Below are 57,671 nucleotides of genomic sequence, written 5' to 3'. Positions count from 1 at the left end.
CGCTGTTTGTCATGGAGGGCGGTTACGCAGTGGAGGAAATCGGCATCAACGCGGTGAACGTGCTTGAAGGGTTTGAACGATAAAAAGCGCCTGAAACGGATTGGCACGGCAAGACCCGCTTTGGCGGGTCTTTTTTTGTCTGCGAGATGTATGTACCGCACGCCGCTGAAACGCGGCCTCTACCTTGCCCTGATTCGACGCCCTTAAGCGTGCCCCCCAATCAGAGCAGGTGTTGCCCATGTCCGAACATTCTTCAGCCAGTGCCGTTGATGTAGTCACCCAACTGGTGACCGGCCCCTCAGTGCGAGAAGTCGCCACAAAGACATTGCGTCCGGCACTCAAGACGCTGTACCCGGACCTCAATATCGACCCGCAACTGGCGATGGTCGTGAAACCGACCTGGATCATTCAGAACGACAAAGTCATTCCCGGCCGCCCTCAGATCGAATCGCTGACTGATGCGTTGGTACGCTTGGGCCTGTCCGGCACGGCGGAGACCTACCTCGATGGTGAACACTTTCTGACCTTGCAGCCCGATATCCAGACGGCTGTCCAGTTGCCGGTCAAGATCGACGCCATCGGTTTGCTGCTCAACGAACTGGCGCCTTTGCTGTTCATCGCCTTCAAGGAACAACACGTCGACTACTGGGATGAATTCACGTATCCGGGACAGCCGCGCTGGCAAAAAATGTCCGATGCCTTGCGTAATCTGTGGAACGTCGACGCCAGCCTTGGCTGGGATGCCGACCAGCGTGCCATTGCCCACGCCGTCTACCAAAACCCGGACAAACAACAACGTCTCAACGACGCCTACAAGACTCGCGCCTGCCTGATAGACCTCGACCGGGACGACGCAAAACACCCGGAACACTTGACCCTGCTTGATTGTGCCGTGCTGATCGGAACTGTCGAAAAGCGCACAGTGGTTCTTACCCACTCGGTGGTCCACGGTTTTCAGTGCTTCGACTCGCTGGATGCATTCGGCGAAGCCCTGCCGCAGTTCTGGCAGAGCGTTTCCAGTGCTGGCCTGAAGTGGCGACTGGTCGAGCCGCAGGGCCATTTCTTCGATCATCAGGCCTGCACACTGATCGCCCTGGAGGCCGAAGCCTTGGGCAAGATCAATTTTTTTCAAGACTCGACCCTCGACAACCTCTTCCCTCGCCAGGGCTCAGCGACCACCACCCGGGCCACACCGCGTCTCAAACCGCATATAGATCGTCTGGGGCCGCTACTGCCCGCCTGGCTGGACAATGCCCTTCCCGCCGATCAAACCCGTTACAGCCGACACCTGCTGGATCTGACGACGGTGCAGCATTCCAACCAGGGAAAAACGTTTCAGAGCGAAGTGGTCAGCCTGCAAAAATTCACCCGCCAGGCCCTGAAGCAGCAGATGCTCAAGGAGCATCCGACAGCGGACAAGATCGAGATCGATGACCTCCAGATCACCATCACCAGCCTGGTGGTATGGGGCACGTTCGTATTGCCGGGCAATATTCAGACTCAGACGCTTTCGCTCAGTGAACTGGCCCTGCAAAACCTGGCGGGCCAGCCCCTGGGCAATAAAACCGTGCACTACAACGGCGACCACGCGTTACCAGACTGGCTGACCGTGACCTACCTTGAAAAACTGGTGAGTACCGTCGACATCGGCAAGACCTACCCGCAGTACCTGCAAAAATTGCTGATTGACGACACTCGGCAAGCGTCCGAACTGCAAGCGCTCTACACCAGCCAGTTACCCATAGAACTGCCGCTCCTGGCGCTGCAACACAAGATCCAGGGCAAAGCAGGCATGGATGAAAAAGGGTACCGATATGTCGCCGCAGCACTGGGCAACACCGCAGAGCAGCGGCACATCGATGGCGAGGAGATTGTCATTCGGCCTTTGTCGTTCATCGCCCACCGCAGCAGTTCACGCACGGATGTCGTCAACAACATGTTTGTCATCGGTCCGAGGGAAGTGGAAAAAGGCCCCTGCGTACTCTATCGACCGCTGTTCGAAATGGCGCTGATCCAGTATCCAGGCCACGCCAACCTGCTCTACGCCATCGAGCATTCGCGACAGCTTCGCGAGTCGGTACTCGCCTGGTTGCCGGACGATGTGCGCTTCAATTACAGCCAGTTCGTATTCACCGCCAGGCTGCCCTCGGTGTGGACGATCCCGCAACTGCTGGTGAACCCGACCACCGCGTTCGACATGTCAGGGCCTGTTGCATTGGGGACCGCTGCGATTGAGAGCGATGTGCGGGGAACACTGTATGAGAGCAACGTCCAGGCCGTCATCACACAAGCCGAACGGCAATCGGTATCGGATGCGGAGGCACGCTGGGCGACACTTAAACGCGGCGGTTGGATGGTGTTCAACGCAGCGTTGCCATTCCTCGGTCGCAGTGCCGGCACGGCAGCGTGGATCTGGCAGATCATGGACGATTTGCAGGAAATCAGCGATGTCGAAAATGAACAGACCGACAAGACTGCCTGGACAGCAATCGCCGACATTCTCCTCGCCTTGGGCATGGTACTGGCCCATCGTGCAGCGGTGGGGAACAAGCCGATGCATGAATCAATTGCGACGACGCCGGAAGAAACACGCCCCGTAACGCCCGCCCCCGAAACCATCAAACCGCTGCGTTTGCCGGACGTGGCCGGCACCGAACTGCCTATCGCTCATGACATGTCGCTCAATACGGTGACCGCACTGAAGCGCTCCCCCGTCGCACTTGCAGCGCTGCTCGACAGTTTCAAGATCGACAAACCCAAAGAACTCGGCGCCGAAGCCAACGAAGGCGTGCATCGCCACCTCTACGCAAAACAGAAGAAATGGTACGCATCGGTCGGCGACCGCTGGTTCGAAGTACTGATCAACGAAAACCAGGACGTACAGATCATCGACTCGCGCCGGCACCCCACCCTCGCGGGGCCGTTGCTGACCCGCACCGCCGGCGGTCAATGGATCATCGACCTGAGATTGCGCCTGCGTGGCGGTGGACTGCGCAGTGGGCGCGAACAGGAAAGAGGCAAGAACCTCAGAAAAGTACAGGCACTGATTGCCGAAATCGAAGCTTTCGACAACACGATGGCAGACAAGCAGAGTCAACTCGACGCGGCCCATAACGCAATGCACGATACATCGTCGACCGTGGACGAAGCCGTTGGCAAAAAGTACCTGGACACCCTCGACTCGCTCGACAAGGCGTACGCGGCAAACGTCGAGAAAATCAAGTCACTGAACCGCAAACAGACAGTGCCCAACTATCGGACAGTCATGATCGAACGCCTGCAGATGCTGTTGTTTCTGGGGCAGGAATGGCTCAGCCAGCACAACACCGATTTTCAGACCAATGTGAACGCGACCATCTCGATGATCGCTGACCACACCCATGTCGAACCGCAAAAGTTTATCCAGTCCTGTGAAAACATCACCGATCAAACCCAAGGCATCATCGAAAAGATCGAGGCTGCCCATGCCCGGTTCGCAGAACTCGAACTGCTCGGCAAAGAAGCCGTAGAGACCGTTTCAACTTATCGAAAGGCACTCCCGAGCTACGACCTCAATGACCTCAAGCTGTTGCAGATCAGTCTTGGGCAAGAGATCTGCGTCAAGCCCGGCGAGACCGCGACTCGGGCAGACGCGCAACAGGCACTGGAAACGCTCATCGAGGATGCTGCGCTGAATATTCAGAGCTCGATGAATCTGACCGCCGATGAGAGCCTGAGCAACTTGCGCGATCGAATCGAAGCCCTGAGCAACGTTTCCGAGCAGTTTGCCGCGGTGGACCAACGTTTTGCCGACCTAGTCGCGGAGTTTCCCGATCAACTCCAGACCACTCGGCTGGGGCATGTACGGACTCGGGTCATCGAATTCAAAGCACACACAGACGTGCGTCTGGCTGACCTGCTGCGCAATAAACATCTGCTGGAGCCGTTGCCAGGCCCAGCGAAACCGACGTCGAGTCGCAAGATCATCAGCACCAGATTCAAGGGCACGCTCGTTGGGGAACGGAAAAAAAGCACGGATGGCCTAGACACCGAACTGGTCGAGGTGCGCGGAGAACTGACCGGCGTTATTGCCACGTTTCACGAAAAATCGCCCGGTGAATGGGTCGAACACGGCATCACCAAAACCCAACCTGCCAAGGCCAGACCGAACATCAAAAAAGCGGTCGAACACGCAAAAGCATTACTCGATGGCCTGGCGGCGTTCCACCGGCGCACCGAGGCGCGCATCAAACGAGGTCAACGTATCCCGGTCGAGATTGAGGAGATCTACCATGAGGAAGCCGAGCGCTTGCGCAAAGCCGGCGAAGCGCTTGATGAGGCAATGACGGCCGCCAATCTGACCGTCGATCCGAAGCATCCGACGGCCGCTCTCGGTCATGCACTGAGCAATGCGGCAACCGCACTCTACGAAAAAGGCACCAGTGCCCGCATCAGGATCATCAAACAACAACCTCCGACGGCAGCCCGAGTGGAGTGGCTCAAAAACAAGCTAGAGGTGCAGATAACGCAAACGGTCACCCGGCGCAGCCTCAAGGGGCAGGACAAGGACTTCCTCGACGAATATGAAGTGAGCGACGCCAAAACCGCAAAAGTGCTGTGGTATGCGCACTTTCACTATAAAAATGCCAGCGACGCGTCCGCTTCGTTCACCGCCGGGCACATGAAAACCCTCCAGCAACGGCGCCTGGGCGGCAAGCTTGACCTGCGCAACAAAAGTAACCAGCAACTGATCGAAATCTATCGCAGCCAGATCGGCAGTACATTGGCGCAAACCCTGTTTTTCAAACCTGCCACGCCTGTCGCAGACGCATGAGTGCGGCTCTGATCCCAGGCTCCGGCACGGCGGCAAAGCCCAGCACCAGTCCGGCGCGCTGATCGGCTGAAGTCAGGGAATCGGGCAGCCAGTAATGGCTCAAGCCGTTGATTTCCACATCCACGCGGGCGGCTTGTTCAACCAATTGCTGCTCGCGCTCGATGCTGTTCACGGCCACCGTCAGGTGCAGCCCGGCAGACACCGCCGGCAGCTTGCCCACACCGGCGATTGCCGTCGGCCAGCCGTCCAGCAATGCATTGCGACGGTTGAGTGCTGCCCGACGCATACGCCGGATATGGCGCTGGAAATGCCCGGCGGCCATGAACTCGGCCATCACCATTTGCGTACTCACCTCGGAATGCCGGACGTCCACTGCCCGGCGTTGCGAGAACGCGTCCACCAGCCCCGGTGGCAGCACCAGATAGCCCAGTCGCAACGCCGGGAACGCGACTTTGCCGAAGGTGCCGACATACAGCACTCGCCCCTGTCGATCGAGCGCTGCCAACGGTGCCAATGGCGCGCCGGTGTAGCGGTACTCACCGTCGTAGTCATCCTCGATGATCCAGCCCTGGGTGCGTTCGGCCCAGGCCAGCAACTCAAGCCGTCGCGCCAGGCTCATCACCACACCCGTCGGGTATTGATGCGACGGCGTCACATAAGCCACGCGACAGTCACTGGCTGCCGACAGCGCCGAGCAATCCATGCCCTCTTCATCCACGGCGATACCGTGTAAACGGCCACCCGCCACCGCGAACGCATGGCCGGCCGCTCGGTAACCCGGATTTTCGATACCGACGCCATCACCCGGCGCCACCAGTAGCTGTGCACAAAGACTGATGCCTTGCTGTGCGCCGCTGGTGATCACAATTTGTTCAGCCGAACACTGCATGCCACGCGAACTGCGCAAATAAGCGGCAATCAGACCGCGCAAACGCGCATCGCCAGCCGGGTCGCCGTAGCACAGTTGCTGAAGATCGGGTTTGCGCCAAAAAGCCGCGTTGAGCTTGGCCCACACGTCAAAGGGGAACAGATCGAAGGCTGGAACGCCCACTCGAAATGCGCGGGGCGGACCACTGGGAGGTTTGGGTAAATGATTGTTTCTGACCCGGCACAGCGGATCGCTGTGGATAACTTTACTGGACGGATCAACAGGTAAATCCAGCCAATTTGTGGATAAGTCTGTGGGTAAGCCTGTTGAAAACCCTGTGGATACTTTTGTGGATAGTTTTTCCGCCGATAACGCGGCTTGGGGTAATTGCGCGACGTAGGTGCCATCACCGACTCGCCCCTCGATAAAGCCTTCGGCGTATAGCTGATCGTAGGCGCGCACCACACTGTTACGGGAAATGCCCAGCGCCGCCGCCAGATCACGGCTGGCCGGCAGGCGTGTGCCGCCGCACAGGCGCCCGTCCAGCACACGCAAACGCAGCGCCTGATAGAGCTGGCGGGTCAAGCCCAAGCGACGGTCGAGCTCGATACCCGCCGGATTGAAGGGCATGGACAACGTGGGCGATTCAGGCATGGCAATGGACCTATGAAATGGGTCGTCAATGGCTCTTACAACAGACCAATAGCCTGCCTAGGATGCAGGCATTCGCCAAGGAAAATTTCTCCATGTACACGCCCCGCGCCTTTGCCATCGACGAGTTGTCGCAACTCCACGAACTGATCCTCGCCACCCGCCTCGCCATTCTGGTGACCCACGGCGAAAACGGTCTGCAAGCCAGCCATGTGCCGGTGTTGCTGCATTGCGAGCAAGGCGAGAACGGCACGCTCTACGGGCATCTGGCCAAGGCCAATGCACAGTGGAAAGACTTGCGCGACGGGGCTCAAGCGATGCTGATCTTTGCCGGCCCGGACGCCTACGTCAGCCCGGGCTTTTACCCGAGCAAGGCCGAGCACGGCAAAGTCGTGCCAACCTGGAACTACATCGCGGTGCACGCCTACGGCCACGCCGAAACCTTCAGCGACGGCGGACGGCTGCTCGACATCGTCAGCACCCTCACCGACCGCCATGAAGCGGGCCGCGCACAACCGTGGAAGGTTGACGACGCCCCCGCCGATTACATCGACGGCATGCTCAAGGCCATCGTCGGTTTTGCCATTCCCATCGACCGACTGGAAGGCAAGCGCAAGCTCAGCCAGAACCGCAGCCCCGCCGACATTGCCGGCGTGCGCGAAGGCCTGGCCGCCAGCCCCGACATCAATGATCAAACCCTCGCCCACTTGATGCGTTAAGGAATTCACCATGAGTCAGATCGAGATCCGCCCAGTCACCGCCAATGATCACGCCGCCTGGCTGCCGCTGTGGCAGACCTACCTGCGTTTCTACAACACCGAGCTGCTCGAGGCCGTAACCCATAGCACTTGGCAGCGCCTGCTCGACCCCAGCGAGCCAACCCACGCCGCCCTCGCCTGGGCCGATGGCAAAGCCGTGGGCATGGTGCACTACATCTACCATCGCTCGAACTGGAGCATCGAAAACGCCTGCTACCTGCAAGACTTGCTGGTGGCGCCTGAAACCCGCGGCACCGGCGTCGGTCGCCTGCTGATCGAACACGTCTACGCCACGGCCAAGGCTGACGGTTGCGCCAAAGTGCATTGGCTGACCCACGAAACCAACGCCACCGCGATCCAGCTCTACGAGCGCATCGCCGAACGCCCAGGCTTCATCCAGTTTCGCAAAGCCCTTTAAGGAGAGACACACATGACTGCTTCACTGGCCGACTGGAAAGGTGTCCCCGCCCCCACGACCACACTGATCGAAGGCCGCTTCATTCGCCTGGAAAGACTCGACCCGGCCCGTCACGCCGACGAGCTGTTCAACGCCCTTGAAGGCCCCGGCGCCGACCCGAAACTGTGGAACTATCTGCCTTACGGCCCATTCCCTGAGCGCAGCGTGTTCAATGCCTGGCTGAGCAACCACGCGGCCAGCAGCGATCCGTATTTCTTCAGCGTCATCGACCGCGCCACAGGTCAGGTGCAAGGCATCCTCAGCCTGATGTCGATTGTCCCGGCCCAGGGCCGCATCGAAATCGGCCACGTCACCTTCGGTGCACCGATGCAGCGCACGCCGAAAAGCACCGAGGCGGTTTACTTGTTGGCCAAATACTCCTTTGAGCTGGGCTACCGTCGCCTCGAATGGAAGTGCAACAACGGCAACGCCCGCTCCAAATACGCCGCCGAGCGCTTGGGTTTCAGCTTCGAAGGCGTGTTTCGCCAGCACATGGTGGTCAAGGGCGAGAACCGCGACACTGCGTGGTATTCGATTCTCGATGGTGAGTGGCCGGCGATTGCGGCCGGGTTTGAGCGGTGGTTGTGCGATGAAAACCAGACGCCTGACGGGCAGGTGAAAGGGCTGGTCGAGTGCCGCTCCTGAGCGTCTGAAAGCAAAAGATCGCAGCCTGGCAGGCAGCGATCTTTTGATGTTTAACGGACATCTCGCCGAATTCGCACCACGCCCATCTTCATCCCAAACGGGCGATTGTATGTTTTCAACAAGCACCGTGCGTTCGGCAACGGTCAGGCTTATTTCAGACCCCACTTTTTCAATCGCTGGTCAATCACGCCTCAATAGCGTATTTCCCAACCAATGCGCTGGCGGCACATGCGCATGCGCCGCCAGCACCTTAATCACTCCGTGGGCACTAACCTATCCAGCACCCGATTAACCGCCAGCTCTGCCAGCATCACCACCTGCGCGATGCCTTGCAGGGTTTTGCGGTTCGAGCCTTCAACCATTGCCGCGTGGTTGTTGAGCATGACGGTGGCGGAACCGAGCGTTTCACTGGCGTCGGCCAGCAGGGATTCGGAGTCAGCCTCGGGGTGCGCCATGTACAGCGTGCTGGGTGTGTAGGCCGTGGCCATGATGGCGGCGGCCGGTGGGCAGAGATAGTGGTCGAGGGCGCGCTCGGCGGCTTCATGGAATTTCTTTGAATCGGGCGATTCGTAGGGGGATGCCGGATCTGTGACCGGCGGGTTTGGCGTTACTTTGAACATCGGAGTGTACCTCTATGAGGCCGCACCATCCCGCTGCTAAACGATAGGGTGGCGGCTGTGCGCAAGTTAGCAGACCGGTCACTCCGAAACCCGGCGCACCCGAAGGTGCCATGCGCACAGCCACCATCAAGCGCAGGCAAATGCCTGACCGGATGAGACTTGTACGACCGGAATGAAACGAAGCCGGGCTGCTAAACCCGATCACTGGGAATCAGTGACCCGATCAAGTTACGCAGCCAGCCCTGGGCGCACAAGCCGGCGGATTCTGGCGTAGCCGTAGGCAACGACGCAAGGATTTGTAGGTCGCGAGGCGTAAAGCCAATAGGTCTTAAACGAGAACAACGCCAGATGTTTACTACACAAAAATAATTGGCGATTTGTCTGACGTATTTGAGCCGCATACATGCCAAGAATCCGAGCCTCGCAATAGCGTCAGTGAAGAGGCAACCGAACCACACGAACAATCAAGGTCCTTTCCTTCAACCCCATAGGACCCCTCCTACATTTTTTCTTCGGCACGTTTGTTAGCTTTCGGCACTTGTATCTGCCTTCACGCATTCAGATACAAATTCCCTCAGCGACCGTCGAAGGAACAAAGGATGCCTAGCCCCAGCCCTCTCGCACGTTTCAATCTGACCATTGATAGTCTGGAGCACGACCTTCAAGTCCTGGAGTTCACTGGTCAGGAAGCGATCAGCACACCCTATGCCTTTGACCTGGTGCTGGTCAGCGAGAGGCCGAATCTCGATCTTGAAAGCCTGCTGCACAAACAAGCGTTTCTGGCATTCAGCGACGGTCGCAATGGCATCCATGGGCAAATCCATCGCGTTGCGCAAGGCGACGCTGGCAAACGTCTGACGCGTTACAACCTCACGCTTGTTCCTCGGGTGGCTTATTTGGGCCACCGCATCAACCAACGTATTTTTCAACAGCTGACCGTCCCGCAAATCATTGCGCAGGTGCTGGAAGAACACGGCATCCACCGCGACCTTCATCTGTTTCAGTTGGGTGCCATTTATCCGGATCGCGAGTACTGCGTGCAGTACGACGAATCAGATCTGCACTTCGTCCAAAGGCTCTGCCAAGAAGAAGGCATTCATTACCACTTTCGGCACAGTCGCGAAAAACACCTGATGGTATTTGGGGACGACCAAACCGTATTCCCCAGGCTTGACCGGCCAACACCCTACAAACAAAACAGCGGCATGGTTGCCGAGGGACCCGTGATCAAACGATTCGACCTGCGAGTCGAAGCGCGCACCAGTCGCACCACTCGCCGTGACTACGACTTCGAAAAATCCCGAATTCTTCTGGAGTCCAACTACGAACCTGGCACCGATCTCACGCAGCCTGACCTGGAAGATTACGACTACCCCGGCCGCTTCACCCTGCGTGAGCGCGGCAAGTTTTTAACCAAACGGGCACTGGAGCGCCATCGTGCCGACTATCGGCAGGCTGAAGGCAAAAGCGATCAGCAAACCTTGGTATCCGGGCATTTTATGGAGATGTCCGAGCATTCACGCACGCAGTGGAATGCGCTTTGGTTGCTGACAGAAGTGCGCCACGAATGTAAGCAGCCGCAAGTGCTGGAAGAGAGCATCACCAGCGCAGGCTCCGCGCAAGAACATGACTTTGTTCAAGGTTATCGAAATCAATTTGTCGCGACGCCTTGGGACGTTTTCTACCGACCGCCACACCATTACCAAAAGCCGCGAATACTGGGTAGCCAGACCGCCATGGTCACCGGTCCCAAAGGCGAGGAAATCCACTGCGACCCCTTCGGCAGGGTCAAGGCTCAGTTTTTTTGGGACAGAGAAGGTCGTAACGACGACAAAAGCAGTTGCTGGTTGCGGGTGTCGTCCAATTGGACCGGCAACGCCCATGGCAGCGTCACTATTCCGAGAGTGGGCATGGAGGTGCTGGTCAGCTTCCTGGAAGGCGATCCTGATCAACCGGTGATCAGTGGCTGTCTGGCCAACAGCGCCAACCCGGTGCCCTACGAACTGCCCGCGCACAAAACCCGAAGTGTGTTTCGCTCACGCAGTTCACCCGATAGCGGCGGATTCAACGAATTGCACCTGGAAGATCGCGCCGGGCAGGAGTTGATCTACCTGCGTGCCCAACGCGACATGGAGCACAAGGTCGAAAACGACAGTCGACTTGAAGTCGGCAACGAACGCCGGGAAACCATCAAGGGCAACAGCATCACCGTGCTGGGAGCCGAAGAACACCGAACCATCACCGCCGACCGCAAAGTGCAACTCAAGGCCAATGACTATCTGCATGTCGCGAGCAACAGCCAGACCCGAGTCGACCAAACGCTGGTGGTGGAGGCTGGCCAGCAAGTGCACATCAAGGCTGGGGCGCACCTGACGCTGGATGCTGGCGCGAGCATCAGCCTCAAGGCCGGTGGGCAGCACATTGTGATCGGCCATGCGGGCATTTTCAGCAGCAGCGAAATCCAGATCGGGGGTGCCCCGGTGGCGGGTTCCGCTGCCGCATTGTCAATGCCGGGGGCCAATGACGCCTTGGCGATGCCAGCAGAACGGCCGCCCATGATTGCGCCCAGCCAGAACGAATTGATGGCCGCCAGCAGCGTTATGGGATCGGACTTCTGCCCCATCTGCGAGGCCTGTCGTGCGGGTATTTGCCTGCCCCGGGGAGCCGCCGCATGACTGACTCGCTACCCCGCCAATGGATGAGAGAACAGCAACGTTCAGGTTTTGCCTTGTGCGTCGTTCTGGACTCACAGAACGAGCGCGACCTGCGCCAATCCCTTTTAAAAACCAGCCAATTCGACCAATACCTGAGTGTTTACGGTGAAACGTTGGTGGCTGATCTGGCGGATGCCGGGCCATTCATCTTCACTTTCGATCAGCCTGACGACAGCCGCATCAGTGAACTGCTGAAGAATCCGCAACGCAACTGGGGCTGGTTTGCCAGCCTTCAAAAAGGCGATTTGAGCAGGCTGGTCAAACATTGGCACGAACGCCTGATCATCGGTGCCCGCCCACATCAGGCGCTGTACCGCTTTCACGATAATCGGGTATTGAGCCGCGCCCTCGCGCACCTGCCTGAGGACGCCTGGCCGGCCTACCTCGGGCCAGCGATCAGCGTGTGTTACTGGCAAGGCACACACTGGCAAGGCACGAACAATCCCGCCCCCGGCAGCTACCCAGTGCCAGATCAGCCGCTGTGGCATCAAGTGCCAGCGCCCAACCAACAGACGGATGAAATTCGCCGCAGCAATGCTCATCGCTATCTGCTGGCGGAGCATGTCCAGGCTTACGCCAAACTTGCCGAACACCATGATCCTGATACGTGGCTGCGCAACAGACTGGCGCAGGCGCAAACGTGGGGTTGGCTGGCGCCGGAGCAACTGGAGTTTTTGCTGACCCAGAGCCTGCAGGCGCAGGGCTACACGTTGGCGCCGCACTGGCAGGTTCGGGCCGGTGAAACGCCGAGTGAGCATTTCGAGCGGGTGTCGCAAACAACAGCATTTTGGCAAGGAGAAGCCGCCCTATGAAATGCCTGATTCGCACAGCAAGTCTGGGTTTTGGCCTCGCGTTAACCGCAGGCTGTGCGAGCAGCCACAGTCAGCCGAATACCTTCACCTTCACCGCCGATATGCCGCCCGACTTTGCATACGTTGCAGTGGTTTATTACATGCCTGCCAAGGGCGAAACCTGCACCGTTGAAAAAAAGGCCAACTTGGCACCCGTGTTCAACGGCGAGTGGCGAACGGAATACAAACCTGATGCTGAAATAACGATTCGCAGAACCCGTAGCGGCTGTCCGTTGGTGATCAATCGCATCGAACTGAAAATCTACGCGACTTACGGTAAGGATCGGGGAGATTTTGGCGCCGACAGCGCCAGGGTGTTCATTCGGAATGAGGTGGAAGGTCAGTACAGAAACGTTTTCAACGAAGCGGGTGAAAGTACCTTTTACGGTGAATGCCAACAGCTTTTCCGAACGGTGGGGCCAAAACGACGCATCGTGAAACTCCTCGATTGCAAGGCTACCGATGCTCAGGGCGAGCTGCGACGAGGCAAGCCTTCCGCAGCTTATACCCCGGACCAACTGCCGGGTAAGACCGTGAAAATGCACATCAAATTGGCCGACGAGGAGAAACCCGGCTGGGGAGATACGTGGGTGAAGGTTCCGAATGGCTGGAAGCGTTGCATGGGTAGAGGACTTGAGGATCAACGAGGTTATTGCAACGGCAACTACACCGACTTCAGCACTTTCCAGCTGCCCGACGGCCGGCAATGCACCATCTATCCCGGTTGCACTGAATAAGGACATTACCCAATGACTAAGTCTTATCCCTTGCTTAAAAGCGCTGCATTGGGCTGCTGCTTCGTTGGCATCTCAGGCTGTGCGAGCAGTCAGCCCAACACTTTCACCTTCACCGCCGATATGCCGCCCGACTTCACGTATCAGGCCATTGCTGTGTATGTGCCCGTCAAAGGCGAAACCTGCACCGTGCCGGGCGGGCGAAATACTGAAGTGGAATACAACATGAAATGGCGTGGAATCTACCAGCCCAGCAATGAAATAGCCCTGCACAGAACAGTCAGCGGTTGCCCGCTGGTCATCAGCCGCATCGAGCTGAAAATCTACGCAACTTACGGTAAAGCCCGGGGTGATTACGGTGTGGATATCGCCAGCGTGTTTATTCGGAATGAAGTGGAAGATCAGTACAAAAGCGTCTTTAACAAAACGGGCGAAAGTACCTTCTCAGGTGAATGCCAACAGTTATTTCGCACGTCGGGTAAGCCCCGAATCCTCAGAAAACTCCTCGACTGCAAAACGATCGGTGCCCAGGGGGAGCTGCGACGAGGCAAACCTTCCGCAGCTTATACCCCGGACCAACTGCCGGGTAAGACCGTGAAGATGCACATCAAATTGGCCGACGAGGAGAAACCCGGCTGGGGAGATACGTGGGTGAAGGTTCCGAATGGCTGGAAGCGTTGCATGGGCAGAGGGCTTGAGGATCAACGAGGTTATTGCAACGGCAATTACACCGACTTCAGCACTTTCCAGATGCCAGACGGCCGGCAATGCACCATTTACCCCGGTTGCACGGAATAAGGAGGTTTCGACATGACATCAATGGAAAAAGAGCTGGAATCTCCACTGAGCAGCCGCGTATTGACATGCCCAGCACAGGGTCGGTGGAGCAGCTTTCAATTAGTCGACGAGTTTGGTTCTGGCGAACCGTATGAAGGCTTGGCCTACGTCGTAATCGATTCGGAAGGAAAAACCTACGATGGCAATCTCGATGGCACTGGCACAGGCAAAGTTTCTGAGCACTTCGCAGGGCCGATAGCCCTCACCTTTGATCAGAAGTACCAAGGGGAAGAAGAGCTATATAAGGACTTACAAACAAGACCTCATTACCCCCTGAAAATCACTGAACTCCAAGTACGCGCCGAACAAACCCGTTACTTGAACCACAACTCGACCCGCATCAAAGACAACCCCGCACAAGCCTGCGCCGATGAATTCTTTCAGGTGGAAGTGCGCCATCTGGTCAAGCATGTTTCGCATTTACCACCGCAGGTTTACAGCCACTACCCGCCCGGGTCGGGGCCGGCGAAAATCATGGGCAAGCATGGTGAACGCGGTGTTGCCCTCATGCCGCTCAAACACACGGTGCTGGAAGTACGCCCGATGCGCGCCTTGCGCCCCATGCTGTCAATCGACCCTGGTTTCTGCGCGCTAAATCTCTATCAACTGGCGCTCATGGCCACCCTGAGCTATTGCCCGTTTGGTCAGAAGCCAGAGAAACACCCCGGCGAAATAAAAACCGTGAGCTTCCCCCTGCAACCCAGCGTGGGTAACTGGTTCGGGGATGCACTGGCCAAATTCGAAGAGCTTGGGAAAGTCGATGCGACGCAGACATCAGCGTATTACCCGCTTTTTGAAGATGTGCCTTACTCCAGGCGACTGGAGATCGTGCCGTTCGACTCAGACCTCTATGACGCAAACAAACCTGAACGGAAAGACGAGCAGGAATACCCGGCCAAGACTCATTTCTACGACGACAGGAAATCCGGCTCGGAAGCCACTGATACCCAAGCCTTCATCACCCACCACGACGAGTTAATCCTGATTTCCGTGCGTGGCACCTATGAACTCATCGCGGATGGCCTGCGCGACGCCGATGCGCTCCAAGTGCCGTTCGAAGACACCGACAGCAAGGTACACCGCGGATTCTACGAGGCAGCACTGAAAGCCTACGGCTTCGTCACGGAATATCTAGAAAGGTTTTACGCCGGTCAAAAACTGCTGATCTGTGGGCACAGCCTCGGAGGCGCAGTCGCATTGCTGCTGTCGGAAATGCTGCGTCGCAGACCAGAAGGCTACAACATCCAGCTCTACACCTACGGCGCCCCCCGCGCCGGTGACGCCCTTTTCACCAAAGGCGCAGAACCGCTGGAACATCACCGCATGGTCGCCCATAACGACCCGGTGCCCAGTGTGCCCGGCACCTGGATGAACACCAAAGCGAGTGTTTACGGGACAGGAGCGGCACTGACCTTCGTCAACGTGCCCGTTGGCCTCTCGGTGTTTGTCGCCGGTATTACCAACTGGACCGGCGAACCCTACGAGCACCACGGCAAGCTGTACCACGCGATGCCGGTGCAGTTTGATCGCAATGAAAAGTCCATGATCCTGTGGGAGCCCGGTTGCGACACCGTTGCCCAGCATGCCGCCTGCTCGGTGGCCATTCAGCAAAAAAACGGCCTCCCGGATCGACCTTCGTTACTGACGCAACTCTTCAATGCCGGCAGCCACTCGATGGTCGGCAGCTACATTCCGGCGTGCTGGGCAACGCTGAAACGTTGGCAGGAAGCGCAATCAGCAAACCGATCCCTCGTATCGGATAGAGAGTTTGAGTGGATGCAAAAAGCGCTGGCGAGCATTACTTTGCAGTTGCGGCAAAAGCGCGACCAGACACGCCCGGACGCTTACGTTCGCCATCATGAAAAAACCATCGAAGCGCTCAATCGCGAGATCGACAAAATACAAATGTCGCTTGATCGCCTCAAAACCTTGCGTCAACAGCGCATCACCGAAAAAAAGGTCTACGGATCACTTTCGGACCAGCCCGAGCCGCTGTCTGAAAGCCTGTCGCGCTGGCTTGCCCATTCGGAAAACAAAGTCGTCGAGCAGTTGGCCATGGCGCCCACCAGCAAAAGTGATGACGGGCTACTGGCGTCGATCTACGGCCATACAGTGGGTGCGCCGCATACGCTGGATATCGATTCATTCATCTAAAAACAGTCCGGCACCCTCGCCATTTGCGTGTCTTGCGGGTAACCCGCGCCCGAAGGCTGCCCGGTTAACCCGCGAGGTTTTCCATGAAAGATTCAAGTTCAATGTCCGAAGCTCAAGCGCTGCCTGATTATCACCAATGCCTCCCCGCCGAACTCCACAGCCATGCGGATGATTTCATTCGCTATTTGCACGAACTGCCCAAGAGATCGCCGGTCGAGTGCCCGCTGTGCGGTCATCCACGCTTCAGACTGGAAACCAGCCAGAAAACACGCCTGCCTTTTTACCGCTGTGTGGCCTGCAACAAAGGCTTTAACTGTCTCTCGAAAACACCGTTTTCGAAAGTCGGGCTAATGCACCTCTGGTCAACCTTTGGTCAATACCTGTTGGCGGGTTGGTCGATGCGAGGTATTGCCGAAGCCATGAATATTGCCCCCAGCACCACTTCGCGGTGGAACAAACACTGCCGCACCGTCATGGCTAAAGACTTTCCAACGTTGTATCAGTGGTGGGCGGCACGCCAGGATCGAATCGATCTGGAGCCACCCGCACCTATTGCGGCTCAGGCCCAAGCGTTTCTGAGCGGGCTGGAGCATTTGCTCACGACTCCTCAAGCAGTCTGTCCAAAGTGCGGTTCACCTGACATGAAGCGTTTCGATGAGCGCCGCCCTGATTTTCGTTGCCCAGGCTGTTACAGCACTGTGAGTTTGCTGCAGGGCACGCTACTGGCCCGATTGGGTTATCCAGAGCATTGGCTGGGTTTTGTTCAAGGCTTGATCAACGGCGAGAGCGTGACTGATTTACAGCGGCGTACAGGCCTTTGCCAGCAGACGTGCAAGCGTTGGCAAGTACGTTTCATGCGGATGTTTGAAGAACAGGGCCACACCGATCTGGCGCAGTGGATTACATGGCTGCGCAGCCGTCGGGTTAAAGAAGTGAGTGATTTTGTGCGAGACGGCGGGGAGCTGGAAGCGGTTACAGGTTCTCGTTATTCCGCCAATTCAGGACGGCGATTTGCCGTTCCCCCGAAGAACCCGTGGAAGCGCAAACCCGATAAGTAGGCCATAGGAGCATTTAACGCCGCGCACTTTTATCGGCGCACCGGGTTGGTCAGGGGGCGATGGCAGAAGTCATGGGACAGACCTCATCAAGCAGATGAGGCCAATCCTGGAGTCGCTATGCGTCCGTCATGTGGGATGGCCCCTACACCCTGGAGCTGCCGCAGGCTGCGATCTTTTGATCTTCTCTCAAGCGAGTTTCTGCGCCAGCACCGCAATGTGCTCCGGGCCGATCCCGCAGCAACCGCCCAAGTGACTGGCGCCGCGCTGCTGCCAATCAATCGCCCATTGCAGATAGCCGGGTGGATCGAGGTCTTCGCGCAACGGATCGAGTCCGTCATTGGCCGTCGCTTCCTTAGGCTGCGGCGGGAAGGCGTTGGCATAGGCGCCGATGTTTATCTTCACCCCCAGACGTTCGAAGGTCGCGCGTGCCGCGTCAATCGCCGCGCCGATCACTTCCGGCTGACTGCAATTGAACAACAGCGTCTCGACGCCCAACTCAGCCGCCGCTGCAGCCGCTTCGGCCACCGGCTCGCCGGAACGCAAACGCGGCACTTCGTCGGTGTCTTCGTCCTTCAAGGTAAACGACAGCCAGAACGGCTTGCCGTCCTGCGGCAGCCCGGCGTGAATGGCGCGCGCCTCGACGATCGAGCTTTGGGTTTCCGCCAGCCAAAGATCAACGTGCGCTGCCAGCCCCTTGACCAACGGGCCCAGCAACTCGGTCACCCGGGACGCCTCGAACAGATCCGGACGATAGGAGCCAAACAACGGCGGCAACGAACCGGCCACTCGCACCGCTTTGCCCGAAGCCTGCACCGCACGCCGCGCCAGTTCACCGGCCAACGCCGCCAGCGCCTGCCCTTCAGCGGCGAAACGTTCTTCGCCGATGTGGAACGGCACCACCGCGTAACTGTTGCTGGTGATCACATTGGCCCCGCTGGCGATGTAAGCGGCGTGTACCGCTTCCACCGCCTGCGGCGCTTCGCTCAACGCCAGCGCTGACCACTCGGGTTGCCGGAATGGCGCACCGGCGCGTTGCAACTCACGGCCCATGCCGCCATCGAGAATAATCGTGCTTGCTGCGCCCATATGCCTTTCACTCATAAGCTTATGAAAATAACTCACTATCAGAGTCGTTCTTATAACTATTTAATACGCACCATTCCGTTAATGACAACCTCTTTTTCAACCAGGGATCGACTGTGAAATTTCAACCGCTACTGGCCCTGGGCCTGACGATTCTGGCCGCCTCCTCCCAAGCCTTCGGCGGCGCCACACTGGATCGCGTCGAGCAGAAAAAAGAACTGGTTGGCGTGCTGATGGAAAGTTATCCACCGTTCTCGTTTCTCAACGAAGACAACCAGCTCGACGGTTTCGACGTTGATGTCGCCAAAGCCGTGGCGGACAAACTGGGGGTTAAGCTGCGTCTGGAAACGCCGTCCTGGGACGTCATCGCCGCCGGCCGCTGGAGCGGGCGCTACGACATCTGCATCTGCTCGATGACCCCGAGCAAGGCCCGCGCCGAAGTGTTCGATTTCCCGGTCGAGTACTACGCCTCCCCTGCGGTGATCGTGGTCAACGCCAAGGATGACCGCATCCACGGTGCCAAGGACCTGAGCGGTATGAAGGTCGGCCTCACCAGCGCCTCCAGCTACGAAAGTTATCTGAACAAGAATCTGGTCATCGAAGGCGCCGAAGACACGCAGTTGCAGTACCCGTTCGAAGACGTGCAGATCGCACCGTACGATACCGACAACGTTGCCTTCCAGGACCTGGGCCTGGGGGCCGGTGTGCGTCTGGACGCGATCCTCACCAACCTCGTCACCGCGCAGCCACGCCTGAACGAAGACAAACGCTTCAAACTGGCCGGTGCGCCGCTGTATTCGGAACCGAATTCGGTGGCCATCGAAAAGGGTGACGCCCAGTGGGATGCCAAAGTGCGCGAGGTGTTTGCGCAGCTCAAGCAGGACGGCACCCTGAGCAAGCTCTCACAAAAATGGATCGGCGCCGACATCAGTCAATGACTTCTTTCCCGACACCTCCACAGCCACCGCAACCGGTGGCTGCATCACGCCTGCAACGGCTCTTCGGTTTTCGTACGCGGTTGTACCTGACCTGGGCGGCGATGTTCTGCCTGTGCGCCGGGTTCTTCCTGAGCTTCGACCTGAAGTTCTCGATCATCCTCGACAAGCTGCCCAACCTGGTCGGCCTGAAGCTGGCACCCAATGGCTTCCTGCAAGGCGCGGCGCTGACGTTGTTTCTGTGCGTGTGTTCGATAGTCGCCTCGTCATTGCTGGGCTTCGTCACCGCGTTGGGGCGCTTGTCGAAAAGTGCCGTGGCGTTTGGCATCGCCAGTTTCTACGCTTCGTTTTTTCGCGGCACGCCGCTGCTGATCCAGATCCTGCTGATCTATCTCGGCTTGCCGCAATTGGGCATCGTACCCGGCGCCATCGTTGCCGGGATCATCGCCCTGTCGCTGAACTATGGCGCTTATCTCAGCGAAATTTTCCGCGCCGGCATCCTCGGCGTCCCCTATGGTCAACGCGAAGCGTCACTGGCGCTGGGCATGCGGGAGTCGGTGATTTTCTGGCGCATCACCCTGCCCCAGGCCATGCGCACGATCATCCCGCCAACCACCAACCAATTCATTTCCATGCTCAAAGACTCGTCGCTGATCTCGGTGATGGGCGTTTGGGAGGTGATGTTTCTGGCGCAGTCGTATGGTCGATCAAGCTATCGCTACATCGAAATGCTCACGACCGCCGCGATCATTTACTGGGTGATGTCGATCGGGCTTGAGCTGATTCAGGCACGCATGGAGCGCCATTACGGCAAGGCTTACGAACGCCGTACCTAAGGTGCTCTGCACTATCACCGACATCATTCTGTAAAACCCCATCGCTATACAGGACGGCCCGCTTATAACAAAAGGCCGTCCGCCCATGCCCTTCTCGCCTCAGCGATTGTCCCTCGCCATCGCCCTGTTGATCGCCACCACGGCCGCTCACGGCAAAACCGTGCAGATCGACAGCGCCACCACGGCTTCGCAAACCCTCGGTGGCAGCGACACGCTGACGATTTCGGCGCCGGGCAGCATCACCAACAGTGGCAAGGCTGTCAGCCTGAAGGACAACACCAGCGGTGTCGGCGTGGTGATCGATAACGCCGGCAACATCATCTCCACTGGCGGCCGGGCCATCGACAGCAGCGGCGACCTGAGCCAGGCACGCAATTACGCCCTCTACAACCGCAGCGGCGGGCAGATCCTCGGTGCCAATGATGCGTTGCGCATCGACAGCAACTTCGTCAGCGGCAGCCTGTTGATCGACAACAGTGGCGTCATTCGCTCCACCACCGGCCAAGGGCTGGACCTGGATGCGCTGCGCAGCGACGGGGTGAAAACCACGATCATCAACCGTGCGGGCGGGCTGATTCGCGGCGAGGCCAGCGACGGCATGAAGACCGGCGCCAATGCGACGATTACCAACTACGGCGAGATCTCGACGGGCGATTCGCACAACGCCGACCAAAAATTCGACGGCATCGATATCGATACCGCCACGGGTGTGTCGATCACCAACGACGGCGTCATTTCCGGCGGCCGCCACGGCATCACCACTGACCTGGGCGCGACACTGGTCAACTACGGACAGATCACCGGGCGCAACGGCTCGGGCTTCGGCTCCGACGGCGATGGTACGGTGATCAACCACGGCACCATTACCGGCGCGTACGCCGGGCTGCAAGCCAACGGTGATGGCGACGGCGTGGACATCGACAAGATCGCCCACATCGAAAACTACGGCACCATTCAAGGCGTTGGCGCGGGCGGTGTCGACAAGGGCGGGTTCGCCAACGGCAGTGAAGGCATCGCCCTGGGCGGCGGCTACATTTTCAACGCCAGCGGCGCCCTGATCAGCGGCGCTAACAGCGCGATCCTGGTAGACGACGGTAGCGACGGCTCGGGGCTGGCGGCAACCACGCTGGAAAACTTCGGCACCGTCCAGGGCCTCGACGGTTTTGGCGTGAAGTTCGTCGGTGAGTTCGCCGACAACGTGGTCAACGGCGGCACCCTCAGCGGCAGCAATGGCCTGGCACTGGATCTGGGCGGTGGCAACGACAGCGTGACCTTGCGCAATGGCAGCCGCTTTATCGGTGTGGTCGATGGCGGCAGCGGTTACGACCGGGTAGTGATGGACGACGTGGCGGGTGGCAGCTTCAGCGACAGTCGCAATTTCGAGTGGCTGGAGGTCAAGCAAGGCGCGTGGACGCTGACCGGTAGCGGCGATTTCAGCGACGGCGGCGCAGTGCGCAACGGCGCGACGCTGATCAACCAGGGCGCTATCGCCGGCAACCTCACCGTGGATGCTGGCGGGGTGTATGCCGGGGGCGGTTCGGTGGGCAGCCTCAACGTCAACGGTACATTGCGCACAGACACGGGCCTGGGCCGCGCGACGATTGTGCGTGACTTGAACATGGGCAGCGCAGCCACCCTCGCCTACGGCGTCAACGCCGACGGCAGCAGCGCGCCAGTACAGGTCGGTGGCACCGCGAATCTCAACGGCGCGACCCTGGCCGTTAATCCCGGCAGCGGCACCTATCCGTGGCAGAGCCATTACACCGTGCTGCAAGCCACGCAGGTCAACGGCACCTTCGGCAAGGTCAGCAGCGATTACGCCTTTCTCACACCCACGCTGGCCTACACGCCAACTCAAGTCGACCTGACATACACCCGTAACGACGTCGCCTTCAAAGATTTCGCCGCCACCGGCAACGGCAGTAGCGCCGCCAACAGTCTGGCCTCAATGGGCAAGCACAACGCGCTATACAACGCCCTGCTCAACACCACCCAAAGCACTGCCGGCGCGGCAATCGAGCAACTGGCCGGGGCCAGCAATGCCAACCTGACCAGCGCCACCCTTGGCGCCAGCAGCCAGGTGGGCAACAGCATGCTCTCGGCGATGCAGCAGATCGGCGGCAGCCCAGGACTGATGGTCGGCCTCGATCAACGCGAAACCCCTGTGCTGGCAGCCAACGGCGTGCCGTCCGAGGCGCGCAACCTGAACGATCCGAACGCTCGCGGCCGCCTCTGGCTGCAAGCCATCGGCGGCTACGGCAAGCTCGACGGCGAACACGGCAGCAGCGGTCTGGAGCAACGCTCAAAGGGCAGCGTGCTCGGTGCCGACTGGTCGCTGAATTCAGCATGGCGATTGGGCGTATTGGGCGGTTATTCGAAAACCGATCTGGACGCCACAGGCGTCGATGGCAATGTCGAGAGCTGGCACGCCGGCGTTTATGCCCTGCATCAGAACGGCCCGCTCTCACTGCGCCTCGGCGCGGCGTACAGCGGCCATCAAGGCGAAAGCAAACGCACCATCGCTTTCAACGGTTTCAGTGATCGCCCCAAAGGCGACTATGACGCCGACAGCCAGCAAGCCTTCGCCGAACTCGGTTACGCCATGGGCAGCGGCCGCCTCAGCGCCGAACCATTCGCCAGCCTCGGCTACCAGCGCTACCACCGCGACAGCTACCGGGAAAAGGGCGGCGCCGCTGCGCTGCAAGTCGACAGCCAGACCCAGGACAACTTCAGCAGCACCTTCGGCCTGCGCCTGGCGCACCTGAGCAGTCTGGACAACGGCATGAGCCTGACGCCACGCATGGCGGCGGGCTGGAAACACACTTACGGCGACGTCAGCAGCTCGACGCGCCAGGCCTTTGTGGTGGGCGGCACGGCGTTCAATGTGGACGGCAGTTCTTTGGATCGGGACAGTCTGGTGCTGGAGGCCGGGCTGGACGTGGGGATTTCTGCTCGGCATACGCTGGGGGTGGGGTATAGCGGCGAAATCGGCAGCAACAGCCGTAATCACGGAATGATCGGGCAGTGGCAGATGAGTTTTTGATCGTTGAATAGCCAGTGTGGTCTTGATTAGTCGTAGGAAAAGGAGCCGGTACAGTCGCGTAAAAATACCGGTTCCGGATATAGCGGAAGATTTCGACAAAATGACGCGACAGCGCCTGCAAAACGGCGGGAAGTAGCCGACATCAAAATTTTTGCTGCGTCCCTAGAGTTTGGCCTTCTTTCAAAAAAGGCCTTGCTTGATGCTCATTCAACACACATTCAAACCACAACACTTGGCTTTAGCCATTGCGTTGGCGCTGGGCTGCGCAAAGATTGCAAACGCCCAGCAACTACCTGAAGCCTCTGACGCTGCGTCCACCGCGCAGGTGCCAGAACAGCCCGAAGACACCGTCTATGCAGAATCTCTTGGGAGGATTAAGGACTTTATCAACGATAAAGCGACCGTTCCGATTGCCTTCAATACACCCCAGAGCACTTTTCGAGGAACGGAACTCAACGATTTGATCGCTCTTCAAGACGACGCAAGCTTCACGGGGCAGTTGGATGGTGGCAAGGGGGACAACATGCTGCTACTGGATATCTCCGAGGGGGGCACGCTGAAAGACACCCGCAATTTCAATGCACTGTTTCTCGTACGCGGAGACTGGACGCTGAGCACAAAGGGAGACTTCAACCAAGGCGTGCTGGTAACACACAACGGTGCGCTGACCAACCAGGGCACCATCAGCGGTGGGGCGGTTACCGCTGGCAAACTCTTCAACAATGGAAGCATAAAAGGGGATGTCTATGTCGAGAACGGCGGCAGCTTTGCGGGTAAGGGCTCGGTAGGAAACTTGCACGTTAACGGCCTGCTCATGGTCAATGGATTGCATGGTAGCCCTCGAGTGAAAGGCAGTTTGAGCCTATCCCCGAATGCTGAACTGTCTTATGAGGTCGCCCCCGGCAGCAGTGGTCAAACGATCAAGGTAGACGGCACTGCCAAACTTGAAGGCGCCACCTTGAAAGTCGTTGCAGTTGCAGGGGAATACCCGCAAAGCAGCCAGTACAAAATCATCGAAGCCAGCAAGGTTGAAGGTCAGTTCGGCACGATACTGAACGATCTGGCGTTCATGACAGCCACACCTCAATACAACAAAAAATCTGTGGGACTGACCTACGCACGCAACGAGGTATCCCTGCCTAGCGTGGCCACCACCGACAACGGTCGTGCAGTAGCCGAAAGTATTGAAGAGCCATCGATCCCGGATCGACCACCGATATCAGCACCACTGCCGACAACAACGGCCGTACTGGCGACAAGTCCATCTTCCACGTCAGAAGAAGCACCCATTTCAGAAGACGCGGTGGCGGTGCGTGCCGCCCCTGTCGCCACACCGCCAGCCCCTCAAACAGCGGCCCCCCAAAACGCTGCGGTCGTCGCACTGTTGGCTAGCGACAAAAGCACCGCACCGATTGCCATCGAGCAGTTGGCCGCCGGCAGCAACGCCAACCTCGCCAAAGCCACATTGAGCAGCGTCACGCCCGTGAGCGCGAGCATGCTTTCGGCCATGCGCCAACTGGATAGCCGCTCGGGCGCTGCGTCTGGCTCTGGCAGTTCACCCCGGCAGGCGGCCGGCAGTGCAGACTCCGGACGCGTCTGGGTTCAGGCCATCGGCCATGGTGGCAAGGTCGATCGCGATCACGACAGCACCCTGAAACACGCCACCCAGGGTCTGGTCATGGGCGCGGATTGGCGACTCGATGAGCAATGGCATATCGGCCTGCTGGGCGGTAAATCCCAGACGAAACTGGATGCCCGCCAGTACGATGGCGACCTCGACAGCTGGCACCTCGGCGCCTATGCCGTGCGCCAGGACGGGCCACTGGCCCTGCGCCTCGGGGCGACCTACGCCAGCCATGACGGCAGCAGCAAACGTCGAGTGGTGTTCAAGGGCTTCAGCGACCGCCTGAAGGGCAACTACGACGCCAACACCCAGCAGGCCTTTGCCGAACTGGGCTTCAATTTCGGCCATAACAACGTGACACTCGAACCGTTCGCCAGCCTCGGCTATCAGCGTTATCAACGTGACAGCTACAGCGAAAAAGGCGGCGATGCGGCGCTGAAGGTGTTCGGGCAAACCCGCGACAACCTCAGCAGCATCTTCGGCCTGCGTGCAGCGAAAATCAGCCGACTGGACAACGGCATGAGCCTGACGCCGCGATTCGCCGCCGGCTGGAAACATACCTTCGGCGAACTCGACAGCGATGCCCGCCAACAACTGCTCAAGGGTGGGAAACGCTTTGAAGTGGCCGGTGCCGCGCTGGATCGAAACAGTCTGGGCGTCGATGCTGGCCTCGACCTTGGCCTGTCGGCCAACCACACCTTTGGGCTAGGCATCACGGGGGATTTCGGAACCGAAAGCCGTACTCACAGTGTGATGGGCCAGTGGCGAATGGCGTTCTGATGGTCTGAACACTGTCCCTGTGGGAGATTGCTCGCGAAGAGGGAGTGTCAGTCGACATGATCTGTGACTGATACACCGCATTCGCGAGCAAGCCCGCTCCCACACGGGATTTGCGTGATTCAGTCAAAACCCGGACGAAAAAAAGGGGAGCACATGCCCCCCCGAGGTTTAAAGCGTTGTACCGAGGCTGTTATCTCAGCCTTCGATCTCGATCAGGATTTCACCCGGATTGACCCGGTCGCCCTTGGCCACATGAATCGCCGTGACCTTACCGGCAACAGCGGCCTGGACTTCGGTTTCCATCTTCATGGCTTCGGTAATCAACACCGCTTGGCCGGCCTTGACGGTATCGCCCTCCTTGACCAGCACGTCGACGATGTTGCCCGGCATGGTGGTGCTGACGTGGCCCGGCGCCGAGGCTTGCTTGCGCTTGCTGCTGCCACCGCCGACGAATTCGTTGAGCGGTTCGAACACCACTTCTTCCGGCATGCCGTCGATGGACAGGTAGAAGTGACGCTTGCCTTCAGCCTTGACGCCAACACCGGTGATGTCGACGCGGTAGGTTTCGCCGTGAACGTCGATGACGAACTCGGTCGGCACACCTTCGCCGCCCGACGACGCGACTTTGCCGGCTTCAGGAATCGGCAACAGCACCTCCGGCGTGAGGGTGCCGGCGGCTCGCTCTTCGAGGAACTTGCGACCGATTTCCGGGAACATGGCGAAGGTCAACACGTCTTCTTCGGACTTGGCCAGTGCGCCGATATCGGCTCGCAGCTTGGTCATTTCCGGCTTGAGCAGATCGGCCGGACGTACGTCGATCACTTCTTCGCTGCCGATGGCCTGACGACGCAGTTTCTCGTTGACCACGCCCGGCGCTTTGCCGTAGCCACCCTGCAAATACAGCTTCACTTCGTTGGTGATGGTCTTGTAGCGCTCGCCGGCCAGCACGTTGAAGAACGCCTGAGTGCCGACGATCTGCGAAGTCGGGGTCACCAGCGGTGGGTAGCCGAGGTCCTCACGCACACGCGGGATTTCCGCCAGCACTTCGGCCATGCGGTTCAGGGCGCCCTGCTCTTTCAACTGGTTGGCGAGGTTGGAGATCATCCCGCCCGGCACCTGGTTGACTTGAACGCGAGTGTCGACCGCTGTGAATTCGCTTTCAAACTGGTGGTACTTCTTGCGCACGGCATAGAAGTACAGACCGATCTCTTGCAGCAGTTCAAGGTTCAGACCGGTGTCGTACTCGGTGCCTTTAAGAGCGGCGACCATCGACTCGGTGCCCGGATGGCTGGTGCCCGAGGCGAAGCTGGAGATTGCGGTGTCGATGTGGTCGGCACCGTTTTCGATTGCCTTGAGCTGGCACATGGCAGCCAGACCGGCCGTGTCGTGGGAGTGGATGAACACGGGCAGCGACTGTTCGGCTTTCAACGCCCTGACCAACTCACCCGTGGCGTACGGGGTCAGCAGACCGGCCATGTCCTTGATCGCCACCGAGTCGCAACCCATGGCTTCCATTTGCTTGGCCTGCGCCACAAAGGCGTCGATGGTGTGCACCGGGCTGGTGGTGTAAGCGATGGTGCCCTGGGCATGTTTGCCCGCCGCTTTCACCGCTTCGATGGCCACGCGCAAGTTACGCACGTCGTTCATCGCGTCGAAGATGCGGAACACGTCGATACCGTTGACTGCGGCCTTGGCGACGAAGGCTTTGACCACGTCGTCGCTGTAGTGGCGGTAGCCGAGCAGGTTCTGCCCGCGCAGGAGCATTTGCAGACGCGTGTTAGGCAGCGCGGCGCGCAGTTGGCGCAGGCGCTCCCACGGGTCTTCTTTCAGAAAGCGTACGCAGGCGTCGAAGGTCGCGCCGCCCCAGCATTCCAGCGACCAGTAGCCGACTTTGTCGAGCTTGTCGCAGATCGGCAGCATGTCTTCGGTGCGCATGCGGGTGGCGAGCAGCGATTGGTGGGCGTCGCGCAGGATGGTGTCGGTTACAAAAATCTTTTTGGTCATTGTTCTATTCCTCACAGGCCTGCGTGGGCGGCGATGGCGGCGGCGATGGCCAGGGCCAGCTCTTCGGGTTTGCGCTTGATCGAGTAGTTGGTCAGTTCAGGATGGCTTTCAACGAAGCTGGTATTGAACTGGCCGCTACGGAATTCCGGGTTGCGCAGGATTTCCTGGTAGTACGCGGCAGTGGTCTTCACGCCTTGCAGACGCATGTCGTCGAGTGCGCGCAGGCCACGGTCCATCGCCTCTTCCCAGGTCAGTGCCCACACAACCAGCTTCAGGCACATGGAGTCGTAGTAAGGCGGAATGGTGTAGCCGGTGTAGATCGCCGTGTCGGTACGCACGCCCGGGCCACCCGGGGCGTAGTAACGAGTGATCTTGCCGAAGCTCGGCAGGAAGTTGTTTTTCGGGTCTTCGGCGTTGATGCGAAACTGCAACGCAAAACCACGGTGCTGAATGTCTTCCTGCTTCACCGACAGCGGCAGGCCGGAAGCGATGCGAATCTGCTCACGGACGATGTCGATCCCGGTGATTTCTTCGGTGATGGTGTGCTCCACCTGCACCCGGGTGTTCATCTCCATGAAGTACACCTCGCCCTCGGCGAGCAGAAACTCCACGGTGCCAGCATTCTCATAGCCCACAGCCTTGGCCGCACGCACCGACAGGTCGCCGATGTAGGCGCGCTGTTCCGGGGTCAGTTGCGGGCTCGGGGCGATTTCGATCAGCTTCTGGTTGCGGCGCTGGATCGAGCAGTCACGCTCGAACAGGTGCACCACGTTGCCAAAGCTGTCGCCGAGGATCTGCGCTTCGATGTGCTTGGGATTGACGATGCATTTTTCCAGGAACACTTGCGCCGAACCGAAGGCCTTGGTGGCTTCGGAGATAACGCGAGGGAAGTTCTGTTCGAGTTCTTCGCGGCTGTTGCAGCGCCGGATACCGCGGCCACCGCCACCGGAAGTGGCTTTGAGCATTACCGGGTAGCCGATGCGGTCGCCTTCAGTGAGGGCTTCTTCAATACCCGATACGTTGCCTTCGGTGCCTGGGGTGACCGGTACGCCGGCCTTGATCATGCTGCGGCGCGCTTCGGTCTTGTCGCCCATGCGGCGGATGACTTCTGCCGAGGGGCCAATGAATTTAATACCGCGTTCGGCGCAGATGTCTGCCAGTTCAGCGTTTTCCGAAAGGAAACCGTAACCGGGGTGCAGTGCATCGCAACCGGTTTCAACCGCCAGGTTCACCAGTTTGCGCGGGTTCAGATAACCGGCCAGTGGCTCCGCACCGATGCTGTAGGCCTCGTCCGCACGCTTCACATGCAAGGCATGGCGGTCGGCGTCGGAAAAAATCGCAACCGAGCGAATGCCCATTTCGGCGCAGGCTCGCACGATTCGTACGGCAATCTCACCACGGTTGGCGATCAGGATCTTTGTTATCACTTGGAGGTTCCCTTGAGCCGGTGGCACCACGACCTGCTAGACCCAGGTCGACGCGTGACCAAATGTTTCAATTTAGTCGCGACTCCACACTAGCGCTCGAAAGGAATTAACAAAAATGAATAAAAATTGGGTCAGGCATAAGCAAAGACTTATAGTTGAAGCACTCGCCAGCCTTCAGAGCCTGTAAAAAATGCGTAAGTCCCTGATGCGTATGACATTGCGTCAATTGCAGATCTTCAACGAAGTGTGTGATTTGCGCTCCTACAGCCGCGCGGCGGATGAAATGTCTCTCACGCAACCGGCCGTCAGCCTTCAGATTCGTCAGCTCGAGGAGCTGATCGGGCAGCCATTATTCGATTACGTCGGCAAAAAACTCTACATGACCGAAGCCGCCGAAGCTCTGCAGCGCGCCAGCCGGGACATTTTCGGGCGCCTGGAAAACCTCGATATGCAGCTGTCGGACATGCAGGGTTCACTGCAAGGCCAACTGAAACTGGCCGTGGAATCCAGCGCCAAGTATTTCGTACCGCACCTGTTCGCCGCCTTCAAGCGTCAGCACCCGGAGGTGAACCTGCAACTGACCGTGGTCAACCGTGGCCAGGTCATTCGGCGCCTCTCGGATAACCGTGACGACCTGGTGATCATGTCGATGGTGCCTCAGGACATGGGCCTGGAGTTCCTGCCATTCCTCAACAACCCGATTGTTGCCGTGGCCCGCCCGGATCATCCGCTGGCGCACTTGGGGACGTTGCGCTTGCAGGATCTGGAGCCTTACACCTTGCTGATCCGCGAACCGGGCTCAGGTACACGACTGGCCTGCGAGGAATACTTCAAAGAGAAACGCGTGCACTTCACCCAGACTCAGGAAGTGGCCTCGGCCGAAGCTCAGCGCGAATGCGTGGTGGCGGGCCTGGGCGTGGCGCTGTTGACGCGCCACGCCCTGAACCTGGAGCTGGCGACCGGTGGCCTGGTCGAGCTGCCGGTCGAAGAGTTGCCACTGTTTCGCAGTTGGTGCCTGGTGCAAGCCAAAGCCAAACGGCTGTCACCGGTGGCACACGCCTTCCTGGCGTTTATCCGCAGCGAACGGGCACAGATCAGCGCGCTGGTTGAACGCTTCGACGGGAAGCTGCCGGTGCCGCGTGCCAGTAGTTGAGTTTGCCTTCCTCGGGAAAATCTCCGATCTGGGCCTGAAGCTGGCGGAGTTCGAAGCGATCTTCGATGGCACGGCGAAATTCCATGCGGCGCTGATCTTCCTGCTGACGACGGGTTTTCGCTGCGCTGTTGCGTTCTTCGTAGGGCTGAGCCATTTCGAGTCTCCCAAGGCGAGTACGGGAGTTTCACGATAGGCGCGGGGGATGACGGTTTGGCTTCGCGGGGATGACAGTGCGATGAAAGTTTCGCAGGGCGAGGGTGTTTTAGGGAATGCCTTCGCGAGCAAGCCCGCTCCCACAGTGGATCTGCCGCGAACACACCTCTTGTGTCCTGGGGATCAAATGTGGGCGCGACCTTGCTTTAGTCGTCTAAGGCTTTCACAGCTTTTGGTGAGAGCCGCAAGCTGCGCAGGCTGCGCTTCACGCTCTTGAGGTGGTTGACCAGACTCGGCCCCCGCGCCATGGCCACGCCCATCGCCAAGACGTCGATGACCACCAGATGCGCAATGCGCGAAGTCAGCGGCGTATAGATTTCGGTGTCTTCATGCACATCGATCGCCAGATTGACCGTGGACAATTCAGCCAACGGCGTCTGGCTCGGGCACAACGTGATCAGTGACGCGCCGCTCTCGCGCACCAGGTTGGCAGTAATCAGCAAATCCTTCGAACGCCCGGACTGGGAAATGCAGATCGCCACGTCGGTCGGCTTCAACGTCACCGCCGACATCGCTTGCATGTGCGGGTCGGAATACGCCGCCGCCGTCAGCAGCAAGCGGAAGAACTTGTGCTGCGCGTCCGCCGCCACGGCGCCCGATGCGCCAAAGCCATAGAACTCGACGCGCTGGGCCTGGGACATCAGCGTCACTGCGCGCTGCAGTTCCACCGGATCGAGCTTCTCGCGAACCTCCATCAGGGTGTGCAACGTCGTGTCGAAAATCTTCAGGCTGTAATCGGCGACCGAGTCGTCCTCATGGATCGCGAACTGGCCGAAACTGGCACCGGCGGCCAGGCTCTGCGCCAGTTTGAGTTTCAGATCCTGAAACCCGGAGCAACCGATGGCACGGCAAAAACGCACGATGGTTGGCTCGCTGATGCCGACGCTGTGGGCCAGGTCGGCCATGGAACTGTGCATCACCGCCGCAGGGTCAAGCAGCACGTGGTCGGCGACCTTGAGCTCCGACTTGCGTAACAGGTGACGTGATTGGGCGATGTGTTGCAGCAGATTCACGGGGCTGGACTCTTCTTATGGTCGGGGATGTAGCAAGCTTGTAGTTATACTACATGAATCGGCTTTTTGCCTGCTCAATGCGTAACTCCATGCCCCCATATCAGGCGCGATGGCATACATGTAGCCCTTAAAACGTATTGTCCTGTTCGCGCAAAAGCCCGGCCAGATCGGCAGCTTCCACCGGTCGACTGATCAGATAGCCTTGCACTTCATCACAATGCTCGGCACGCAAAAATTCCAGTTGCTCCTGCCGCTCGACCCCCTCGGCCACCACTTTCAGCGACAACCCATGGGCCATGGCGATGATCGCCCGGGTGATCGCCGCGTCTTCACTGCCCTCCCCCAAACCCCGGATAAACGCCTGATCGATCTTCACGTAATCCACCGGGATGCGCTTGAGGTAACTGAGCGACGAATAGCCTGTGCCGAAATCATCAATCGCCAGTTTCACCCCCAGATCGCGCAGTTGCTGGAAGGTCGCGATGATGTGTTCGACGCTGTCGAGCAACTGGCTCTCGGTCAGTTCCAGTTCGAGGTAGTGCGGCGCCAGCCCGGTTTCTTCCAGCACCTGGCGCACCAGACTGACCAGTTTGCCTTGGCGCAACTGGTGCACCGACAGGTTCACCGAAACACGGATCGGCGCCAGCCCCTGACGCTGCCATTCGCACGCCTGCCAGCAGGCCTGGCGCAGCACGAATTCGCCGATCGGCCCGATCAGCCCGGTTTCTTCGGCCAGACCGATGAAATCCCCCGGCGGCACTCGGCCCATGGTTGGATGATCCCAGCGCACCAGCGCTTCCGCCGCATTCAGGCGTCCGGTCTCCAGGCACAGCTTGGGCTGGTAGAACACCTTCAACTGCTGCTCTTCGATGGCTTTGCGCAACTGGTTTTCCAGTTGCAAGCGCTCAAGGGTGCTGGCCTGCAAGCTGTCGGTATAAAACTGGAAGTTGTTGCCGCCCAAATGTTTGGCATGTTGCATGGCCATGTTCGACTGACTGAGCAGCGCGGAAATCTCCCGCGCATTGTCCGGCAACATGCTGATGCCCATCGATGCACTGACCACCAACTCATGGCCTTCGACCGTCAGCGGCAGGCGCAGTTTGGCCGCCAATCGCGTGGCCACTCGGGCCAGACTCGACAGGTTGCCGTAGGCATCGAAGAGCACCGCAAATTCGTCGCCGGACAACCGGGCAATGGTGTCGGCTTCCGGTAAGGCATTAACCAACCGTCGCGCCATTTTTTGCAGCAACTGGTCAGCGATTTCGTGACCCAGACTGTCATTGAGCAGTTTGAAGCGATCCAGATTGATGTGCAGCAGCGCCAGACTGCGTCGCCCGCCCTGCCGCACCCGTTGATGCGCTTCGTGCAGGCGTTCGCGGAACAGCGAGCGGTTGGCCAGACCTGTGAGTTCGTCGTAATGGGCCAGATAACGCATGCGCTCTTCGGATTCGCGCCGTGCTGACAGATCGGCGAAAAAGCCCACGATATGGCTGACATTTCCCCGACTATCGCGCACCGCGTTAAGTTGTAGCCACTGCGGATACAGCTCACCGTTCTTGCGGGTCTCCACCAGTTCGCCCTGCCAACTGCCGTGCTGTTCCAGCGCATGGCGGATCGCAACGTAATGGCGGCGGGCATCGCGGCTGCACGGCAACTCGACGACGTTACGCCCCAGCATGTCGTCGATGTCGTACCCCGTGACCCGACTGAAGGCCTGATTGATCGCGATCAGCGCGTAGTTCGGATCGAGAATCACGATGCCTTCGCTGGCCGCTTCAAACACGGTCGCCGCCAGTCGCTGCTGTTCTTCAAGGTGTTTACTGGCGCTGATGTCGCGGCGCGTGCCGAGCATGCGGATCACCCGCCCGCTCTCGCTGCGCTCAACGGCGCGACCACGGTCCTCGATCCACACCCAGTGGCCGTCGCCGTGACGCACGCGGTATTCGATCTGGTAGTCCTCGGTGCGGCCCTTCAAATGCTCGATCAGCGCGTGTTTGAGCACCGGCAGGTCTTGCGGGTGCAGCCGCGGCTTGAGGTCGCGCAGGATCGCTGTGACGTATTCCGGGGCGAGGCCGAACAGCTCCTGAATCTGCGTGTGATGGACTTCGTCGGTTTGCAGATTCCAGTCCCACAGCCCCAACTCACTGGCTTTCAACGCCAGTGCCAGGCGCGCCTCGCTTTTGCTCAACGCCTGGTTAGCGGCGTCCAGTTCACGACTGCGCTGGGCGACGCGGTCTTCCAGTTCGACCTGCGCTTCGCGCAATTGGCCCTCGGCACAGCGACGGTGCTCGATTTCCCTGGCCAGCTCCTGATTGAGTTGCTCGCTGCGCGACTGCGTCTGTTGCAGGTGTTCGATCAGGTGCTGATTCTGGAAGCGTCGCAGCAAACCGCGATCGATCAGACGATTGACCTGCCACGCCACCACGCTCAGCGAACCCAGCAGGATCAGCCCCAGCCAACCCCAGCCGCGCGCCTGCTCATCGCCGCCCCAGAACAGAAAACCGATCGCCGGCAGCAGGCACGGCAAGGTAAAGGACAAGAACGCCGGCAGGCTCACGGCATAGGCAACACTGGCCGAGAGGGTCGCGGCGCCGATCAGGCCGAACACCCAGGCTTGCTGCATGAAATTGTCGGCCGGCACCAGAGCGATGCCAGCCCCGGCCAGGGTCAGGCCGGTCATGGTCGAGCCGATCAGGAACATCCGGAACCAGATCGGCTGGGCTTGACGATGGGGAATCGCCGAATCGAACGCGGCCACCTGAATCACCCGTAATGCGACCAGCAACAGCAACCACACCAGCCAGACGCTGACCACGAAGTAACGCTGCGGGCTCCAGAGCAAACCGGCGCAGACCAGACCATTGATCAACATGAACAGCGTGGGCAATAAAGAGCCCTGATACAGCAGGCGTGTGCGCTCGACCGCCATTTCGGTGGCGTAATGCCGGCGAATAACCCGGGGTTCCACAGAGGGGCCCGACAGTTCGGAGCTGAGGGTCATGGGCAACGTTCTTGTTCTTATAAGGAGGGCGTGCGCCCGAAACGTGGACGGAGCATACACAAGCCGATCCTGTTGCCAAACTGCTCCAGATCATAATTTCACGGAAACTTTTCGCCCCCTCGCCACTGAAAAAACCCGCAAAGCGAGGCGGGCTGACGCCTGTAGGCAGTGACCGACCGGTCGTCACTGGCAGGACTTTCATCGGCTAATGCAAAGCTCGGTTTGCCCGGGCCTGCGGCGCGCCCTAGAATGCCCCGATGCGCGATGATCTCTCCCTTCTGCTGAACTCCCTCAACGATGCCCAACGCCAGGCCGTAGCGGCCCCCGTTGGCCGTCAGTTGGTCCTGGCCGGTGCTGGCTCCGGTAAAACCCGAGTGCTGGTGCACCGTATCGCCTGGTTGATCCAGGTCGAAAACGCCTCGCCCCACTCCATTTTGTCGGTGACCTTCACCAACAAGGCCGCTGCCGAGATGCGTCATCGCATCGAGCAGTTGCTGGGTATCAACCCGGCGGGCATGTGGGTCGGCACCTTCCACGGCCTGGCGCACCGCTTGCTGCGGGCACACTGGCAGGAAGCGGGCTTGAGCCAGACTTTCCAGATTCTCGACAGCGACGATCAGCAGCGGCTGGTCAAGCGAGTGATTCGCGAGCTGGGTCTGGACGAACAACGCTGGCCGGCCCGTCAGGCCCAGTGGTTCATCAATGGGCAGAAAGACGAAGGTCTGCGTCCCAAACACATTCAGGCCAGCGGCGATCTGTACCTGGCAACCATGCGCAGCATCTATGAGGCCTACGAGGCGGCTTGCCTGCGTGCCGGCGTCATCGACTTCTCTGAGCTGCTGCTGCGCGCACTCGACCTGTGGCGCGATCATCCGGGCCTGTTGGCGCATTATCAGAAGCGTTTCCGGCACATTCTGGTGGACGAATTCCAGGACACCAACGCCGTGCAGTACGCCTGGTTGCGTCTGCTGGGCAAGGGCGGCGACAGCCTGATGGTGGTTGGCGATGACGACCAGTCGATCTACGGCTGGCGCGGCGCGAAAATCGAAAACATTCATCAGTACTCCTCCGACTTCCCGGATTCGGTGACCATTCGCCTGGAGCAGAACTACCGCTCCACCGCCGGCATCCTAAAGGCCGCCAACGCCCTGATCGCCAACAACACCGGACGCCTGGGTAAAGAGCTGTGGACCGACGGCGGCGATGGCGAGGCGATCAATCTGTACGCCGCGTTCAATGAACACGACGAAGCACGCTACGTTGTCGAAACCATCGAAAGTGCGCTGAAAACCGGCCTGGCACGCAGCGATATCGCGATTCTGTACCGCTCCAATGCCCAATCGCGCGTTCTGGAAGAAGCCTTGCTGCGCGAACGCATTCCGTATCGCATTTACGGCGGCCAGCGCTTCTTCGAGCGGGCGGAAATCAAAAACGCCATGGCCTATCTGCGCTTGCTGGAAGGTCGCGGCAACGATGCGGCACTGGAGCGGGTGATCAACGTCCCGGCCCGCGGCATCGGCGAGAAAACCGTCGAAGCAATCCGCGAGCATGCGCGCCACAGCGATGTGTCGATGTGGGAAGCCATGCGCCAACTGGTCGCCAATAAAGGCCTGACCGGTCGGGCGGCTGGCGCGTTGGGGGCGTTTATCGAGCTGATCGAGAACCTCGCCGCCAAATGCATGGAGATGCCGCTGCATCTGATGACGCAGACCGTCATCGAGCAATCCGGCCTCATCGCCTATCACGAAGCGGAAAAAGGCGAGAAAGGCCAGGCCCGGGTGGAAAACCTTGAAGAACTGGTCAGCGCTGCACGCAACTTCGAGACCACCGAAGAAGACGAAGAACTGTCACCACTGGCGGCATTCCTCGGCCACGCTTCGCTAGAGGCCGGCGACACTCAGGCCGATGAGCATGAAGACAGCATTCAGTTGATGACCCTGCACAGCGCCAAAGGCCTGGAATTCCCTTACGTGTTCCTGGTGGGTATGGAAGAAGGCCTGTTCCCGCACAAGATGAGCCTGGAAGAACCGGGACGCCTTGAGGAAGAACGGCGTCTGGCCTATGTCGGTATCACCCGGGCGATGCAGAATCTGGTGATGACCTATGCTGAAACCCGACGCCTGTACGGCAGCGAAACCTACAACAAGGTGTCGCGTTTCGTACGAGAAGTGCCGAAGGGTCTGATTCAGGAAGTGCGCTTGTCGAACAGCGTCAGCCGACCATTTGGCGGCAACCAGTCGATGAGTGGCAGCAACCTGTTCAGCGGCAGCGAAATTCCGGAAACCGGCTTCAGCCTCGGCCAGACCGTGCGTCACTCGATCTTTGGCGACGGGGTGATCCTGAATTTCGAAGGCGCCGGCGCTCAGGCCAGGGTGCAGGTGAATTTCGGCGAAGGCAGCAAGTGGCTGATGTTGGGCTACGCGAAGCTCGAAGCCATATAAGCCTTACGGCGTCCCTGAGGGAGCGGGCTTGCTCGCGAAAGCGGTCTTTCATTCAACACTGCGTTGACTGACACGCCCTGATCGCGAGCAAGCTCGCGCCCCACAGGGGCTGGCGCTAATCATCGGGATAGCCACATGGGCTCAGGCTTCTTTCCCTCCTGGACATTCTGGGCACTGCTCTCGGCCACTTTTGCCGCGTTGACGGCGATCTTCGCTAAAGTCGGCATCGAAAACGTCAATTCCGACTTCGCCACCCTCCTGCGCACCATCGTGGTACTGGTCAGCCTGGCCTTGATTTTGTACGCCACGGGCCAATATCAGTCATTGGGATCAATATCCGCCAAGAGCTATCTGTTCCTGCTGTTATCCGGCCTGGGCACCGGCGCATCTTGGCTGTGCTATTTCCGGGCGCTAAAGGTCGGCCCGGCCTCGCTGGTGGCTACAGTCGACAAGCTCAGCGTGGTGCTGGTGGCAGTGCTCGGCGTGATCCTGCTGGGCGAGAAACTCGACCTGCGTCAATGGGGTGGAGTCGGTCTGATTACGGCCGGTGTGGTGATGCTGGCGTTTCGTCGCTGAGCAAATTTCTCACTGAACCCATCCCGATTTCCTACAGACAAAAGTACATAGCCTTATTGCCTGGACCAAGCTGAACGTAACCTGTCAGGCAAAAGCCCGAAACACTCTCTCGCTAGCCAGTAACACTTCAGCTGTGCAACATGGCGCGCGTGTCTCCACAAACGGGTATTCCCTTTATGAAACGTTTTCTTAGCATCGCCATGGCGTTGTGCATCGGCCTGACGATGAGCCTCGACGCCAACGCCAAGCGCTTTGGTGGTGGCAAAAGCGCCGGCGCTGCGCCGACGCACCAGACCAGCCAGATGGCTCCCTCTTCCTCAGGCATGGGCGGCGCTGCGGCGACTGCCGGTGCCGCTGGCGCCGCTGCCAAGGCCGGCGGTGCTTCGCGCTGGCTCGGCCCTCTGGCCGGCATTGCCGCCGGTGGCCTGCTCGCATCCATGTTCATGGGCGGCGGCTTCCAGGGCATGCAGATCTTCGACATCCTGATCATGGGCTTGATCGCGTTCGTGATCTTCCGTTTCATCGCCGCTCGTCGCCGCAAGCAGCAAGAGCAATTCGCTCCGGCCGGCGCGCCGATGCAGCGTGAAACGTTCGAGCAAAAGCCTGCGGCCATGGGTTCGATCTTCGGTGGTTCGGCTGCACCGGCTGCCGCCCGTCCGGTAATCAACGCGCCGGCCTGGTTCAACGAACAGAACTTCCTTGAAGCTGCGCGCAGCCACTTCCAGTCGCTGCAGCAGCACTGGGATGCCAACGAAATGGACAAGATCGCCGAGTTCGTGACCCCGCAAATGCTCGAGTTCCTCAAGCGTGAGCGTGCGGATCTGGGCGACGCGTTCCAGTCGACCTACATCGACAACCTCCAGGTGCAACTGGACGGCGTCGATGACCGTGCCGACAAGACTATCGCCACCCTGACTTTCAGCGGTGTGTCGAAGACTTCGCGTTTCGACCAGGGCGAAGTGTTCAGCGAAAGCTGGAACATGGAACGTCCGCAGGGCGACAACCAGCCTTGGCTGGTCGCCGGTATCCGCCAGAACGGCTGATACCCTCTGCGTCAAGCATGCGCTTATGAAAACCCTGGACTCGTCCGGGGTTTTTCTATTTCACGGTTGCATCTATAGCGAGCTACTGTATAAACCGGCCCATATAAACCGCGCCATTCAAGCAAGAGGATCCCGGACGTGGAAGAAATCATCGAACAACTGCGCGAAGCCAACGAACCCGTACCGGTTCCATTGGAGTTGCCTGACGAAGATCTGCTGGTCGAAATCGAAGAACAACTGTTCATCGATATTCCGTTTGTCTTCAAAGAGTTTTTGCTGACCGTCAGCGATGTGGTTTACGGCAGCCTGGAACCTGTGACCGTGACCGACCCACAATCCCACACTTACTTGCCGGAGGTTGCCGCCAACGCCTGGGATGTCGGTGTTGATCGCAGCCTGATCCCGATCTGTCAGGACGGCGACGACTACTACTGTGTCGAGGAAGACGGCACAGTGGTGCTGTGGCAGGCCGAAGAAGAGCTGGTTGCCGAAGAAACCTGGGAATCGGTGTGGCACTGGGCGCGGGACGTCTGGCTGGAAAGCTGATCGGCCAAGCGCCCCGGGTGATCAGTGCCCCGACGACTCCTTGTGATTGTCGAGGGTTTCCAGCAAGGCCACCTGCATCCGCGTGTGCACGCGGATGAACCAGCGCCAGAGCAGCGCCGCCACGGCGGCCGCGACCACGGCGATCAGCACCAGCAACTTGTTGGTCGGCAGAATACTGGCCGACAAGGCTGCCAGCAGCAGAAAAATCACCAGCAGCGAGAGAATCGGGATCACTTCGCAGATCACCCGGCGCACTCGCTGCGTGTGACGCCCAGCCATCTGCGGCTTCACGCCCATCTCCGCCAGCAACATCGACAGCGCCTTGAGCTTGCGGTACGCCGCAATCAAGAACGGCAGCGACACCAGCAGCGCTCCACCCCAGATCAATGCTTTCTGCCAGCTCGGATCGCTGATCCACTCCTGCATCCAGACCGACAGACGTCCGGCAAAGAACGCCCCGCTAAAGAAGATCGCAATCACCAGCGCCAGATTGACCCCGACCTGTAACAGAATTCGCCGAATCATCGCTGCCAGCATCGCGCCCTCGCCTTGCGGCTGAATGCTGCGCAGCCATTCGCCATACATCCCGAACACTCGCGAGAGACGTTGCGGCATGGCGGCAGACAGCTTGATCGACAGCGGATCAGCGGCGCGAATCAGATAAGGCGTCAGCAGTGTAGTGATCACCGACACTGCCACGGCAACCGGATAAAGGAAGTGACTGGTCACCTGCAAGGTCATGCCCAGTGCCGCGATAATGAAGGAAAATTCGCCAATCTGTGACAGCCCCATCCCTACCCGCAGTGAGGTGCGTCCGTCATTGCCGGCGATAAAGGCGCCGAGGCCGCAGGACAGCATCTTGCCCAGCACCACGGCGACGGTGATGACCGCAATCGGCCACGCATATTGCAGCAGGATCATCGGGTCGAGCATCAGGCCGATGGCCACAAAGAAGATCGCGCTGAACAGATCACGAATCGGCTCGATCAGCCGTTCGATTTTCAGCAGTTGCCGTGACTCGGCCATGATTGCGCCGATCAGGAATGCGCCCAGCACCATGCTGTATTCGAGCTTCACGACCAGCAGGCAAAAGCCGAAACACAGGCCCAGCACGGTGATCAGCAGCATCTCGTTGCTTTCGAATTTGGCGACGTAAGCCAGCAAGCGTGGCACCAACAGAATGCCGATCACCAGCGCAACAATCATGAACAGCGACAGCTTGCCGACCGTGGAGAACACTTCGCCGGAGCTCACCGTGCCGCTGACGGCGATGCTCGACAGCAGGGCAATAATGCCGATGCCGAGGATGTCTTCGACGATCAACACACCGAAGATCAACTGCGCGAAGCGCTCGTTCTTCATTTTCAGATCATTGAGCGCCTTGACGATGATGGTGGTCGAGGAGATCGCCAGGATCGCGCCGAGAAACAGCGAGTCCATGGTGCTCCAGTCAAACCAGCGACCAATCTCATAGCCGATCCAGATCATCAGGACGATTTCGAGGAACGCCGCGATAAACGCCGTGGCGCCGACCTTGAACAGCTTGCGCAGGCTGAACTCAAGGCCCAGGCAGAACATCAGAAAAATCACCCCCAGTTCGGCGAGGGTCTTGATCGTTTCTTCGTCGTGGATGAAGCCGAACGGCGGGGTGTGTGGGCCGATGATGAAACCGGCAACGATGTAACCGAGCACCACCGGTTGCTTGAACCGGTGAAACAGGACAGTTACCACGCCTGCGACCAACATGATCACCGCCAGATCCTGAATAAAGCTGATGGCATGCATGGCGTGGGCTCCTTGATTGGCCAAGCGCGCAGTCAGACGCCAGAGAGGTCTGAGCGTGCTCGGAAAAATCCGCTTTTGTTGTGGGAACGGCCTTTTTACGCGGGTTTTTGCAGGGTAGCACCGCGACTTCAGGCTGGAAGGCAGTGCAATATATGGAAACAGAACGATCCCGGCGTGACGGCGACCTGTCGCCCGGCGTCCCGATAACGGCACTTTTGAAAAGTGACCAGGCACCCGCAGAGGTGCTTCCAGCAATCCAGCCTTGATCCGTGAGAACGTTATGGAACCCGGAAACGCCCAGCTGTCGATGACGGTACTGATGACCCCCGACATGGCCAACTTCTCAGGCAATGTCCACGGCGGCACCCTGCTCAAATACCTCGACGAAGTGGCCTACGCCTGCGCGAGCCGCTATGCCGGCCGCTATGTGGTGACCCTGTCGGTGGATCAGGTGATTTTCCGCGAGCCGATCCATGTCGGCGAACTGGTGACGTTCCTCGCCTCGGTCAACTACACCGGCAACACGTCGATGGAAGTCGGCATCAAAGTGGTGACCGAGAACATCCGCGAACGCTCGGTGCGCCACACCAACAGTTGCTTCTTCACCATGGTCGCGGTGGATGATCAGCGCAAGCCGGCGCCCGTGCCGCCACTGCAACCCCAGAACAGTGAAGACAAGCGTCGTTACATGCAGGCCCAGCAGCGCCGGCAGATTCGTCAGGAGCTGGAGAAGCGTTACCAGGACATCAAGGGCGACGCCTGATCGATCCTTTGGGACGATGTCGCTTTACAGATAGCCTTCGCGAGCAAGCCCGCTCCTGCATTTAATCGCAGCGCTCCCATGAGAACGCGGTCGAATGTGGGAGCGGGCTTGCTCGCGAATGGGCGCGATGCGGTCTTACAGACTGATCGCCGTAGCCTCGAACTTAACTCGCGGATGCGCAATTCGGTCCTGCGCCCGCACCAGTTGCAGTTCGTAACTGGCGCTCGCCTGAGTCTCCAGCAACACTTCATGCACCGCCGCCGCCGTGAATTCGAACGCGGCCACCAGGCTGTCGCCCAGCAGCACCCGCGCCAGGAACAGACCGGACGTCAGATCGCCCACGCCCACCGGCTGGCGCGGGAACGCCAGCAATGGACGGCGCAGATGCCAACTGCCCTCGGCAGTCACCAACAACATCTCGAAGCCATCCGCCGGTTTACCCGGGTAATCCAGATGTTTGACCAGCACCGCTTTCGGCCCGCGCGCCAACAATGCCCGCGCCATCGCCAGGCAATCGAACAAGGACTGCGGCTTGCGCCCGGAGAAGCTGTCCAGTTCCAGTTGGTTCGGACACATAATGTCCGCCACCGCGGCCGCCTCTTCCAACAAGAAGTCGCTGACCTCCGTCGGCACGCTGCACCCCTTCTGCGGGTGCCCCATCACCGGATCACACAGATAAAGCGCCTTCGGGTTGACCGATTTGATGCGCGCAACGCCGCTGAGAATCGCCCGCCCCTGTGCGGCGCTGCCCAGATACCCCGAGAGCACCGCATCGCAGTTGCCCAGTTCGCCAATCGCAGCGATGCCTTCGACCAGTTCGGGAATCTGCTGAGGCGACAGCACTTCACCAGCCCACTGACCGTATTGGGTGTGGTTGGAGAACTGCACGGTGTTGAGTGGCCAGACATTCACCCCGACCCGCTGCATCGGGAAAACCGCTGCACTGTTACCGGCGTGGCCAAACACCACATGGGACTGAATGGCGAGCAGATGAGGCGTACGTTTCATTCGGGTTTTTCCGTAAAACGATTGAAATTCAAGCCGCGCAGTATGCGACGAAACGCAGTCTGTACGACAGACCGGCGACGCAGTTAAGCTGACGCCATCTTTTGGAGTTTGATGTTGATGCTGACCCTCGAAAACATCTTTGTGTTGATGCTGTTTGCCGCTGCCGGCGCGTGGCTTTGGCACAACCACGGCTTGCGCGAGCGAGCGCTGGAGCGGGTCAAGCAGCATTGCCTGAACGTGCGCGTCGAGTTGCTCGACGGCAACGTTGCGCTCAAGAAGATCGGCTTGATCAAGGACGCCAACGGTCGCCGACGTCTGGCGCGGGTGTACACCTTCGAATTCACGGTGACCGGCGAAACCCGCCACAACGGCACCATCACCCAGTTTGGCGCCCACAGCGCGCAGATCGAACTGGCACCCTACCCGGCGCCGTTCGACGATACGCCGCCCGTGGTCGAAGTCCACAAGCCTCGCGCCGAAGTGATCGAACTGAGTCAGTGGCGGCAGGAACACACCAAATGGAAGCCGTGAGTCAGCTCGCCTGAGTCCGGCACTGCGCCAACCCTGCCTGCAGTTGATCGATATTCTGCGAGTCGGCGAAGATCAGCTCGATTCGCGAATCCTTTCGCCATTCACTGGTTTGCCAAGTCAGCTCGGCGTTATCCAGAGCATTTGCCGAAAACCAACCGTCGGCGCTGTGGATAACCAGTTTGGCCCTGGCCCAGACAAGGCTTTGAAGCCAAACAGCCATTCGCTGCTGATCGAACGTCTGGCTCGGATGCCAGCGCCATCCCATGCTCCAACCGCCCTCCTGCGCCTGACTCAGGCAAATCGGTAGCGTCGGATCGCTCCAGACCGCCGGCATCTGCGCCAACCCTTTGGGCGCGACCCAGTTATCCACACCCGCCACCGCTTGCGCGGCCAGGCCTGGCAGTTCGCTCAAGGGCAGTTGCGCCTGTTGCGTCCAGATCAGCCTGACGGGCGGCAACTGACTGGCTATTTTCTGGCGGGCGCTCCCATCCAGGCCTTCAGCCTTGTTCAGCAACAGTAAACCGGCACGGTCCAACGCTTGCTGTTGCGCTGTCGGCAGCGCTTTCCCCGCGTTGAGCGACTGGGCATCCAGCACCAGCACACACGGTTGTATCGCCAGTACGCCCTGCCATGGCGCTTCGCTCAGCTGTTCAAGTAACTGCGCGGGATGGCCCAGCCCGGAAGGCTCGATAAACAGCCGATCCGGTTTGGCCTTGCGCAGCAAACGTCCAAGGCCGACCTGAAACGGCGCACCATTCACGCAACACAAACAGCCTCCGGCCACTTCACCCAGTGCGATACCATCGCCGTCGCGAGTCAACAGCGCAGCGTCGAGGCCGATCTGGCCGAACTCGTTGATGAGCACGGCCCAGCGTTCACCGACCGGTCGTTGCGCCATGAGCTGGCGAATCAGACTGGTCTTGCCGGCGCCCAAAGGGCCGGCGATGACATGGGTAGGAATGTTCTGCAACATGGCCGGGAATTTTCTGAGGAGAGCGAAGATGCGTTGGAGGGGATGGTCGTTGTTGCTGATGCTGGTGTCGAGCGAAGTGTTGGCCCAGGCCTGCGTGGTGCACAGCCAGAGCGAGCGGCTCGACGTCAAAGTCTGCCAGCAGAACCGCAACATCCCGGAAAAACTGTTCAACGACGGCTTCTGCCAACCCATACTGGCCGGGCAAAAAGTCGAGGTGCAGTACCTCGACCAGTGCCCGTCCGGAGCCTTCGGCGTGTGCAGCAACGCGCAAGTCGCCAATATGCCCTATCGCCAGGATACTCACTATTACGGCGTGGCCACGGATGCCGCTTATCTACAGCCCTATTGCGAGGGGCAGAGCCAAGGCAAATGGCTCAAGCCTTGAAGCGTTAGCCGAGCCAGTCGAGGGTCAGAATCAGCCGACGCTCGCCGGCCGCCGGTTGGGGCGAGCGATGAATCAAGCCAAAACCTTCATTGCCGTGCCACTTTTCGCCCTTGAATAACGCGACTTCACCGCTGGCCAGTTGCTGGATCTGTGCCGAGTCTTGCGGCTGCGAATTCGCCTGGCCCAGTTGCTGACGATCCATCGTGCCTTCTTTGAGCCATTGACTGCCGACACCCGCATACGTGGTGATCAGCCGTACCGGCACATGATCAACGTGAAAACGCGGACACATGGCCTTATCCAGCACCCGCAGACGCAAGCCGATACGCCGGGCGCCGAGCAGACACGCGAAGGCGCTGACCAGCCACTTCAGGTCTGCGATAAAGCCCTCGTAACCCTGCAGATCGCGAAATCCGTCCGCCAACCCGGTGAGATCCGGCTCGGCCTCTTCATCAGCCATATCCAGGCACAGCGACTCCGCCAAGGGTTCGTTGAGTGACAATAGCAAATCAGCGAAATCAGCGATGTGCAGCGGTAGTTGCCGCTGCCAGACCGCGAGGTTTGTTTCGTCCTCAAGAATGCGTGCCAGCACTTTGGGCGTGGGCCCCTGATGCTGATAGCGGGTGCAGTTTTGCAACATGTTGAGCGCAAGCATCAGGCGGCCTCTTCATGCCAGGGACCGAACGGATCCGGCATCGATCGCCAACCTTCGACGCCGATCGCCATTTCATCATCGGTCAGCAAACACTCGTCGAGTTCGGCAGAAAGCTGCACGAAATCGATGTTCTGACCGATAAACACCAACTCCTGACGGCAGTCTCCGACGCTGGCGGTCCAGTTTTCCATGATCGCGGCGGTACTGTCCTGATCCTGCGGCCATTGGTTTTTCGGCACGAAACGCCACCAGCGTCCGGCAAAACCATGGCGCATCAAACCACCGGCCTGGGACCAACTGCCCGCGTCAGCAGGCTTGCTCGCCAGCCAGAAGAAGCCTTTGGAACGCAGCAATTTGCCGTTGAGCCACGGACGATCAATGAAGTTGTAAAAACGCTGCGGGTGGAAGGGGCGGCGCGCGCGATAGGCGGTAGAGGCGATGCCATATTCATCCGTTTCCGGGACGTGCTCACCGCGCAGCTCCTGCAACCAACCGGGGGCTTGCGCAGCTTTTTCAAAATCGAAACGACCCGTGTTGAGAATTTTGTCCAACGGCACTTCGCCCATGACCATCGGGATTATTTCGGCCTGAGCATTGAGGCGTTTGAGGATGGCGATCAGTTGTTCGCGCTCGCTCTGGCTGATCAGATCGATCTTGCTGATCAGCAACACGTCGGCGAACTCGACTTGCTCAATGAGCAGATCAGTGATGGAGCGCTCGTCCTCCTCACCGAGGGTTTCACCACGGGAGGCAAGGCTTTCGGCGGCCTGGTAGTCGAGGAGAAAATTCATGCCGTCGACGACTGTGACCATGGTGTCGAGACGGGCGATGTCAGCGAGGCTCTGTCCCTGCTCATCGCGGAAGGTGAAGGTCTCCGCCACCGGCAGTGGCTCGGAGATCCCCGTTGACTCGATCAACAAGTAATCGAAGCGGCCATCACGGGCGAGCTTGCTGACTTCCTCAAGCAAGTCCTCACGTAACGTACAGCAGATACAGCCGTTACTCATTTCCACGAGTTTTTCTTCAGCGCGGTTCAGGCTGACATCGCGCTGGACTTCGCTGCCATCAATGTTGATCTCGCTCATATCATTGACGATGACGGCGACGCGTAAACCGTTTCGATTACGTAGTACGTAATTCAAAAGTGTACTTTTACCGGCGCCAAGAAATCCGGAAAGTACGGTGACGGGCAATTCGGCTGACATTGGATAATCCTCATTAGATAGCAGCCGATCAACGCATTGGTTGCGCATAACGTTTTCTAGCCCCCACACGACAGGTTCGTGGAAGGTGAACGCTTGAAATCGGCCGGCTCAGGCTCAGTTCAAACTAATGTTATATTATAACAACATGAATAGACCAGCCCGCCTCTTGCCCAAAACGACGAAGAGCAGGAAGCTGCAACCCCTCTCACGCCCGGGAAACGCTATGAAAAATGCGCTGAAATGCTCGCTATTGAGCCTCACGCTGTTAACGACTGGCAGCGTTTGCGCGCAAATTCCGGAGCTCGCCAAGTGCACACGCAGCGCTAATCTGCTGGCCTGCGTCGATGCCGATGGCAACGCCTATAGCGTCAATACGGTAGGCAACACGCTCTATCTGCGCGGCTTTGAAAAAAGCAGCCAGCGTTACTGGGCGCAAACCAACAGTCGGTTCGGTCAACTGACGTTCTTCACCGGCGTCGCCTCCGACGGGGAAGCCTGGGTGGGCTATACCCGTCGGGTTGGTTGGACGACTATCAACCGCTTCTCCAGTTCGGGCGGTAGCAGCGCGAAGTTCACTTGTAGCCGAATCACCGGCTGCTAGGCCTGCGTTTTTTGCCGGGTCTGCTGCCACGCGAGGTAGCTGTCGATGGGCGGATTTTTTTCAAAGTAGCGCTGCAGCCCGTCAAATAAACCATCAGCGACGGCCTGTTGATGCCGCGTCGTGACCAGCCGCTGACTGTCACGCACGTTGGAAATAAAGCCGGTTTCCACCAGGATCGAGGGCACATCTGGCGATTTCAAAACCGCGAAGCCTGCTTGCTCGACGCGCTTTTGGTGCAGCGTAGTAATGCCTGCAAGACTGCCGAGAACCGTTTTCCCAAGCTGCAAACTAGCTGCGATCGTCGCGTTCATCGACATGTCGAGAATCACCCCGGCGAGCATCGGATCCTTGTCTTTTAGATTAAGCAGGCTGGTGGCGCCGAGCAGATCGACACCGTTTTCGCGTTGCGCCATAAAGCGGGCAGTCGCTGATGTCGCGCCACCTTCAGACAGGCAATACACCGACGCGCCAGAGGCCGTCAGACGCGGCGCCGCATCGGCGTGTACCGAAATGAACATGTCGGCCTTGTGCTGACGAGCGATCTCGACACGCTTGCGCAAAGGCACGAAGAAGTCGTCGTTGCGCACCAGCTTCACGTCAAAACCTTTCTCTTTTTTCAGACGTTTGGCGAGCAACTTCGCGATGGATAACACCACATCCTTTTCCCGCTCTCCCTTGGCGCCGACTGCACCAGGGTCCTTTCCACCATGCCCAGGGTCGACAACCACGATAATGTCGCGCTTTGGATGAACCTTATCCAAGGATGTTTCACGTGGAACCATTGGCAATGCAAGGGGCTGCTTGGCGCTGACCAAATCCAACACAAGCCGATGCCCGTGACCCTCCTGTGGCGCCAGAAGGAAGCTGTTCAGCAGTACAGGACGGCTCAAATCGAGAACAATCCGCGTATCGCCACGGCCAAAAACGCCGGATCTGATAGATCGAATTACGGTGTTTTTTAACGCTAACTGACTGAAATCTGCGCTGACACTGGCCCCACTGAAATCAATAATGAGTCGCTCCGGAGCACTGAGCGTGAAGGTTTTGTAGCGTACCGGTCCGCTTAAATCGAAGACCAAACGCAGCTTTTCATCTGAACGCCAGAGTCGAGCGTTGCGGATTTGCGTAGCTGACACGCTGAAAGGGAGGGCGAAGGCCGCACTGGCCAGAATCAAATTGAGCAAGTGACGTCTGTGCATATGAAAGCCTGTTCATGAAAAAGGCATCGTGATTTGAATTGTTATAATGTAACATCTAATTCAATCAACACGATGGCCCCGAACATGAATTCGATGACACTCCCGGATATCGCCGCGCAGACGGCTCGCCAAGCTTTACCCCTCGAATGGGTGGGCATGTGCGGCATTGAGTTACCCGTGTTGCTGGAAGGCCAACGTCTGAGCGCCAAGGCGGATGCCGGTGTGAGTCTCGATGACGGTGAAGCACGCGGCATTCATATGTCGCGACTCTATGTGTCGTTAGCGGCCCTCGAACACACAAACCTCTCCCCCGGTTTTTTGCGCCAAATACTCCGGCATTTTCTCGATAGCCATGACGGCTTATCCAAAAATGCCTACCTGAATATCCACACCGATCTGCTATTGAAACGCCCCGCTTTGGTGAGCCCGCTGGCCGGGTGGCGATCCTACCCAGTGACCCTTTCAGCCAGCCTGAAAAACGAAATGTTCCACGTGGAACTCAAAATTGACGTGCAATATTCCTCGACGTGCCCTTGCTCTGCAGCACTGGCGAGGCAACTGATCCAGCAACAATTCATTGATGACTTCGCTAACAAACCGCTGCAACACGCCGACGTTTTGTCTTGGCTCGGTACGAACAAAGGCATCGTCGCCACGCCACACAGCCAACGCAGCACTGCGCAATTGCACCTGCAACTCGATGAATTTATCGATGAGCTGCCGATGAGCACGATTATCAACGATGCTGAAGCAGCCCTCGGCACCGCCGTCCAAACCGCTGTGAAACGTGCTGACGAACAAGCCTTCGCCTTGGCCAATGGACAGAATCTGATGTTCTGCGAAGACGCCGCTCGCCGACTGAATCTGGCCTTACGCCGCTCACCGGGCGTCAACGCCTTTCACCTGCGAGTGATTCACGCAGAAAGTCTGCACGCCCATGACGCCGTCGCCGAAAGTCGTTGGCACCGGGAGAACACATGATCCGCTGCCAATCCTTGAGCTGGGGCGCACCCGGCCAGCCGCTGACTTCGCCTCTGAGTCTGGAATTCGAAACAGGCAGTCTTACCGCGATCATTGGCGCCAACGGCTGCGGCAAAAGCAGTTTGTTGAAAGTGATGGCGGGCCTGCAAAAACCCCTGGCAGGCCACGTCACCCTGAGCGTTCCACGGCAGAGCGGACTGTCCTTCCTCCCACAACAACAGCATCTGGATCGGCAATTCCCGATTAGCCTGGAGGAGCTCGTGGCCGCCGGATTCTGGGGACGCAGACTGTCGACAACATTGCGCGCCCAGCGCCTCAAAACCGCACTGGAAAACTGGCACCTTGGTGGACTCGAGCGCCGTCCACTCATGGCGCTATCGGGCGGCGAATTACAACGCGCCCTGCTCGCTCGACTTAGCCTGACGGACACACCTGTGCTACTGCTGGACGAACCCCACGCCGCACTCGATGAACTCGGTCAGCAGTTACTCTGGCAACACATCCACGCATGGCATGCAGAGGGACGCACACTCGTCGTGGTGTGTCATGACCTGAGCGCCGTGCGCCAACACATCCCCCAAACCTTGCTGATCAAAAACACTGGCTGCATCTACGGTCCGAGCGCCGAACTGATCCGGCAAACACCTCATACGCAGGTAGCCTGATGCTCACCGTCGCCCACTTCTGGCAGCCGTTCAGCGAGTTCGTCTTCATGCGTCGCGCCTTGTTAGGCGGGCTGGTATTGGCCTGCAGCACCGCCCCCCTGGGTGTGTTTCTGATCTTGCGGCGCATGAGCCTGATTGGTGACGCCGTCGCCCACGGCATCCTTCCCGGCGCCGCATTGGGCTTCTGGTTCGCCGGCCTGAGTCTGCCCGCGCTGACACTCGGCGGCCTCGGTGCCGGTTTGACCATGGCCGGTCTCGCCGCATGGATCACCCGACTCACGGGCCTGCGCGAAGACGCCAGCCTGGCGGCGATCTATCCAATCTCCTTGGCCGCCGGCGTACTCATTCTTGGCGTGGCCGGCAAACGCCTCGACCTTTTGCACCTGCTGTTCGGCTCGGCCCTGGCCGTCGATGGACCAACGCTCAATGGCATGTTGTGGGTCTCGGCGCTGAGCCTGATGGCCATGACGCTCATCTACAAACCGCTGCTGCTCGATACCCTCGACCCTCTATTTTTGCGAACCGTCAGCCGCCTCGGCCCGCTCGCCCATGGTGTGTTTCTGACGCTGGTTGTACTGAATCTGGTGATCGGCTTCCAGGCGATCGGTGCGCTGATGGTGGTCGGGCTGATGATGCTTCCCGCTGCGGCTTCACGATTCTGGAGTCGACGCCTCCCCATCCTGATCGCCGTTGCAGCAACCCTGGGTTGCCTGTCGGTATGGCTCGGTTTGTTGCTGTCGTTCTATTACTCACTGCCCAGCGGCCCCGCCATCGTGCTGGTCGCCGGGGCAGGTTATCTGCTGTCCGTGGTGTTCGGACCGGTGCACGGCTTGTTGCGCCGCCCGCCTTTGCTCACATCCCAATGAGGTGTTTCCCGATGCGCGCTCTACTCGTGCTGTTCAGCCTGATGCTATCGATGTCGTTGTCGGCGGCAGAAAAATTGCCAGTGGTCACCAGCTTCAGCATCCTCGCCGACATGGTGCATCAGGTCGGCGGCGAGCATATCCAGATCACCAACATGGTCGGCCCGGACGCTGACGCACACACCTATGAGCCGACACCGGACGATGCCAAAGCCCTGCTCACGGCCAAACTGATCATCAAGAACGGGCTCGGTTTTGAACCATGGCTGGATCGTCTGGTGACCAGCACTGAGACCAAAGCCCCGGTCGTCAGTGCCAGTCACGGCGTGATTCCACGTTCGCTGGATGAGGACGGCGAGACCGTTCCCGACCCGCACGCCTGGCATAATCTGGCCAACACTGAGCTGTACATCGCCAACATCACCAAGGCACTGATCGCGGCTGACCCGGCGAACAAAGCCGATTACGAACGCAACAGCAAAACCTACCTGACGCACATCTACGCCCTCCTCGCCGAAGCCAAGGCCAAACTGGGTTCGCTACCGCCGGGCAATCGCAAGATCGTCACCAGCCATGATGCCTTCGGTTACCTCGGTCAGGCCTACGGTATCGACTTCATGGCTCCCCAGGGGCTGTCGACCGAGCGCGAACCGTCCGCCGCAGAAGTCGCGGCACTGATCACCCAGATCCGCCAGGCCCACGTCAAAGCAGTGTTCATGGAGAACATCAAGGACGCTCGCCTGCTCAAACAGATCGCCGACGAAAGCGGCGCGCACATCGGCGGCACGCTTTACTCGGACGCCCTCGCCGCGAGTGGCCCGGCCAGCACCTTCACCGGCTTGTTCGAATACAACCTCAACACCCTTTACGACGCGCTGAGCCGACCATGATCCGCAAAAATCCTTCAGGTGATTTACCGCACATTGCCGAATCGGCCTATGTCGACAAAACCGCGATCATCTGCGGCAAAGTGGTGATCGGCGAAAACGTCTTCGTCGGCCCGTACGCGGTCATCCGTGCGGACGAGGTGGATGCATCGGGCGGGATGGAGCCGATCACCATCGGCGCCAATTCGAACATTCAGGACGGTGTGGTGATCCACTCGAAATCCGGTGCCGCGGTGACCATCGGCGAGTTCAGCTCCATCGCCCACCGCTCGATCGTGCACGGCCCGTGCGTGGTCGGCGACCGGGTATTCATCGGCTTCAACAGCGTGTTGTTCAACTGCGTGGTTGGCAGTGGCTGCGTGGTACGCCATAACTCCGTGGTCGATGGCCGCGATTTGCCAGACGCGTTCTATGTGCCCTCCACCACCCGCATCGGCCCGAACACCGACCTGTCGTTATTCACGCCGGTGAGTGTCAGCGCCTCGGAGTTTTCCGAAGACGTGGCGCGTACCAACGTCGATCTGGTGCGCGGCTACAAAGCCCTGCAGAACGAGTTCTGACCCCTCATTTTGATAAGGCTTTAAAGACGCGTTTACGAACAAGCCCGCTGCCACAAGGTCAACACTAGACCGGTGGCAGCGGGCTTGCTCGCGAAGCATTTAAGCTCTTGGTTTTACGGCGCCGCAATCCTGGCCCAGCCATACCGCGCGGGTTTCCAGACTGCCCTTCTGATTGATACCGATGGCGTTGAACGTACCGTTGGCGACCGTGGTGAATTCACGATCACTGAGGAACGTGGCCACGCCAGTGCCCTGCGCTCTCGGGCAACTGAAGCGGAATTTCCATTGGTTGCCGCTACGCTCGGTGATCTGCTGTTTGCAGCCCGATTGCGGATCAGCCAACGGAATATCATCGGTCGCCACTTGCTGCGGCGTCAGGCAGGCGCGGATGCCTTTACCGCCAATATTGATCCCGTTCTTTTCCAGCGCTGCCCGCTGTTGGGGAGTCATCTGTCCCTGGAGTTGGCCAAGGATCGATTGCACATCCATCGGTTGATCATCGACTTTCACATTGCTCGAGGTCATTTCCCACAGCCCCGGCTGCAGCATCTGCGCCTGAGCCATCACCGGCATTGCCAAACCCAGGCCCAGCGCCAAACCCAGCAGACGAACGTTCATCGATAAACTCCTGATCAGTAGTGGCCGTTAGACGTCAGCCGATTGCTTCGGTTCATGCACCAATTAAATAGCGACATTCGCGATAGAACATGGTCTGTTAAGCATTGAATCTTGCGGAGCAAGGCTGCCCCATGGATTATTTTGGACCGCACATTTTCGGTTATATGATCGCCCTGATACACACCCTCGGATTGATCGCCGCGATTCATGCGGTGTTGACCGTGCGCACGGCTCAGGGCTCGATCGCCTGGGCATTGTCACTGATCTTCATTCCCTACCTGACGCTTATTCCTTACCTGGTGTTCGGACGCAGCACATTCGATGGGTACATCAAGGCGCGACGCCAGGCCAACGAACAGATGCGCCAGGCCATCTCCGAGCTGAACTGGCGTCCATGGGTAGAAGAAGCCCTGACTGCCCGCGCCTCGAATGCCTACGCCTCGCTACGCGCCATGCCCAAACTGGGCCGCATGCCGTGCCTGGCAAACAACCAAGTACAGTTGTTGGTGAATGGCACAGACACCTTCGATGCAATTTTCCATGCCATCGATCAAGCCCGCGAGGCGGTACTGATCCAGTTCTTCATCATTCATGACGACCGACTTGGCCAACGCCTGCGCGATTTGCTGCTCAAGAAAGCCGCCGAAGGCGTGACCATCCATTTGCTCTTCGACGGCATCGGCAGCCACGCCCTGCCCCATAGCTATGTGCAGGCATTGCGTGATGGCGGCGTCGAAGTCAAAGCCTTCGCCACACGCAGCGGCTGGCTCAACCGCTTTCAGGTCAATTTCCGTAACCACCGCAAAATCGTCGTGGTCGATGGTGTGATCGGGTTTGTCGGCGGGCATAACGTCGGCGATGAATACATGGGGGAGAAACCACCGTTGGCGCCATGGCGCGACACCCATGTGCAGGTGCGAGGCCCGGTGGTGGCGTGCATGCAGGAATCCTTTGCCGAAGACTGGTTCTGGGCCGCGCGAACGTTACCGCCGCTCATCTTGCCGGATGAGTACCCCGACGATGGCGTGCTCTGCCAACTGCTCGCCAGTGGGCCGGCGGACGCTTATGAAACCTGTTCCCTGTTTTTCGTCGAAGCCATTCATGCCGCGACAGAACGGGTGTGGATCACCAGCCCTTACTTCATTCCTGACGAAGCCGTATTCGCGGCGTTAAGGCTGGCGGTTTTACGCGGTGTGGATGTGCGCTTGCTGCTGCCTTCGCGTCCCGATCACCGTATCGTCTATGCCGCCTCCAGCCTCTATGCGTTTGAAGCGGTTCGGGCAGGCGTGCGCGTATTCCGCTACCAACCGGGGTTCCTGCATCAGAAAGTCGTGTTGATCGACAGTGAGATCAGCGCCATCGGCAGTGCCAATCTGGACAACCGCTCGTTCCGGCTGAATTTCGAAGTGATGCTGCTGACCGTCGACAGCGATTTTGCCGCCAACGTGGAACACATGCTCAACGAGGATTTCGAGCAAGCCTTTGAGATCGCCAAAGAAGAAAGCCGGAAGATCCACCGCCTGCAACAACTCGGCATGCGGATCGCCCGGCTTATTTCACCGATTCTCTAAACGCTCCCTCCTACAGGTTGAGGGAGCGGTGGCTATCAAGGGTGGTAGATGTCGTCACGGGTCCAGGGCAGTTCATGGCTGCCATCGGCGTGCGCTTTCACCGCGAGAATCTGGTGCAGATTGATCCAGCCATGCGCAAATGCGTAAGCACAGCCGGCCAGGTACAGGCGCCAGATGCGCAGCGCCTGATCAGGCACCAGCTTCGCGGCGGCGTCGAGGTTGTCCTCCAGCCGCTCGCTCCAGTGATCGAGCGTACGGGCGTAATGCAGGCGCAGGCTTTCGACGTCGACAATCTCCAGCCCGGCTTCGCTGATCTCACCCGAGATCATTGCCAGGTGCGGTAGCTCGCCGTTGGGGAATACATATTTCTCGATGAACTCCCCGGCACCACGCCCCACCGGACGACCATCGGTGTGCTTGGCGGTGATGCCATGGTTCATCACCAGACCGCCCTCCTTCACCGCGCCAAACAAGATTTTGCAGTATTCGGCGAGATTGGCGTGGCCGACGTGCTCAAACATACCGACGCTGACCACTTTGTCGAAACGCCCGTCCTGGGGCAGATCGCGGTAGTCGAGCAGTTGCAGTTCGATCAGGTCTTCCAGGCCTTCGGCTTTCACCCGCTCGCGGGCCAGTTCCAGTTGCGCGTTGCTGAGGGTGATGCCCAACACCTTGGCGCCGAACTCCCGGGCGGCGTAACGCGCCAGGCCGCCCCATCCACACCCGACATCCAGCAAATAGTCGCCTGGCTGCAAACGCAGCTTGCGACATAGATGCCGGAATTTGGCTTGTTGCGCCTGTTCAAGCGTTTCGCTGCCGGTCTCAAAGTAAGCGCAGGAGTACGCCATGTCGCTGTCTAGCCAGAGCTGGTAGAACGCGTTGGACAGGTCGTAATGATAGGAGATGGCTTTGGCGTCGGTTTCCTTGTCGTGCAGCGAGCGTACCGGATTGGTGTCGTCATCCTCATCGGACAAAGCACTGCTCCACTCGTCACAAACACGGATGACCTCGGCAATCGAACCTTCCAGTTCGAGCTTGCCCTCGACAAACGCCGCCCCCAGCGCATCGAGGCTTGGATGGGTCAATTGCGAAACCATCTGGGGATCCTTGACCACGATGGTGACACTGGGCGATGGCCCGAGATTGAACTCATGGCCATCCCAAAGTCGCAGACGAAGCGCAAGCTGCAGATTCTGTAAGGCCGGTGGAAGTTGCGCGAGCATGGAAAACTCCCCCTGTTTCAGAAGTCAAATCTGAGGGTAGACCATCCTTGAAAAATAGCAGGCTATCGATTTAATTAGCCTTATCTATTGTGGCAGACGCTCTAACAGGCCTTCCTGCACCCACTGTTTCAACCAGGTCACGGCCTGAAGTGGAGCGCCCTCTTCATAGATGACTGCTAACTCGGCGCACAGTTCGGCGAAACTCCAGCCTTCGTTTACCAAACCATTCAGAGCCTTGGCCTCGGCAGATTCCAGACTGCGGTAATGACAGATCAGATCGTTACGCCAGATCAGGTAGATCTGAGGGGTTTGGAGTGGCTGGCTGGGCGGGAAATCGGTTTGTTCCTTAACGGAACGCCACAGGGCGACGCTGTTGAACCGGCATTCCAGCCACTGAACGCACGGCGCGAGTTTGACCCGCAGCGTTGGCCATTCTTGCGCGGACAGCGTCGTCATGGTTTCCAGATTTAACGGCTCACCCGCTGGCGCATCGAAAGCCAAAGTGAATGCCCACTCGAGCCTCGCCATTTCAGCCAAAGGCGCACTGTGTTCAGGCACCAGATGCTCGCGAATAAACCCCTCGAAACCTTTACCCAACCAACGCAGGCTGTAATGCGCCGACGGGTATTGACGCAGGTACGCGGTGGCGAGCGAGTCGAACGCCTCGTCGCCCATCCAGTACCAGATCACCGGAAAATCGTTGCGCAACACTTCCAGTAGACGGGCCTGATAAGCGTTGTGATAGATCGCCAGACCGGTGCCGACATCCAGCGTAGGCCCGCCGATCAGACTGGCGCCCAGCAGCGGTTGGGCTGTGGCCGCCTCATCCAGCAAATACGACTCGAATGCCAATTGCCATTCTTTCAGGCGCATTGCTGTCTCCCGGCCAGAACCCTTTCACCCAGCGCCCGCGCCTTTTGCAGTTCATCGAGCAACTCTTCAAAAGGCGGAAAGTGATCGTCACGTTCCAGCAAAGTAGCCACCGGACCGAAGTGCTCCAACGTACGTTGATACAACGCCCAGACGGGGTCGCTCACCGGTTGGTCATGGGTATCGATGACGTAATCGCCGTAGTCACTGTGTCCCGCCAGATGCAGTTGACGCACCTTGTCGGTCGGCAGGCTGTGAATGAACGTCCACGGATCAAATCCATGATTGCGAGAACTGACGTAGACATTGTTGACGTCCAGCAGTAACTCACAACCGCTCTGCCGACTCAGGGCAGCAAGAAATTCCCATTCCGTGAAATCATCTGAGGCAGCTCGGACATAACTGGAGACGTTCTCCAGCACCAATGGCCGCTGCAAAACGTCCTGAACGTGGCGCACGCGTTCGGCAATGTATTCAAGACTTTCTTCGGTGTAAGGCAGAGGCAGCAAATCGTGCAACTGATGAGCGTTGCCGCGACTCCAGCACAAGTGATCGGAGATCCACGCGGGGTTGACCCGTTCGGCCAGTTGCTTGAGTTGTTTCAGATAGTCCACATCGAGGGCATGTGGCCCGCCGATGGAGAGTGAAACGCCATGCATCACCAGCGGATAACGCTCGGCAATGGCGTCCAGGTAATACAGGGCTTTACCGCCTTGCACCATGAAATTTTCGGAGACCACTTCAAACCAGTCCACGTTCGGCGACTGTTCGAGGATCTGCTGGTAGTAAGCGCTACGCAATCCCAGGCCATAGCCGAGGAAGGGGTCAGAGGCGGACATGTGCAGACTCCTGTTAAAAAGTGGCCGCAGTGGCGTGAGCCACTGCGGCGGCACTTGCCGGTCAGTTATTCGCCGACCTTGCCACCTGCTTCTTCGCAAGCCGCTTGAGTCATGGCTTTGAAACCCTGGCCTTTGCAGGAGCCTTGGCTTTTGCAAGCATGGTCTTTGGTTTTGCAGTCGTTCTGGCCTTTGCAGGCAGTCACGCCGTAGCAGTGAACGTTGGCATCAGCGGCCATCGCATTGGTGGCGACACCGGCAAACAGAGTGGCAGCGGCCAAAGCGAGAGCGGCACCAGCAGCAGCGGTCTTGATAGTCATTTTTCTTATCCTCGGTAATCGTCAGGGATGTCGGCTGGACGGTTTGTTCAGTCCCGACATAGCACTAGAGAGCGCTACCCCGACGGCGTTACAGAGGCCTAAAAAAAACTTAAATATCTTCTCTGAGCTTGAGCAACGGTTCCTGAAAACGCAGCAAACGCCCGGCGTTGCCCAGCACCAATAGCGTACTGAGGTTATGCAGCAACGCGGCAATCATCGCCCCGGCGGCACCCAGCCAGCCGAATGCGGCAAACACGACGATGGCCAGCGTCCAGCCCAGACCGATGATCACGT

50 protein-coding genes (2 of these 50 cut by a window edge) are annotated in these 57,671 nt (G+C 59.0%); 30 read left to right on the top strand and 20 right to left on the bottom strand.

Features of this window, described 5'->3' with window-relative positions; genetic code table 11:
* Window positions 1-83: the 3' end of a histone deacetylase family protein gene (locus tag AACY02_RS08145; protein WP_339431506.1), read on the top strand. The gene continues 943 nt to the left of window position 1, outside the view; the window shows 83 of its 1,026 coding nt (coding positions 944-1,026); its start codon lies beyond the left edge, outside the window; it ends in the stop codon at window positions 81-83.
* Between the two features lie 155 nt (window positions 84-238).
* Window positions 239-4,813 (top strand): dermonecrotic toxin domain-containing protein, encoded by a 4,575-nt coding sequence (locus AACY02_RS08140; protein ID WP_339431505.1) that lies wholly within the window; start codon window positions 239-241, stop codon window positions 4,811-4,813.
* On the opposite strand, the gene pdxR is transcribed toward AACY02_RS08140, so the two are convergent.
* Window positions 4,782-6,335, bottom strand: coding sequence for a MocR-like pyridoxine biosynthesis transcription factor PdxR (gene pdxR, locus AACY02_RS08135; RefSeq protein WP_339431504.1), 1,554 nt, complete (start codon window positions 6,333-6,335; stop codon window positions 4,782-4,784). The genes AACY02_RS08140 and pdxR overlap by 32 nt on opposite strands.
* A 92-nt stretch (window positions 6,336-6,427) precedes the next feature.
* Here pdxR and AACY02_RS08130 point away from each other — a divergent pair, with 92 nt between their 5' ends.
* The 3 genes from AACY02_RS08130 to AACY02_RS08120 are packed head-to-tail and all read left to right on the top strand — an operon-like array spanning window position 6,428 to window position 8,192.
* On the top strand, window positions 6,428-7,051 hold the full coding sequence (locus tag AACY02_RS08130; RefSeq protein ID WP_339431503.1) for an FMN-binding negative transcriptional regulator: 624 nt from the start codon (window positions 6,428-6,430) through the stop codon (window positions 7,049-7,051).
* Between the two features lie 10 nt (window positions 7,052-7,061).
* The gene (locus AACY02_RS08125; protein WP_339431502.1) at window positions 7,062-7,508 is read left to right on the top strand and encodes a GNAT family N-acetyltransferase; all 447 of its coding nucleotides are present in this window, start codon (window positions 7,062-7,064) and stop codon (window positions 7,506-7,508) included.
* A 12-nt stretch (window positions 7,509-7,520) separates the two neighbouring features.
* Window positions 7,521-8,192 (top strand): GNAT family N-acetyltransferase, encoded by a 672-nt coding sequence (locus tag AACY02_RS08120; RefSeq protein ID WP_339431501.1) that lies wholly within the window; start codon window positions 7,521-7,523, stop codon window positions 8,190-8,192.
* A gap of 254 nt (window positions 8,193-8,446) precedes the next feature.
* On the opposite strand, the gene AACY02_RS08115 is transcribed toward AACY02_RS08120, so the two are convergent.
* Window positions 8,447-8,812 (bottom strand): DUF6124 family protein, encoded by a 366-nt coding sequence (locus AACY02_RS08115; RefSeq protein ID WP_339431500.1) that lies wholly within the window; start codon window positions 8,810-8,812, stop codon window positions 8,447-8,449.
* A 599-nt stretch (window positions 8,813-9,411) separates the two neighbouring features.
* Here AACY02_RS08115 and AACY02_RS08110 point away from each other — a divergent pair.
* The 6 genes from AACY02_RS08110 to AACY02_RS08085 all read left to right on the top strand — a co-directional run bounded on the left by AACY02_RS08110 (window position 9,412) and on the right by AACY02_RS08085 (window position 17,160).
* Window positions 9,412-11,487 (top strand): type VI secretion system Vgr family protein, encoded by a 2,076-nt coding sequence (locus tag AACY02_RS08110; protein ID WP_339431499.1) that lies wholly within the window; start codon window positions 9,412-9,414, stop codon window positions 11,485-11,487.
* The gene (locus tag AACY02_RS08105) at window positions 11,484-12,338 is read left to right on the top strand and encodes a DUF4123 domain-containing protein (RefSeq protein ID WP_339431498.1); all 855 of its coding nucleotides are present in this window, start codon (window positions 11,484-11,486) and stop codon (window positions 12,336-12,338) included. Before AACY02_RS08110 ends, AACY02_RS08105 begins: the two co-directional genes overlap by 4 nt.
* Window positions 12,335-13,114 carry a hypothetical protein gene (locus tag AACY02_RS08100; RefSeq protein ID WP_339431497.1) on the top strand — a complete coding sequence of 260 codons (780 nt, stop codon included), beginning with the start codon at window positions 12,335-12,337 and terminating at the stop codon, window positions 13,112-13,114. Before AACY02_RS08105 ends, AACY02_RS08100 begins: the two co-directional genes overlap by 4 nt.
* A 12-nt stretch (window positions 13,115-13,126) precedes the next feature.
* Entirely contained in the window at window positions 13,127-13,909 is a 783-nt protein-coding gene (locus tag AACY02_RS08095) for a hypothetical protein (protein WP_339431496.1), read from the top strand.
* A gap of 12 nt (window positions 13,910-13,921) precedes the next feature.
* Entirely contained in the window at window positions 13,922-16,102 is a 2,181-nt protein-coding gene (locus AACY02_RS08090; RefSeq protein ID WP_339431495.1) for a lipase family protein, read from the top strand.
* A gap of 101 nt (window positions 16,103-16,203) precedes the next feature.
* Window positions 16,204-17,160: a hypothetical protein gene (locus AACY02_RS08085; protein WP_339431494.1), complete on the top strand. Its 957-nt coding sequence runs from the start codon at window positions 16,204-16,206 to the stop codon at window positions 17,158-17,160.
* A gap of 186 nt (window positions 17,161-17,346) precedes the next feature.
* Here AACY02_RS08085 and AACY02_RS08080 read toward each other — a convergent pair whose 3' ends face one another.
* Entirely contained in the window at window positions 17,347-18,246 is a 900-nt protein-coding gene (locus AACY02_RS08080) for a homocysteine S-methyltransferase family protein (RefSeq protein ID WP_339431493.1), read from the bottom strand.
* A 113-nt stretch (window positions 18,247-18,359) separates the two neighbouring features.
* On the opposite strand from AACY02_RS08080, the gene AACY02_RS08075 reads away from it, so the two are divergent.
* The 4 genes from AACY02_RS08075 to AACY02_RS08060 all read left to right on the top strand — a co-directional run bounded on the left by AACY02_RS08075 (window position 18,360) and on the right by AACY02_RS08060 (window position 25,461).
* Entirely contained in the window at window positions 18,360-19,181 is an 822-nt protein-coding gene (locus tag AACY02_RS08075; protein ID WP_339431492.1) for an ABC transporter substrate-binding protein, read from the top strand.
* Window positions 19,178-20,014 (top strand): amino acid ABC transporter permease, encoded by an 837-nt coding sequence (locus tag AACY02_RS08070; RefSeq protein WP_339431491.1) that lies wholly within the window; start codon window positions 19,178-19,180, stop codon window positions 20,012-20,014. The genes AACY02_RS08075 and AACY02_RS08070 overlap by 4 nt, the downstream gene beginning before the upstream one ends.
* An 85-nt stretch (window positions 20,015-20,099) precedes the next feature.
* The gene (locus tag AACY02_RS08065; RefSeq protein WP_339431490.1) at window positions 20,100-23,057 is read left to right on the top strand and encodes an autotransporter outer membrane beta-barrel domain-containing protein; all 2,958 of its coding nucleotides are present in this window, start codon (window positions 20,100-20,102) and stop codon (window positions 23,055-23,057) included.
* Between the two features lie 199 nt (window positions 23,058-23,256).
* Complete coding sequence (locus AACY02_RS08060) at window positions 23,257-25,461, top strand: autotransporter outer membrane beta-barrel domain-containing protein (RefSeq protein WP_339431489.1); 2,205 nt, start codon at window positions 23,257-23,259, stop codon at window positions 25,459-25,461.
* 195 nt (window positions 25,462-25,656) lie between these two features.
* Here the strand turns inward: AACY02_RS08060 and oadA are convergent, their stop codons facing one another.
* Together oadA and AACY02_RS08050 are read right to left on the bottom strand one after the other, a co-directional pair.
* Window positions 25,657-27,465, bottom strand: a complete 1,809-nt coding sequence (oadA, locus tag AACY02_RS08055; RefSeq protein ID WP_339431488.1) for a sodium-extruding oxaloacetate decarboxylase subunit alpha — start codon at window positions 27,463-27,465, stop codon at window positions 25,657-25,659.
* Between the two features lie 11 nt (window positions 27,466-27,476).
* Window positions 27,477-28,892, bottom strand: a complete 1,416-nt coding sequence (locus tag AACY02_RS08050) for an acetyl-CoA carboxylase biotin carboxylase subunit (protein WP_339431487.1) — start codon at window positions 28,890-28,892, stop codon at window positions 27,477-27,479.
* A gap of 190 nt (window positions 28,893-29,082) precedes the next feature.
* Between AACY02_RS08050 and AACY02_RS08045 the strand changes: the two genes are divergently transcribed.
* Entirely contained in the window at window positions 29,083-30,045 is a 963-nt protein-coding gene (locus AACY02_RS08045; protein ID WP_339431486.1) for a LysR family transcriptional regulator, read from the top strand.
* Here the strand turns inward: AACY02_RS08045 and AACY02_RS08040 are convergent.
* From AACY02_RS08040 to AACY02_RS08030, 3 genes are all read right to left on the bottom strand, one after another.
* The gene (locus AACY02_RS08040; protein ID WP_221731873.1) at window positions 29,987-30,199 is read right to left on the bottom strand and encodes a PA3496 family putative envelope integrity protein; all 213 of its coding nucleotides are present in this window, start codon (window positions 30,197-30,199) and stop codon (window positions 29,987-29,989) included. The genes AACY02_RS08045 and AACY02_RS08040 overlap by 59 nt on opposite strands.
* 205 nt (window positions 30,200-30,404) lie before the next feature.
* The gene (gene hexR, locus AACY02_RS08035) at window positions 30,405-31,271 is read right to left on the bottom strand and encodes a transcriptional regulator HexR (RefSeq protein WP_007962240.1); all 867 of its coding nucleotides are present in this window, start codon (window positions 31,269-31,271) and stop codon (window positions 30,405-30,407) included.
* 127 nt (window positions 31,272-31,398) lie between these two features.
* The gene (locus AACY02_RS08030) at window positions 31,399-34,272 is read right to left on the bottom strand and encodes a putative bifunctional diguanylate cyclase/phosphodiesterase (RefSeq protein ID WP_339431485.1); all 2,874 of its coding nucleotides are present in this window, start codon (window positions 34,270-34,272) and stop codon (window positions 31,399-31,401) included.
* A 257-nt stretch (window positions 34,273-34,529) separates the two neighbouring features.
* Between AACY02_RS08030 and uvrD the strand changes: the two genes are divergently transcribed.
* The 4 genes from uvrD (at window position 34,530) to AACY02_RS08010 (ending at window position 38,878) form a co-directional block, all read left to right on the top strand.
* Complete coding sequence (gene uvrD / locus AACY02_RS08025; protein ID WP_339431484.1) at window positions 34,530-36,713, top strand: DNA helicase II; 2,184 nt, start codon at window positions 34,530-34,532, stop codon at window positions 36,711-36,713.
* A 135-nt stretch (window positions 36,714-36,848) separates the two neighbouring features.
* Window positions 36,849-37,289: an EamA family transporter gene (locus AACY02_RS08020; RefSeq protein WP_339431483.1), complete on the top strand. Its 441-nt coding sequence runs from the start codon at window positions 36,849-36,851 to the stop codon at window positions 37,287-37,289.
* A gap of 176 nt (window positions 37,290-37,465) precedes the next feature.
* The gene (locus AACY02_RS08015; protein ID WP_339431482.1) at window positions 37,466-38,332 is read left to right on the top strand and encodes a Tim44 domain-containing protein; all 867 of its coding nucleotides are present in this window, start codon (window positions 37,466-37,468) and stop codon (window positions 38,330-38,332) included.
* Window positions 38,333-38,470: 138 nt separating this feature from the next.
* Window positions 38,471-38,878 carry an SMI1/KNR4 family protein gene (locus AACY02_RS08010; protein WP_339431481.1) on the top strand — a complete coding sequence of 136 codons (408 nt, stop codon included), beginning with the start codon at window positions 38,471-38,473 and terminating at the stop codon, window positions 38,876-38,878.
* A 21-nt stretch (window positions 38,879-38,899) separates the two neighbouring features.
* On the opposite strand, the gene AACY02_RS08005 is transcribed toward AACY02_RS08010, so the two are convergent.
* Window positions 38,900-40,663 (bottom strand): cation:proton antiporter, encoded by a 1,764-nt coding sequence (locus AACY02_RS08005; RefSeq protein ID WP_339431480.1) that lies wholly within the window; start codon window positions 40,661-40,663, stop codon window positions 38,900-38,902.
* A gap of 280 nt (window positions 40,664-40,943) precedes the next feature.
* On the opposite strand from AACY02_RS08005, the gene AACY02_RS08000 reads away from it, so the two are divergent.
* Window positions 40,944-41,426 carry an acyl-CoA thioesterase gene (locus tag AACY02_RS08000; protein WP_007989648.1) on the top strand — a complete coding sequence of 161 codons (483 nt, stop codon included), beginning with the start codon at window positions 40,944-40,946 and terminating at the stop codon, window positions 41,424-41,426.
* 135 nt (window positions 41,427-41,561) lie between these two features.
* On the opposite strand, the gene pdxY is transcribed toward AACY02_RS08000, so the two are convergent.
* Complete coding sequence (gene pdxY / locus AACY02_RS07995) at window positions 41,562-42,434, bottom strand: pyridoxal kinase PdxY (protein ID WP_339431479.1); 873 nt, start codon at window positions 42,432-42,434, stop codon at window positions 41,562-41,564.
* A gap of 117 nt (window positions 42,435-42,551) precedes the next feature.
* On the opposite strand from pdxY, the gene AACY02_RS07990 reads away from it, so the two are divergent.
* Window positions 42,552-42,965, top strand: coding sequence for a DUF3301 domain-containing protein (locus AACY02_RS07990; RefSeq protein ID WP_339431478.1), 414 nt, complete (start codon window positions 42,552-42,554; stop codon window positions 42,963-42,965).
* Window position 42,966: 1 nt separating this feature from the next.
* Here AACY02_RS07990 and AACY02_RS07985 read toward each other — a convergent pair whose 3' ends face one another.
* On the bottom strand, window positions 42,967-43,938 hold the full coding sequence (locus AACY02_RS07985) for a CobW family GTP-binding protein (protein WP_339431477.1): 972 nt from the start codon (window positions 43,936-43,938) through the stop codon (window positions 42,967-42,969).
* Window positions 43,939-43,966: 28 nt separating this feature from the next.
* On the opposite strand from AACY02_RS07985, the gene AACY02_RS07980 reads away from it, so the two are divergent.
* A complete protein-coding gene (locus tag AACY02_RS07980; RefSeq protein ID WP_339431476.1) occupies window positions 43,967-44,323 on the top strand; it encodes an NADH:ubiquinone oxidoreductase in 357 nt (118 codons plus the stop codon).
* Between the two features lie 4 nt (window positions 44,324-44,327).
* On the opposite strand, the gene AACY02_RS07975 is transcribed toward AACY02_RS07980, so the two are convergent.
* Both AACY02_RS07975 and zigA read right to left on the bottom strand, forming a co-directional pair.
* Entirely contained in the window at window positions 44,328-44,978 is a 651-nt protein-coding gene (locus AACY02_RS07975; protein ID WP_339431475.1) for a DUF1826 domain-containing protein, read from the bottom strand.
* Window positions 44,978-46,183: a zinc metallochaperone GTPase ZigA gene (gene zigA, locus AACY02_RS07970; RefSeq protein WP_339431474.1), complete on the bottom strand. Its 1,206-nt coding sequence runs from the start codon at window positions 46,181-46,183 to the stop codon at window positions 44,978-44,980. The genes AACY02_RS07975 and zigA overlap by 1 nt, the downstream gene beginning before the upstream one ends.
* Window positions 46,184-46,406: 223 nt before the next feature.
* Here zigA and AACY02_RS07965 point away from each other — a divergent pair, with 223 nt between their 5' ends.
* On the top strand, window positions 46,407-46,784 hold the full coding sequence (locus tag AACY02_RS07965) for a glutamine synthetase (protein ID WP_339431473.1): 378 nt from the start codon (window positions 46,407-46,409) through the stop codon (window positions 46,782-46,784).
* Here AACY02_RS07965 and AACY02_RS07960 read toward each other — a convergent pair.
* Window positions 46,781-47,983, bottom strand: a complete 1,203-nt coding sequence (locus AACY02_RS07960) for an N-acetylmuramoyl-L-alanine amidase (RefSeq protein WP_339431472.1) — start codon at window positions 47,981-47,983, stop codon at window positions 46,781-46,783. The genes AACY02_RS07965 and AACY02_RS07960 overlap by 4 nt on opposite strands.
* A gap of 84 nt (window positions 47,984-48,067) precedes the next feature.
* Between AACY02_RS07960 and folE2 the strand changes: the two genes are divergently transcribed.
* Genes folE2 through AACY02_RS07935 form a run of 5 tightly spaced genes read left to right on the top strand, consistent with a single transcriptional unit; the run spans window position 48,068 to window position 51,939 of the window.
* Complete coding sequence (folE2, locus tag AACY02_RS07955) at window positions 48,068-48,964, top strand: GTP cyclohydrolase FolE2 (protein WP_339431471.1); 897 nt, start codon at window positions 48,068-48,070, stop codon at window positions 48,962-48,964.
* Window positions 48,961-49,629 (top strand): metal ABC transporter ATP-binding protein, encoded by a 669-nt coding sequence (locus tag AACY02_RS07950; RefSeq protein ID WP_339431470.1) that lies wholly within the window; start codon window positions 48,961-48,963, stop codon window positions 49,627-49,629. Before folE2 ends, AACY02_RS07950 begins: the two co-directional genes overlap by 4 nt.
* On the top strand, window positions 49,629-50,495 hold the full coding sequence (locus AACY02_RS07945; protein ID WP_339431469.1) for a metal ABC transporter permease: 867 nt from the start codon (window positions 49,629-49,631) through the stop codon (window positions 50,493-50,495). Before AACY02_RS07950 ends, AACY02_RS07945 begins: the two co-directional genes overlap by 1 nt.
* An 11-nt stretch (window positions 50,496-50,506) precedes the next feature.
* Window positions 50,507-51,382 carry a metal ABC transporter substrate-binding protein gene (locus AACY02_RS07940; RefSeq protein WP_339431468.1) on the top strand — a complete coding sequence of 292 codons (876 nt, stop codon included), beginning with the start codon at window positions 50,507-50,509 and terminating at the stop codon, window positions 51,380-51,382.
* Window positions 51,379-51,939, top strand: a complete 561-nt coding sequence (locus tag AACY02_RS07935; RefSeq protein ID WP_339431467.1) for a gamma carbonic anhydrase family protein — start codon at window positions 51,379-51,381, stop codon at window positions 51,937-51,939. Before AACY02_RS07940 ends, AACY02_RS07935 begins: the two co-directional genes overlap by 4 nt.
* A 99-nt stretch (window positions 51,940-52,038) precedes the next feature.
* On the opposite strand, the gene AACY02_RS07930 is transcribed toward AACY02_RS07935, so the two are convergent.
* The gene (locus AACY02_RS07930; protein WP_339431466.1) at window positions 52,039-52,557 is read right to left on the bottom strand and encodes a DUF3617 domain-containing protein; all 519 of its coding nucleotides are present in this window, start codon (window positions 52,555-52,557) and stop codon (window positions 52,039-52,041) included.
* Between the two features lie 131 nt (window positions 52,558-52,688).
* Here AACY02_RS07930 and cls point away from each other — a divergent pair, with 131 nt between their 5' ends.
* Complete coding sequence (gene cls, locus AACY02_RS07925) at window positions 52,689-54,128, top strand: cardiolipin synthase (protein ID WP_339431465.1); 1,440 nt, start codon at window positions 52,689-52,691, stop codon at window positions 54,126-54,128.
* Window positions 54,129-54,163: 35 nt separating this feature from the next.
* Here cls and cfaB read toward each other — a convergent pair whose 3' ends face one another.
* The 5 genes from cfaB to AACY02_RS07900 all read right to left on the bottom strand — a co-directional run.
* Window positions 54,164-55,351: a C17 cyclopropane fatty acid synthase CfaB gene (gene cfaB / locus AACY02_RS07920; RefSeq protein ID WP_339431464.1), complete on the bottom strand. Its 1,188-nt coding sequence runs from the start codon at window positions 55,349-55,351 to the stop codon at window positions 54,164-54,166.
* 84 nt (window positions 55,352-55,435) lie between these two features.
* Window positions 55,436-56,224, bottom strand: coding sequence for a DNA-binding domain-containing protein (locus tag AACY02_RS07915; RefSeq protein WP_339431463.1), 789 nt, complete (start codon window positions 56,222-56,224; stop codon window positions 55,436-55,438).
* Window positions 56,215-57,060, bottom strand: a complete 846-nt coding sequence (bufB, locus tag AACY02_RS07910; RefSeq protein WP_339431462.1) for an MNIO family bufferin maturase — start codon at window positions 57,058-57,060, stop codon at window positions 56,215-56,217. Before bufB ends, AACY02_RS07915 begins: the two co-directional genes overlap by 10 nt.
* Before the next feature lie 65 nt (window positions 57,061-57,125).
* Window positions 57,126-57,377 (bottom strand): BufA2 family periplasmic bufferin-type metallophore, encoded by a 252-nt coding sequence (gene bufA2 / locus AACY02_RS07905; protein WP_339431461.1) that lies wholly within the window; start codon window positions 57,375-57,377, stop codon window positions 57,126-57,128.
* A 109-nt stretch (window positions 57,378-57,486) separates the two neighbouring features.
* Window positions 57,487-57,671: the 3' end of a heavy metal translocating P-type ATPase gene (locus tag AACY02_RS07900; protein ID WP_339431460.1), read on the bottom strand. The gene runs 1,723 nt beyond the window's last position; 185 of the gene's 1,908 nt are visible here — the last part of the coding sequence; its start codon lies off the right edge, out of view; it ends in the stop codon at window positions 57,487-57,489.

The sequence above is a fragment of the Pseudomonas sp. EA_65y_Pfl2_P78 genome, from assembly GCF_963970495.1.
Classification (GTDB): Bacteria; Pseudomonadota; Gammaproteobacteria; order Pseudomonadales; family Pseudomonadaceae; genus Aquipseudomonas; species Aquipseudomonas baetica_A.
The sequence above is the reverse complement of the archived record's forward strand: the minus strand, read 5'-3'. Positions and strand labels throughout refer to the sequence as shown.

Coding starts and splice junctions, on each gene's coding strand:
- AACY02_RS08140 (WP_339431505.1), top strand. CDS start 239: ATGTCCGAACATTCTTCAGCCAGTGCCGTTGATGTAGTCACCCAACTG.
- pdxR (WP_339431504.1), bottom strand. CDS start 6,335: ATGCCTGAATCGCCCACGTTGTCCATGCCCTTCAATCCGGCGGGTATC.
- AACY02_RS08130 (WP_339431503.1), top strand. CDS start 6,428: ATGTACACGCCCCGCGCCTTTGCCATCGACGAGTTGTCGCAACTCCAC.
- AACY02_RS08125 (WP_339431502.1), top strand. CDS start 7,062: ATGAGTCAGATCGAGATCCGCCCAGTCACCGCCAATGATCACGCCGCC.
- AACY02_RS08120 (WP_339431501.1), top strand. CDS start 7,521: ATGACTGCTTCACTGGCCGACTGGAAAGGTGTCCCCGCCCCCACGACC.
- AACY02_RS08115 (WP_339431500.1), bottom strand. CDS start 8,812: ATGTTCAAAGTAACGCCAAACCCGCCGGTCACAGATCCGGCATCCCCC.
- AACY02_RS08110 (WP_339431499.1), top strand. CDS start 9,412: ATGCCTAGCCCCAGCCCTCTCGCACGTTTCAATCTGACCATTGATAGT.
- AACY02_RS08105 (WP_339431498.1), top strand. CDS start 11,484: ATGACTGACTCGCTACCCCGCCAATGGATGAGAGAACAGCAACGTTCA.
- AACY02_RS08100 (WP_339431497.1), top strand. CDS start 12,335: ATGAAATGCCTGATTCGCACAGCAAGTCTGGGTTTTGGCCTCGCGTTA.
- AACY02_RS08095 (WP_339431496.1), top strand. CDS start 13,127: ATGACTAAGTCTTATCCCTTGCTTAAAAGCGCTGCATTGGGCTGCTGC.
- AACY02_RS08090 (WP_339431495.1), top strand. CDS start 13,922: ATGACATCAATGGAAAAAGAGCTGGAATCTCCACTGAGCAGCCGCGTA.
- AACY02_RS08085 (WP_339431494.1), top strand. CDS start 16,204: ATGTCCGAAGCTCAAGCGCTGCCTGATTATCACCAATGCCTCCCCGCC.
- AACY02_RS08080 (WP_339431493.1), bottom strand. CDS start 18,246: ATGGGCGCAGCAAGCACGATTATTCTCGATGGCGGCATGGGCCGTGAG.
- AACY02_RS08070 (WP_339431491.1), top strand. CDS start 19,178: ATGACTTCTTTCCCGACACCTCCACAGCCACCGCAACCGGTGGCTGCA.
- AACY02_RS08065 (WP_339431490.1), top strand. CDS start 20,100: ATGCCCTTCTCGCCTCAGCGATTGTCCCTCGCCATCGCCCTGTTGATC.
- AACY02_RS08060 (WP_339431489.1), top strand. CDS start 23,257: ATGCTCATTCAACACACATTCAAACCACAACACTTGGCTTTAGCCATT.
- oadA (WP_339431488.1), bottom strand. CDS start 27,465: ATGACCAAAAAGATTTTTGTAACCGACACCATCCTGCGCGACGCCCAC.
- AACY02_RS08045 (WP_339431486.1), top strand. CDS start 29,083: ATGCGTAAGTCCCTGATGCGTATGACATTGCGTCAATTGCAGATCTTC.
- AACY02_RS08040 (WP_221731873.1), bottom strand. CDS start 30,199: ATGGCTCAGCCCTACGAAGAACGCAACAGCGCAGCGAAAACCCGTCGT.
- AACY02_RS08030 (WP_339431485.1), bottom strand. CDS start 34,272: ATGACCCTCAGCTCCGAACTGTCGGGCCCCTCTGTGGAACCCCGGGTT.
- uvrD (WP_339431484.1), top strand. CDS start 34,530: ATGCGCGATGATCTCTCCCTTCTGCTGAACTCCCTCAACGATGCCCAA.
- AACY02_RS08020 (WP_339431483.1), top strand. CDS start 36,849: ATGGGCTCAGGCTTCTTTCCCTCCTGGACATTCTGGGCACTGCTCTCG.
- AACY02_RS08015 (WP_339431482.1), top strand. CDS start 37,466: ATGAAACGTTTTCTTAGCATCGCCATGGCGTTGTGCATCGGCCTGACG.
- AACY02_RS08005 (WP_339431480.1), bottom strand. CDS start 40,663: ATGCATGCCATCAGCTTTATTCAGGATCTGGCGGTGATCATGTTGGTC.
- AACY02_RS08000 (WP_007989648.1), top strand. CDS start 40,944: ATGGAACCCGGAAACGCCCAGCTGTCGATGACGGTACTGATGACCCCC.
- pdxY (WP_339431479.1), bottom strand. CDS start 42,434: ATGAAACGTACGCCTCATCTGCTCGCCATTCAGTCCCATGTGGTGTTT.
- AACY02_RS07990 (WP_339431478.1), top strand. CDS start 42,552: ATGCTGACCCTCGAAAACATCTTTGTGTTGATGCTGTTTGCCGCTGCC.
- AACY02_RS07985 (WP_339431477.1), bottom strand. CDS start 43,938: ATGTTGCAGAACATTCCTACCCATGTCATCGCCGGCCCTTTGGGCGCC.
- AACY02_RS07980 (WP_339431476.1), top strand. CDS start 43,967: ATGCGTTGGAGGGGATGGTCGTTGTTGCTGATGCTGGTGTCGAGCGAA.
- AACY02_RS07975 (WP_339431475.1), bottom strand. CDS start 44,978: ATGCTTGCGCTCAACATGTTGCAAAACTGCACCCGCTATCAGCATCAG.
- zigA (WP_339431474.1), bottom strand. CDS start 46,183: ATGTCAGCCGAATTGCCCGTCACCGTACTTTCCGGATTTCTTGGCGCC.
- AACY02_RS07965 (WP_339431473.1), top strand. CDS start 46,407: ATGAAAAATGCGCTGAAATGCTCGCTATTGAGCCTCACGCTGTTAACG.
- AACY02_RS07960 (WP_339431472.1), bottom strand. CDS start 47,983: ATGCACAGACGTCACTTGCTCAATTTGATTCTGGCCAGTGCGGCCTTC.
- folE2 (WP_339431471.1), top strand. CDS start 48,068: ATGAATTCGATGACACTCCCGGATATCGCCGCGCAGACGGCTCGCCAA.
- AACY02_RS07950 (WP_339431470.1), top strand. CDS start 48,961: ATGATCCGCTGCCAATCCTTGAGCTGGGGCGCACCCGGCCAGCCGCTG.
- AACY02_RS07945 (WP_339431469.1), top strand. CDS start 49,629: ATGCTCACCGTCGCCCACTTCTGGCAGCCGTTCAGCGAGTTCGTCTTC.
- AACY02_RS07940 (WP_339431468.1), top strand. CDS start 50,507: ATGCGCGCTCTACTCGTGCTGTTCAGCCTGATGCTATCGATGTCGTTG.
- AACY02_RS07935 (WP_339431467.1), top strand. CDS start 51,379: ATGATCCGCAAAAATCCTTCAGGTGATTTACCGCACATTGCCGAATCG.
- AACY02_RS07930 (WP_339431466.1), bottom strand. CDS start 52,557: ATGAACGTTCGTCTGCTGGGTTTGGCGCTGGGCCTGGGTTTGGCAATG.
- cls (WP_339431465.1), top strand. CDS start 52,689: ATGGATTATTTTGGACCGCACATTTTCGGTTATATGATCGCCCTGATA.
- cfaB (WP_339431464.1), bottom strand. CDS start 55,351: ATGCTCGCGCAACTTCCACCGGCCTTACAGAATCTGCAGCTTGCGCTT.
- AACY02_RS07915 (WP_339431463.1), bottom strand. CDS start 56,224: ATGCGCCTGAAAGAATGGCAATTGGCATTCGAGTCGTATTTGCTGGAT.
- bufB (WP_339431462.1), bottom strand. CDS start 57,060: ATGTCCGCCTCTGACCCCTTCCTCGGCTATGGCCTGGGATTGCGTAGC.
- bufA2 (WP_339431461.1), bottom strand. CDS start 57,377: ATGACTATCAAGACCGCTGCTGCTGGTGCCGCTCTCGCTTTGGCCGCT.